This is a genomic window from Streptomyces melanogenes (genome assembly GCF_014649795.1).
GTDB lineage: Bacteria > Actinomycetota > Actinomycetes > Streptomycetales > Streptomycetaceae > Streptomyces > Streptomyces noboritoensis.
The window spans coordinates 1-57,671 of the sequence record NZ_BMTS01000013.1; the positions used below are offsets into that span (position 1 = coordinate 1).

Annotated in this window: 47 protein-coding genes, 9 tRNA genes, 1 other RNA gene and 2 pseudogenes (1 of these 59 running past the window's edge); 34 read left to right on the forward strand and 25 right to left on the reverse strand. The window is 71.5% G+C overall.

Translation table 11 applies throughout. From position 1 onward, the window contains the following. The 3 genes and pseudogenes from IE252_RS44165 to IE252_RS26110 all read left to right on the forward strand — a co-directional run. Positions 1-91, forward strand: a pseudogene (locus IE252_RS44165) (transposase); the annotation flags it as partial. A gap of 92 nt (positions 92-183) precedes the next feature. After that, a complete protein-coding gene (locus IE252_RS26105; RefSeq protein WP_190091923.1) occupies positions 184-393 on the forward strand; it encodes a DUF397 domain-containing protein in 210 nt (69 codons plus the stop codon). A 288-nt stretch (positions 394-681) separates the two neighbouring features. After that, positions 682-1,032: a metallopeptidase family protein gene (locus IE252_RS26110; protein ID WP_190091924.1), complete on the forward strand. Its 351-nt coding sequence runs from the start codon at positions 682-684 to the stop codon at positions 1,030-1,032. Positions 1,033-1,047: 15 nt separating this feature from the next. Here the strand turns inward: IE252_RS26110 and IE252_RS26115 are convergent, their stop codons facing one another. Then, a complete protein-coding gene (locus IE252_RS26115) occupies positions 1,048-1,401 on the reverse strand; it encodes a metallopeptidase family protein (RefSeq protein WP_190091925.1) in 354 nt (117 codons plus the stop codon). 178 nt (positions 1,402-1,579) lie between these two features. On the opposite strand from IE252_RS26115, the gene IE252_RS26120 reads away from it, so the two are divergent. From IE252_RS26120 to IE252_RS26130, 3 genes are all read left to right on the forward strand, one after another. Then, positions 1,580-1,652 (forward strand) — tRNA-Glu (locus tag IE252_RS26120). Between the two features lie 39 nt (positions 1,653-1,691). Continuing rightward, positions 1,692-1,766 (forward strand) — tRNA-Asp (locus IE252_RS26125). A gap of 24 nt (positions 1,767-1,790) precedes the next feature. Further along, positions 1,791-1,864: transfer RNA gene (locus IE252_RS26130), tRNA-Phe, on the forward strand. 44 nt (positions 1,865-1,908) lie between these two features. Here IE252_RS26130 and IE252_RS26135 read toward each other — a convergent pair. The 3 genes from IE252_RS26135 to IE252_RS26145 all read right to left on the reverse strand — a co-directional run bounded on the left by IE252_RS26135 (position 1,909) and on the right by IE252_RS26145 (position 3,975). Then, complete coding sequence (locus tag IE252_RS26135; RefSeq protein ID WP_190091926.1) at positions 1,909-2,742, reverse strand: cytochrome c biogenesis CcdA family protein; 834 nt, start codon at positions 2,740-2,742, stop codon at positions 1,909-1,911. Beyond that, the gene (locus IE252_RS26140; protein ID WP_190091927.1) at positions 2,739-3,524 is read right to left on the reverse strand and encodes a DsbA family protein; all 786 of its coding nucleotides are present in this window, start codon (positions 3,522-3,524) and stop codon (positions 2,739-2,741) included. The genes IE252_RS26135 and IE252_RS26140 overlap by 4 nt, the downstream gene beginning before the upstream one ends. An 88-nt stretch (positions 3,525-3,612) precedes the next feature. Then, positions 3,613-3,975: a hypothetical protein gene (locus IE252_RS26145; protein WP_229848800.1), complete on the reverse strand. Its 363-nt coding sequence runs from the start codon at positions 3,973-3,975 to the stop codon at positions 3,613-3,615. An 82-nt stretch (positions 3,976-4,057) separates the two neighbouring features. Between IE252_RS26145 and hrpA the strand changes: the two genes are divergently transcribed. From hrpA to IE252_RS26160, 3 genes are all read left to right on the forward strand, one after another. After that, positions 4,058-7,990, forward strand: coding sequence for an ATP-dependent RNA helicase HrpA (gene hrpA / locus IE252_RS26150; RefSeq protein WP_190091928.1), 3,933 nt, complete (start codon positions 4,058-4,060; stop codon positions 7,988-7,990). 104 nt (positions 7,991-8,094) lie between these two features. Then, positions 8,095-8,169 (forward strand) — tRNA-Asp (locus IE252_RS26155). 158 nt (positions 8,170-8,327) lie between these two features. Next, entirely contained in the window at positions 8,328-8,540 is a 213-nt protein-coding gene (locus IE252_RS26160) for a DUF6274 family protein (RefSeq protein ID WP_190091929.1), read from the forward strand. Positions 8,541-8,900: 360 nt separating this feature from the next. Here the strand turns inward: IE252_RS26160 and bldC are convergent, their stop codons facing one another. Then, positions 8,901-9,107 (reverse strand): developmental transcriptional regulator BldC, encoded by a 207-nt coding sequence (gene bldC / locus IE252_RS26165; RefSeq protein WP_003949541.1) that lies wholly within the window; start codon positions 9,105-9,107, stop codon positions 8,901-8,903. A 541-nt stretch (positions 9,108-9,648) separates the two neighbouring features. Beyond that, on the reverse strand, positions 9,649-10,491 hold the full coding sequence (locus tag IE252_RS26170; protein ID WP_190091930.1) for a DUF8083 family protein: 843 nt from the start codon (positions 10,489-10,491) through the stop codon (positions 9,649-9,651). 176 nt (positions 10,492-10,667) lie between these two features. Here IE252_RS26170 and IE252_RS26175 point away from each other — a divergent pair, with 176 nt between their 5' ends. After that, complete coding sequence (locus IE252_RS26175) at positions 10,668-11,771, forward strand: Leu/Phe/Val dehydrogenase (protein ID WP_190091931.1); 1,104 nt, start codon at positions 10,668-10,670, stop codon at positions 11,769-11,771. Positions 11,772-12,052: 281 nt separating this feature from the next. Then, entirely contained in the window at positions 12,053-12,319 is a 267-nt protein-coding gene (locus tag IE252_RS26180; protein ID WP_190091932.1) for a DUF3073 domain-containing protein, read from the forward strand. 118 nt (positions 12,320-12,437) lie between these two features. Here IE252_RS26180 and purM read toward each other — a convergent pair whose 3' ends face one another. The 4 genes from purM to IE252_RS26200 all read right to left on the reverse strand — a co-directional run bounded on the left by purM (position 12,438) and on the right by IE252_RS26200 (position 16,989). Beyond that, positions 12,438-13,505 (reverse strand): phosphoribosylformylglycinamidine cyclo-ligase, encoded by a 1,068-nt coding sequence (gene purM / locus IE252_RS26185; RefSeq protein WP_190091933.1) that lies wholly within the window; start codon positions 13,503-13,505, stop codon positions 12,438-12,440. Positions 13,506-13,550: 45 nt separating this feature from the next. Then, positions 13,551-15,077 carry an amidophosphoribosyltransferase gene (purF, locus tag IE252_RS26190; protein WP_190091934.1) on the reverse strand — a complete coding sequence of 509 codons (1,527 nt, stop codon included), beginning with the start codon at positions 15,075-15,077 and terminating at the stop codon, positions 13,551-13,553. Positions 15,078-15,317: 240 nt separating this feature from the next. Continuing rightward, on the reverse strand, positions 15,318-16,100 hold the full coding sequence (locus IE252_RS26195; RefSeq protein ID WP_190091935.1) for a maleylpyruvate isomerase family mycothiol-dependent enzyme: 783 nt from the start codon (positions 16,098-16,100) through the stop codon (positions 15,318-15,320). A 235-nt stretch (positions 16,101-16,335) separates the two neighbouring features. After that, positions 16,336-16,989 carry a TetR/AcrR family transcriptional regulator gene (locus IE252_RS26200; protein ID WP_190091936.1) on the reverse strand — a complete coding sequence of 218 codons (654 nt, stop codon included), beginning with the start codon at positions 16,987-16,989 and terminating at the stop codon, positions 16,336-16,338. A gap of 235 nt (positions 16,990-17,224) precedes the next feature. Between IE252_RS26200 and IE252_RS26205 the strand changes: the two genes are divergently transcribed. Continuing rightward, the gene (locus IE252_RS26205) at positions 17,225-18,673 is read left to right on the forward strand and encodes an MFS transporter (protein ID WP_190092144.1); all 1,449 of its coding nucleotides are present in this window, start codon (positions 17,225-17,227) and stop codon (positions 18,671-18,673) included. A 275-nt stretch (positions 18,674-18,948) separates the two neighbouring features. On the opposite strand, the gene purL is transcribed toward IE252_RS26205, so the two are convergent. From purL to purS, 3 genes are read right to left on the reverse strand one after another with little or no spacing between them, the layout of a single operon-like run. Next, positions 18,949-21,198, reverse strand: coding sequence for a phosphoribosylformylglycinamidine synthase subunit PurL (gene purL, locus IE252_RS26210; RefSeq protein ID WP_190091937.1), 2,250 nt, complete (start codon positions 21,196-21,198; stop codon positions 18,949-18,951). After that, the gene (gene purQ, locus IE252_RS26215) at positions 21,198-21,878 is read right to left on the reverse strand and encodes a phosphoribosylformylglycinamidine synthase subunit PurQ (protein WP_190091938.1); all 681 of its coding nucleotides are present in this window, start codon (positions 21,876-21,878) and stop codon (positions 21,198-21,200) included. Before purQ ends, purL begins: the two co-directional genes overlap by 1 nt. Beyond that, positions 21,875-22,126, reverse strand: a complete 252-nt coding sequence (gene purS, locus IE252_RS26220; RefSeq protein WP_067162360.1) for a phosphoribosylformylglycinamidine synthase subunit PurS — start codon at positions 22,124-22,126, stop codon at positions 21,875-21,877. Before purS ends, purQ begins: the two co-directional genes overlap by 4 nt. Positions 22,127-22,457: 331 nt before the next feature. On the opposite strand from purS, the gene IE252_RS26225 reads away from it, so the two are divergent. From IE252_RS26225 to IE252_RS26260, 8 genes are all read left to right on the forward strand, one after another. After that, positions 22,458-22,775 carry a histone-like nucleoid-structuring protein Lsr2 gene (locus IE252_RS26225; RefSeq protein WP_190091939.1) on the forward strand — a complete coding sequence of 106 codons (318 nt, stop codon included), beginning with the start codon at positions 22,458-22,460 and terminating at the stop codon, positions 22,773-22,775. A 136-nt stretch (positions 22,776-22,911) separates the two neighbouring features. Further along, positions 22,912-22,983, forward strand: a tRNA-Gly gene (locus IE252_RS26230). Positions 22,984-23,062: 79 nt separating this feature from the next. Beyond that, positions 23,063-23,135: transfer RNA gene (locus IE252_RS26235), tRNA-Gly, on the forward strand. 130 nt (positions 23,136-23,265) lie between these two features. Beyond that, positions 23,266-24,189 (forward strand): ABC transporter ATP-binding protein, encoded by a 924-nt coding sequence (locus IE252_RS26240; protein ID WP_190091940.1) that lies wholly within the window; start codon positions 23,266-23,268, stop codon positions 24,187-24,189. Then, a complete protein-coding gene (locus IE252_RS26245; protein WP_190091941.1) occupies positions 24,186-24,971 on the forward strand; it encodes an ABC transporter permease in 786 nt (261 codons plus the stop codon). The genes IE252_RS26240 and IE252_RS26245 overlap by 4 nt, the downstream gene beginning before the upstream one ends. Positions 24,972-25,057: 86 nt before the next feature. Continuing rightward, on the forward strand, positions 25,058-26,239 hold the full coding sequence (locus IE252_RS26250) for a sensor histidine kinase (protein WP_190091942.1): 1,182 nt from the start codon (positions 25,058-25,060) through the stop codon (positions 26,237-26,239). Then, positions 26,236-26,871 carry a response regulator transcription factor gene (locus tag IE252_RS26255; protein ID WP_190091943.1) on the forward strand — a complete coding sequence of 212 codons (636 nt, stop codon included), beginning with the start codon at positions 26,236-26,238 and terminating at the stop codon, positions 26,869-26,871. Before IE252_RS26250 ends, IE252_RS26255 begins: the two co-directional genes overlap by 4 nt. Before the next feature lie 22 nt (positions 26,872-26,893). Continuing rightward, positions 26,894-26,966, forward strand: a tRNA-Gly gene (locus IE252_RS26260). Between the two features lie 49 nt (positions 26,967-27,015). Here the strand turns inward: IE252_RS26260 and IE252_RS26265 are convergent. The 6 genes from IE252_RS26265 to ffs all read right to left on the reverse strand — a co-directional run bounded on the left by IE252_RS26265 (position 27,016) and on the right by ffs (position 35,569). Further along, on the reverse strand, positions 27,016-27,927 hold the full coding sequence (locus IE252_RS26265; protein ID WP_190091944.1) for a phosphoribosylaminoimidazolesuccinocarboxamide synthase: 912 nt from the start codon (positions 27,925-27,927) through the stop codon (positions 27,016-27,018). Positions 27,928-28,012: 85 nt separating this feature from the next. Beyond that, complete coding sequence (locus IE252_RS26270; protein WP_190091945.1) at positions 28,013-29,476, reverse strand: N,N-dimethylformamidase beta subunit family domain-containing protein; 1,464 nt, start codon at positions 29,474-29,476, stop codon at positions 28,013-28,015. Positions 29,477-29,804: 328 nt separating this feature from the next. Continuing rightward, complete coding sequence (locus tag IE252_RS26275) at positions 29,805-31,451, reverse strand: hypothetical protein (RefSeq protein WP_190091946.1); 1,647 nt, start codon at positions 31,449-31,451, stop codon at positions 29,805-29,807. Between the two features lie 311 nt (positions 31,452-31,762). Further along, positions 31,763-33,019: a phosphoribosylamine--glycine ligase gene (gene purD, locus IE252_RS26280; protein WP_190091947.1), complete on the reverse strand. Its 1,257-nt coding sequence runs from the start codon at positions 33,017-33,019 to the stop codon at positions 31,763-31,765. Between the two features lie 61 nt (positions 33,020-33,080). Beyond that, complete coding sequence (locus IE252_RS26285; RefSeq protein ID WP_190091948.1) at positions 33,081-35,324, reverse strand: DNA polymerase III subunit gamma and tau; 2,244 nt, start codon at positions 35,322-35,324, stop codon at positions 33,081-33,083. Positions 35,325-35,470: 146 nt separating this feature from the next. Next, positions 35,471-35,569: signal recognition particle sRNA small type (gene ffs, locus IE252_RS26290), an RNA gene on the reverse strand. 71 nt (positions 35,570-35,640) lie between these two features. Between ffs and IE252_RS26295 the strand changes: the two genes are divergently transcribed. Together IE252_RS26295 and IE252_RS26300 are read left to right on the forward strand one after the other, a co-directional pair. After that, positions 35,641-35,728: transfer RNA gene (locus IE252_RS26295), tRNA-Ser, on the forward strand. A gap of 270 nt (positions 35,729-35,998) precedes the next feature. Further along, positions 35,999-42,073: a DUF5979 domain-containing protein gene (locus tag IE252_RS26300; RefSeq protein ID WP_190091949.1), complete on the forward strand. Its 6,075-nt coding sequence runs from the start codon at positions 35,999-36,001 to the stop codon at positions 42,071-42,073. 210 nt (positions 42,074-42,283) lie between these two features. On the opposite strand, the gene sigJ is transcribed toward IE252_RS26300, so the two are convergent. The 4 genes from sigJ to IE252_RS26320 form a co-directional block, all read right to left on the reverse strand. Continuing rightward, positions 42,284-43,192, reverse strand: a complete 909-nt coding sequence (sigJ, locus tag IE252_RS26305; RefSeq protein WP_373298618.1) for an RNA polymerase sigma factor SigJ — start codon at positions 43,190-43,192, stop codon at positions 42,284-42,286. After that, a complete protein-coding gene (locus IE252_RS26310) occupies positions 43,189-43,965 on the reverse strand; it encodes an SDR family oxidoreductase (RefSeq protein ID WP_190091950.1) in 777 nt (258 codons plus the stop codon). Before IE252_RS26310 ends, sigJ begins: the two co-directional genes overlap by 4 nt. A 74-nt stretch (positions 43,966-44,039) precedes the next feature. Next, positions 44,040-44,963 carry a cation diffusion facilitator family transporter gene (locus tag IE252_RS26315; protein ID WP_190091951.1) on the reverse strand — a complete coding sequence of 308 codons (924 nt, stop codon included), beginning with the start codon at positions 44,961-44,963 and terminating at the stop codon, positions 44,040-44,042. A gap of 13 nt (positions 44,964-44,976) precedes the next feature. Further along, positions 44,977-47,208: a terpene synthase family protein gene (locus tag IE252_RS26320; RefSeq protein WP_190091952.1), complete on the reverse strand. Its 2,232-nt coding sequence runs from the start codon at positions 47,206-47,208 to the stop codon at positions 44,977-44,979. A gap of 160 nt (positions 47,209-47,368) precedes the next feature. On the opposite strand from IE252_RS26320, the pseudogene IE252_RS26325 reads away from it, so the two are divergent. After that, positions 47,369-47,981: pseudogene (locus tag IE252_RS26325) on the forward strand (HhH-GPD-type base excision DNA repair protein). A 164-nt stretch (positions 47,982-48,145) separates the two neighbouring features. Here the strand turns inward: IE252_RS26325 and IE252_RS26330 are convergent. Continuing rightward, positions 48,146-49,822, reverse strand: a complete 1,677-nt coding sequence (locus IE252_RS26330) for a helicase HerA-like domain-containing protein (RefSeq protein ID WP_190091953.1) — start codon at positions 49,820-49,822, stop codon at positions 48,146-48,148. Between the two features lie 96 nt (positions 49,823-49,918). Between IE252_RS26330 and IE252_RS26335 the strand changes: the two genes are divergently transcribed. Both IE252_RS26335 and IE252_RS26340 read left to right on the forward strand, forming a co-directional pair. Further along, on the forward strand, positions 49,919-50,215 hold the full coding sequence (locus IE252_RS26335) for a type II toxin-antitoxin system VapB family antitoxin (protein ID WP_053725882.1): 297 nt from the start codon (positions 49,919-49,921) through the stop codon (positions 50,213-50,215). 125 nt (positions 50,216-50,340) lie between these two features. Further along, positions 50,341-50,979 (forward strand): LytR C-terminal domain-containing protein, encoded by a 639-nt coding sequence (locus IE252_RS26340; protein ID WP_190091954.1) that lies wholly within the window; start codon positions 50,341-50,343, stop codon positions 50,977-50,979. A 253-nt stretch (positions 50,980-51,232) separates the two neighbouring features. On the opposite strand, the gene upp is transcribed toward IE252_RS26340, so the two are convergent. Further along, a complete protein-coding gene (upp, locus tag IE252_RS26345) occupies positions 51,233-51,868 on the reverse strand; it encodes a uracil phosphoribosyltransferase (protein ID WP_190091955.1) in 636 nt (211 codons plus the stop codon). Between the two features lie 123 nt (positions 51,869-51,991). Between upp and IE252_RS26350 the strand changes: the two genes are divergently transcribed. From IE252_RS26350 to IE252_RS26390, 9 genes are all read left to right on the forward strand, one after another. Further along, entirely contained in the window at positions 51,992-52,210 is a 219-nt protein-coding gene (locus IE252_RS26350; protein ID WP_190092165.1) for a hypothetical protein, read from the forward strand. Positions 52,211-52,333: 123 nt separating this feature from the next. Beyond that, positions 52,334-52,903 (forward strand): tRNA adenosine deaminase-associated protein, encoded by a 570-nt coding sequence (locus tag IE252_RS26355; RefSeq protein WP_190091956.1) that lies wholly within the window; start codon positions 52,334-52,336, stop codon positions 52,901-52,903. Positions 52,904-52,947: 44 nt separating this feature from the next. After that, positions 52,948-53,376: a tRNA adenosine(34) deaminase TadA gene (tadA, locus tag IE252_RS26360; RefSeq protein WP_190092146.1), complete on the forward strand. Its 429-nt coding sequence runs from the start codon at positions 52,948-52,950 to the stop codon at positions 53,374-53,376. A 102-nt stretch (positions 53,377-53,478) separates the two neighbouring features. Then, a tRNA-Ser gene (locus IE252_RS26365) sits at positions 53,479-53,563 on the forward strand. Positions 53,564-53,975: 412 nt separating this feature from the next. Further along, the gene (locus tag IE252_RS26370; protein WP_180357221.1) at positions 53,976-54,137 is read left to right on the forward strand and encodes a hypothetical protein; all 162 of its coding nucleotides are present in this window, start codon (positions 53,976-53,978) and stop codon (positions 54,135-54,137) included. A gap of 72 nt (positions 54,138-54,209) precedes the next feature. Continuing rightward, positions 54,210-54,503, forward strand: a complete 294-nt coding sequence (locus IE252_RS26375) for a Dabb family protein (RefSeq protein ID WP_101389262.1) — start codon at positions 54,210-54,212, stop codon at positions 54,501-54,503. A gap of 249 nt (positions 54,504-54,752) precedes the next feature. Continuing rightward, entirely contained in the window at positions 54,753-55,667 is a 915-nt protein-coding gene (locus IE252_RS26380) for an RNA polymerase sigma factor SigF (RefSeq protein WP_373298619.1), read from the forward strand. 234 nt (positions 55,668-55,901) lie between these two features. Next, positions 55,902-56,876 (forward strand): RNA polymerase sigma factor SigF, encoded by a 975-nt coding sequence (locus IE252_RS26385; protein ID WP_190091958.1) that lies wholly within the window; start codon positions 55,902-55,904, stop codon positions 56,874-56,876. 299 nt (positions 56,877-57,175) lie between these two features. Next, a protein-coding gene (locus IE252_RS26390) for a hypothetical protein (protein WP_190091959.1) crosses the window boundary here: on the forward strand, positions 57,176-57,671 show its 5' portion. 368 nt of this gene lie beyond the right edge of the window; only the first 496 of its 864 coding nucleotides appear in the window; its start codon is at positions 57,176-57,178; its stop codon lies beyond the right edge, outside the window.

Below are 57,671 nucleotides of genomic sequence, written 5' to 3' on the forward strand. Positions count from 1 at the left end.
CAGCATGATCCGCCGATACATCATCTGGCGAAACCGTCACGCCGACGACCGGCGCCTACGCGCCGTCGTCGACAGGGCAAACGTCGCCTGATACGGCACTAGGTGGGGGACCCAGGGCCCTGGGAGCGGACCGCAAGACGGCGCGGGGACCGACTCCCCGCACATACGGCGAAGGGATGAACCATGACCGGACAACCCGCGTACGAGTTCGTCAGCGCGGCAGCCTGCCGTGACCCGAAGGTCGACAACTGCATGGAGGTGGCGACCAACATTCCCGGCGTCGTCGCACTCCGGGAGAGCGCCGTTCCCGGCGTCGTGATCGAGACGACCCCGGAACGCTGGGCAACGTTCGTGGAAGCCGTGCGCACGGGAGAATACGACCTGAGCGCATGACCTAGGAGGCGTCCGTGGAGCCCTGCCCCCGCTGCGGCAGCGAGAGCACGCCCGACCCGGAGAACGGGCTCCTCTGGTGCTTCCGATGCCTCTGGTTCTTCCGGACCGATCCGGACCAGTGCAGAGGCGGGAGCCGCCTGGAACGCTTCACGAACACCCGCGCGCCCTACCCGGTGCGCAAGCACTGAGAGCCCCGGCTCCCCCGCCTCTCCCAATGGCGGAGGCGCCGGGGCTTTCCGCTGCCCCGTGAGCCGCCAGAACGGCCGTTCGTCCCGGACAATGGGTCGTGTGTTGGAGATGACGCGCGACGCCTTCGAAGAGCTGGTCAGTGACGCTCTGGACAAGATCCCGCCGGAGCTGACCAGGCTGATGGACAACGTGGCCGTGTTCGTGGAGGACGAACCCGACGCCTCCGACCCGGAGCTACTGGGGCTCTACGAGGGGACTCCGCTCACCGACCGTGGCGAGTGGTACGCGGCCGTGCTGCCGGACCGGATCACGATCTACATGGGCCCGACCCTGCGCTACTGCGAGACCACCGAAGACGTGGTTCACGAGGTCTCCGTGACAGTGGTCCACGAGATCGCCCACCACTTCGGCATCGAGGACGAACGGCTCCACGAACTGGGCTGGGGCTGATCCGGGGCGGTCTGCTCAGGCAGCAGAAGCCACCCGAACGGGCGAATCCCCCCTCGAAGAGGTGTGCGACGGGATATCGTGCACGACGGTCACCTCGGTCTCGGCGACCACGTCCTCGCGCGACTCGCACATCCGCAGGGTGGGGCCCCGGTAGATGGTGATCCGGTCGGGGAGCACGCCCGCGTACCACTCGCCGCGGTCGGTGAGCGGAGTCCCCTCGTAGAGCCCGAGCAGCTCGGGGTCGTCGGGGGCGGGCTCGTCCTCGACGAACACGGCGACGTTGTCCATCAGCCGCGTCAGCTCCGGCGGGATGCGGTCCAGCGCCTCGGCGACCAGTTCCTCGAACTCCTCGCGCGTCATCTCCAGCACGCGGCCATTGTCACGCATGGGGCGCGGGCCCGCCCCGGCCCGCGCCCCGCGCGCGAGCCCCCACCGGCCGCCGACGGGCCCCGACCGGCCCCCGGGAAACCGTTTTGGCGATAGCTCCCCGCATCCCATATGCTTCTCACGTCCCCGACGCGCTGCGAAGCGCGCAGGTGGGCCCTTAGCCCTCATCGTCTAGTGGCCCAGGACGCCGCCCTTTCAAGGCGGTAGCACGGGTTCGAATCCCGTTGGGGGCACGCTTTACCGTGTGCGAGACTAGTGCTCGCACATTGCTTGGTCCTGTGGAGCAGTTTGGAGTGCTCGCCACCCTGTCAAGGTGGAGGCCGCGGGTTCAAATCCCGTCAGGACCGCTGAAGTTCCGCGAGGAACTTCGTGGCTGGGTAGCTCAGTTGGTACGAGCGATCGCCTGAAAAGCGATAGGTCGCCGGTTCGACCCCGGCCCCAGCCACAAGAGAAGGGCCCCGTCCACTGGACGGGGCCCTTCCGCGTTCCTCACTCCGGCTCGCGCTCCCGGCCGCGCCAGCCGCGTACGCCCAGGACCAGCCCGGCCACCGCCACCACGGCCACGAGCAGCGCCCAGTCCGGGACGGCGTCGCCGAACGAGCGGGCCCACTTCTCCGCCGCGTACGAGTCGTCCACGTCGAGCAGCCCCGGCAGTGCCGTGGCCCCGTCGTACGCCAGGAACAGCGTGCCCAGGGCGATGAAGAACAGGCCCGACAGCAGCGAGGTGGTGTGCAGCTCGAAGCGGCCGAGCTTCACCACCCGGCCGCGCAGCCAGCGGCGACGGGCAAGGCCGAAGCGCTCCCACAGCAGCGCCAGCAGGAACAGCGGAGCCGCCATGCCCAGCGCGTACACCGCGAGCAGCAGACCGCCGTAGACCGGGCTGCCGCTGACCGCCGCCACCGTCAGGACGCTGCCCAGGATCGGCCCGGCGCAGAAGCCCGCCAGGCCGTAGACCGCGCCGAGCGCGTAGACCGAGGCGGCCGTGGTCGGGCGGATGCGGCCGGACAGCTCGGTCATGCGGCGGCTGGCGAAGCCCATGCCGAGGATCTGGGCGGCGCCGAGCGCGATGATCAGCCAGCCGCCGAAGAGGACGAGCTGGTCGCGGTGGCCGTAGAAGAGCCGTCCGGCGTACGAGCCCGCCGCGCCCAGCGGGACCAGGGTGGTGGCCAGGCCCGCGTAGAAGATGCCGGTGCGGGCGAGCAGCCGCGAGGTGGAGTCGATCGAGTACGCGAAGAAGGCCGGGAGCAGCAGTGCGCTGCACGGGCTGAGCAGCGCGAGCAGGCCGCCCAGGAACGCGGCCAGATAGCCGATGTCCGGGGTCACTTTCCGGTCCCCTTCGGGCCGGCGGTCCGCGCGGCCTTGTACGTGGCCGCCTCGTCGATGGCCTGCGCGAAGGTGTCCAGCGGCTGGGCCCCGGCCAGCGGGCGGCCGTTGACCACGAACGACGGCGTGGAGGTCGCGCCCAGCCCGTACGCCTCGTCCTGGTCCTTCTTCACCGCCGCCTTCGCCGCGTCGCCGTCCGCGTCCCGTACGAAACGGTCCAGGTCGGCCACGCCCGCCTCCTTCGCGAGCTCGCGCAGCCGGTCCGCGCCGAAGCCCTTCTCCTTGGCGCCCTTGGCGTACGCCGCCGTGTGGAACTGCCAGAACCGGCCCTGCTGCCCGGCCGCCCAGGCCGCGCGGGCCGCGGCCTCCGACTCGGCGCCGAAGATCGGCATGTTGCGCCATTCGATGCGCAGGGTGCCCGCGTCGACGTACTTCTTCACCAGCGCGGGCTCGGTGTCGCGGGCGAACTTGCCGCAGTACGAGCACTTGAAGTCGGCGTACTCGACCATCACGACGGGCGCGTCCGCGCGGCCCTGGGCCAGCGGGTCCTTGGCGTCGCGCCGGGCCAGCTTCTCCAGCTCGGGGAAGGTCCCGGCGGGCGGCTCGACGGCGTCGGAGGAGGCGGCGGAGTCGCTCTTCTGAGAACCGGGGGACGTCGCCTGGTAGGAGGCGACACCGAGCACGACCGCGGCCGCGACCACCGCGGCACCGATCACGAACGGCTTCTTGGACTTGGCCTTCGGCTTGGCCTTGGACGCAGGGGTGCCCTGGGACTTGGACATACGGGTCTCCGTGTACGTACCGCGACAGCGCGGGCTGCGGCGGGAAAAGGGAAGGGGAAAGGGACGGCCGGTCGTGGTGACCGGCCGCCTAGACCCTCAGTACGGAGAGCTCGACGGGTGTGGGGGCGGCGAGGGTGGGGCCGCGTACCGGCGGGGTGCGGTGCTCGGCGGCCTGCGCGGCGAGCGCGGCCGGGGCGATCCGCTCCCCCACGGCCGGGGCCTGGTCATACGCGGTACGGGCCCGCACCGGCGCGGCCGGGTCGCCGCCCTTGTCCTGCTTGCCGCCCTGCTTGCAGCCGGGCGAGCTGTCGGAGAGCACGGAGACGGCCGCCGGGGCGTGCGCGCTGGACGCCACCGCCGGCGACGGCCCGCACAGCAGCACCGTCACCACCCCGAGCACCATCAGCAGCACGGCCGCGAGGCGGCGGTGCGGGGCGTGGGTGCGGGGCATGCCCGAAATGGTACGGGCGCGGCGGGCCCCCGCCGAAATGCGTTCGCCACTGCCGCGCGGCGGGTGAGATCCTGAATCAGGTATGTCTACTTCCTTTGCCGATCTCCAGACCCTGCTGGCCGAGATCTCGCTGCGTGACGCCCATCGGCTCGGCCGCCGTCTGGAAGGCGCCCGCCGCATCAAGAAGCCCGAGGCCCGGCAGGCCGTGCTCGACGAGATCGCCGCCGAGGCCGCGAAGTCCGCCGAGCGCGTCGCCCGGCGGGCCTCCCGCATGCCCGAGGTCACCTACCCCGAGCAGCTCCCGGTCAGCCAGAAGAAGGACGCGATCCTGGAGGCGATACGGGACCACCAGGTCGTGATCGTCGCGGGTGAGACCGGCTCCGGCAAGACCACCCAGATCCCCAAGATCTGCATGGAGCTGGGCCGGGGCGTGCGCGGCATGATCGGGCACACCCAGCCCCGCCGGATCGCGGCCCGCACGGTCGCGGACCGGATCGCGGACGAGCTGAAGACCCCGCTCGGCGAGGCGGTCGGCTGGAAGGTCCGGTTCACCGACCAGGTCGACCAGGACGCGACCTTCGTCAAGCTGATGACGGACGGCATCCTGCTCGCGGAGATCCAGACGGACCGCGAGCTGCGCGCGTACGACACGATCATCATCGACGAGGCCCACGAGCGGTCCCTCAACATCGACTTCCTGCTGGGCTATCTGGCCCAGCTGCTGCCCAAGCGCCCCGACCTGAAGGTCGTCATCACCTCGGCGACCATCGACCCCGAGCGCTTCTCGCGCCACTTCGGGGACGCGCCGATCGTCGAGGTCAGCGGCCGTACGTATCCGGTCGAGGTGCGCTACCGCCCCCTCCTGGAGGAGGACTCCGAGGACGCCGACCGCGACCAGATCACCGCGATCTGCGACGCCGTCGACGAGCTCCAGTCCGAGGGCCCCGGCGACATCCTGGTCTTCCTCTCCGGCGAGCGCGAGATCCGCGACACGGCGGACGCGCTCAACAAGAAGAACCTCCGGTTCACCGAGGTGCTGCCGCTGTACGCGCGCCTGAGCCACGCCGAGCAGCACCGCGTCTTCCAGCAGCACTCCGGGCGCAGGATCGTTCTCGCGACCAACGTCGCCGAGACCTCCCTGACCGTCCCGGGCATCAAGTACGTGATCGACCCGGGCACCGCCCGCATCTCCCGCTACAGCCACCGCACCAAGGTGCAGCGGCTGCCCATCGAGGCGGTCTCGCAGGCCAGCGCCAACCAGCGCAAGGGCCGCTGCGGCCGTACCAGCGACGGCGTCTGCATCCGGCTGTACTCGGAGGACGACTTCCTCTCCCGGCCGGAGTTCACCGACGCGGAGATCCTCCGCACCAACCTGGCCTCCGTCATCCTCCAGATGACCGCCGCCGGGCTCGGCGACATCGAGAAGTTCCCCTTCATCGACCCGCCGGACCACCGCAACATCCGCGACGGCGTCCAGCTCCTCCAGGAGCTGCACGCGCTGGACCCGGCGGAGAAGGACCCCCGCAAGCGGCTGACCCCGATGGGCCGCAAGCTCGCGCAGCTGCCGGTCGACCCGCGGCTGGCCCGGATGGTCCTGGAGGCCGACAAGAACGGCTGTGTCCGCGAGGTCATGGTCATCGCGGCCGCGCTCTCCATCCAGGACCCGCGCGAGCGCCCGTCCGACAAGCAGACGCAGGCCGACCAGCAGCACGCCCGCTTCAAGGACGAGACCAGCGACTTCCTCGCCTTCCTCAACCTGTGGCGGTACGTCCGCGAGCAGCAGAAGGAGCGCGGCTCCTCCAGCTTCCGCCGGATGTGCAAGCAGGAGTACCTGAACTTCCTGCGCATCCGGGAGTGGCAGGACATCTACTCCCAGCTGCGCACGGTCGCCAAGACCATGGGCATCCACCTCAACGAGGAGGACGCCCCCGAGCAGTCCGTGCACACCTCGCTGCTCGCCGGTCTCCTCTCGCACATCGGGCTCAAGGACACCGACAAGAACGAGTACCTGGGCGCCCGCAGCGCCAAGTTCGCGATCTTCCCGGGCTCCGCGCTCTTCAAGAAGCAGCCCAAGGTCGTCATGTCCGCCGAGCTCGTGGAGACCTCCCGCCTGTGGGCGCGGGTCAACGCGAAGGTCGAGCCCGAGTGGATCGAGCCGCTCGCCCAGCACCTGGTGAAGCGCACCTACAGCGAGCCGCACTGGGAGAAGGACCAGGCCGCGGTGATGGCGTACGAGAGGGTCACGCTGTACGGCGTGCCGATCGTCGCCAACCGCAAGGTGAACTACGGCCGCATCGACCCGGAGGCCTCGCGCGAGCTGTTCATCCGCAACGCGCTGGTCGAGGGCGACTGGCGCACCCACCACAAGTTCTACGCCGACAACCGCAAGCTCCTGACCGAGGTCGAGGAGCTGGAGCACCGGGCCCGGCGCCGGGACATCCTGGTCGACGACGAGACGCTCTTCGACTTCTACGACCAGCGGGTGCCCGAACACGTCGTCTCCGGCGCCCACTTCGACTCCTGGTGGAAGCACAAGCGCCACGACGAGCCGGAGTTCCTGGACTTCGAGCGGGAGATGCTCATCCGGGAGTCGGCGCTCGCCGTCACCAAGGACGACTACCCGGACAACTGGCGCCAGGGCCGGCTGAAGTTCAAGGTCACCTACCAGTTCGAGCCGGGCGCGGACGCGGACGGTGTGACCGTCCACATCCCGCTCCAGGTCCTCAACCAGGTCACCGACGAGGGCTTCGACTGGCAGATCCCGGGCCTGCGCGGCGAGGTCGTCACCGAGCTCATCCGCTCGCTGCCCAAGCCGATCCGCCGCCACTACGTGCCCGCGCCGAACTTCGCGACGCGCTTCCTGGACACGGCCGTGCCGTTGCAGGAGCCGCTGCCGGTCACCCTGGCGCGCGAGCTCCAGCGGATGGTCGGGGTCCCGGTCACGGCCGACGACTTCGACCTGACGCGCGTCCCTGATCACTTGAAGATCACGTACCGGATCGTCGACGAGCGGCGCCGCAAGCTGGCCGAGGACAAGGACCTGGAGGCGCTCAAGCTCCAGCTGCGCCCCAAGGCCCGCCAGGCGCTCTCCCAGGCCGCCGCGGCGGCCGCGCCCTCGGGCGGCGTCTCCATCGAGCGCACGGGCCTCACGGACTGGACGATCGGCACCCTGACGAAGGTCTTCGAGACCAAGCGCGCGGGCCAGCCGGTGAAGGCGTACCCGGCGCTGGTCGACTCGGGCGAGACCGTGTCCGTACGGCTCTTCGACACCGAGGCCGAGCAGCAGCAGGCGATGTGGCGCGGCACCCGCAAGCTGATCCTGCTGAACATCCCGGTGAACCCGGCGAAGTTCGCCTCGGACAAGCTGACCAACCAGCAGAAGCTCGCCCTGTCCCGCAATCCGCACGGCTCCGTCCAGGCGCTCTTCGACGACTGCGCCATGGCCGCCGCCGACAAGCTGATCGCGGACCACGGGGGCCCGGCGTGGGACGAGGAGTCGTTCCGCAAGCTGTACGACAAGGTGCGCGCCGACCTGGTGGACGCGACCGTACGGACGGTGGGGCAGGTCCAGCAGATCCTGGCCGCCTGGCAGGCCTGTGAGCGCCGTCTGAAGGCCACGAACAGCCTGGTCCTGATCAACAACCTGCAGGACGTACGGGAGCAGCTGGCGGCCCTGATGCCGGCCGGCTTCGTGACCGCGACGGGGCTGCGCAGGCTGGCGGACCTGATGCGCTATCTGGTGGCGGTGGACCGGCGTCTGCAGCAGATGCCGACGTCCGTGCAGCGCGACACCACGCGCATGGAGAAGGTCCACGAGATGCAGGACGAGTACGCGTGGCTCCTGGAGCAGATGCCGCAGGGGCGGCCGGTGCCCCGGGAGGTCCTGGACATCCGCTGGATGATCGAGGAGCTGCGGGTGAGCTACTTCGCGCACGCCCTGGGCACCGCGTTCCCCGTCTCGGACAAGCGGATCGTGAAGGCGATCGACGCGGCGGTCGCCACGGCGAAGCCCTGACGGCGCCGTGACGGACCCATCGCCCTGAGTGAGTTCGACCTGACCAGCCGACCTGCTGTACAGTCTCTCTCGCAGCCAAGGAGCAAGCACAGGCTGCGAAACCTGGTCCTGTGGAGCAGTTTGGAGTGCTCGCCACCCTGTCAAGGTGGAGGCCGCGGGTTCAAATCCCGTCAGGACCGCAGTATCAAGTGGGCCCCGATTCTTAGGAATCGGGGCCCACTTGGCGTTTCCGGTCCGTTGGCCCTGCGGGCCACTTGGCTTTTGCGGCCGTCTTGACGGGGTCAACCGGCACCGGTACCCAGGGAGAAGGCAGCGGGCCCCACCCAGGAGGTGGCGCATGACGGCGTCGTCCGCGAGGCACGAGACCCGGGCGCTGCTGCGCGCCCATCTGTCGGCCGCCAGCGGCTACCGGCACGTCACCCGGCACTGCCCCGTCTGTTCGCGCCTCCTGAGGCTCGCCATGGAGCCCTCCGAGCCCGACCCCCTCCTCGCCCTCCCCGAGGCCCTCCCGGAGGCCCTCCCCGAGGACGAAAGTCCCGCCGAGCGGTGACCAATGGCGGGTCTCCCGCGCCCCGGACGGTGGCAGGCTCTGTTCAGAGGACGCTCACGGCGGTGTGACGGGAGTCACCGAACAAGTTTTGGGAACCGGGGAACTTACGCCGTGCCTACAACCTCCCAATTTAATATGTGCAATTGCACCACCCCTCCAGGCCTCCGCGGCAAGCTCCGCGAAGCATCCCCAGACGGTCCGGACCGGCCCGGACCGGGGCATAGAAAAGACCGCGCTGGACCCGGCGGAGTCCAGCGCGGCCGATGACGACGGGCCCGTTGGGGCAGGCCTGGCGTCAGTGGAGCTATGGGGTGGGCGACCGGGGTGGGGGCCCCGGAATGCCCGTTATCGGGGTGTTGTTCAGGCCTCGCTACGCTGCTGCGGAATACCCGCCAGCAGCGCACGGACCTCTGCTTCGCGGTACCGGCGGTGCCCACCCAGCGTGCGGATGGACGTGAGCTTGCCCGCCTTCGCCCAGCGGGTGACCGTCTTCGGGTCCACGCGGAACATCGTGGCAACCTCAGCCGGGGTCAGCAGCGGCTCGGCATCAGGGGTGCGAGCGGTCATGAGCGGCCTCCTCGGGAGAACCGAACCTTCTCGGTTCTTTCCTCTAAATTCTGCACCTTGACCCGCGTTGCCCGAAATGGCGGACGCGAGCCGAGTCGGTTATAGGACGAACGGCTTGTCCTCGGCACTACAACTACACCATCTGTCCAGCCACGTCGGCCAAACCGATGGAATTGCCCTCCCAGGTGTTCATCAGCGACGGAAGCCGATGGACCATGCCATAGCGGACAGTCACGCCACAGTGACGATCAGTCACAGAGCGATCAGGAGTCATCAGACCCCCCATAGCAGGCAATACCAAGCAATCCGCCCGTAGTTGGACGGAAGGAGCCCTCCCCGGACTCCTTGTCCTATTTTGGCACGAGGGTGGGGGATCGACGCAAGGGCCCAGTAAGTGCGGTCCGTCACGCTTGGGGCAAAGGCCCGGATCAGGACCTACGTCCCGACCACACGGCCGGAACGTCACTCAGCCGTACGAAGAGGCTCACCCGAACGGGGCAGCGCGCGGCGCCTGCCGACGCCCCCTCAGTCCGACGGTCCCTCAGTTCGCGAGCCGGCGCTCCCTGACGGCCCGCCAGCGCTCCGTGAAGCGCTCGTACGCCCTGGCCGCCCCCGCGCCGTCCCCGGCCCGCAGCGCGGCGATCCCCTCGGTCACGTCGGCCGCCGAGCGGTCCTCCTCCAGGCGCGCCGGCGGCAGCGCGTGCACCAGGCCCCCGTAGTCGAGCTCCACCAGCGAGCGCGGATGGAACTCCTCCAGCCAGCGCCCCACCTCGACCAGCCCCTCGGTCAGGGGCCCCTCGTCGATGTGGTCGCGCAGCGTCCGAAGCGCCCGCGCGAGGCGGCGCCGGGCCTGGACCATCGGGGTGCGGTAGCGCAGCACGGGTGCCGCGCCGCTCTCCGCGCGGACATACTCCCGCTCTTCGTCCGAAAAGACTGTGAACCAGCTCACAGGGACGTGCCAGACCGCCGTGAGGATCCACGGCCGGGCGTCCGGGTTCCGCTCCCGCCACCGCTCGTAGTCCGCCGCGGCCTGCCGGCGCACCACCGGCGGCAGCAGCGCGTCCAGCACCGGCTCGGGGAACTGGCCCGCCAGCTCCTCCAGCGCCTGCCAGCCGCGCAGCCGGGTCCGCCACGGGCAGACGCACACCACCCCGTCGAGCTGCGCCACGAACGCGTCCGCGCTCTCGTGGACCGGCACCGCCACCGGCGGCGTCGGCACCAGATCGGCCAGCGCGCGCCGGAGTTCGTCCTGGGCACCCGGGGTGCGGCCGCGCTCCGCGTAGCGGGCCCAATGGCCGCGCTCCGGTTCGGGGAAGGCCGCCAGCGGCTCGTACACCCGGAGATAGGACGCGTACGGGACGATCACCGAGGACACCACCGCCATGCGTCGAATCGTCCCACGCGCGGGCGGGGCCGGAGGGTGATCCTGGGCACTGCGCCTGATCTACGGACGCGTAGGACTTACTCTGCTCCCAGCGCGGCCCCGGGCGGGCCGCGACGCGGCCCGCCCCACCCACAAGCGGGCCGTCAAACGCCGCTTCGTACTTGGGAGTCACCACCGTGACCGATGTGACCGGCGACGCTGTCAGCTCAGCAGACGTTCTGCACACCCTGTTCCGTTCGGACCAGGGCGGCCATGAACAGGTCGTGCTGTGCCAGGACCGCGCCTCGGGCCTCAAAGCCGTCATCGCCATCCACTCCACCGCCCTGGGCCCGGCCCTCGGCGGAACGCGCTTCTACCCCTACGCGAGCGAGGCCGACGCCGTCGCCGACGCGCTCAACCTCTCCCGCGGCATGTCGTACAAGAACGCCATGGCCGGACTCGACCACGGCGGCGGCAAGGCCGTGATCATCGGTGACCCGGAGACCGTCAAGACGGAGGAACTCCTGCTCGCCTACGGGCGGATGGTGGCCTCGCTCGGCGGCCGTTACGTGACGGCGTGCGACGTCGGCACGTACGTGGCGGACATGGACGTCGTGGCGCGCGAGTGCCGGTGGACGACCGGCCGCTCCCCCGAGAACGGCGGCGCGGGCGACTCCTCCGTGCTCACCGCCTTCGGCGTCTTCCAGGGCATGCGGGCCAGCGCCCAGCACCTGTGGGGCGACCCGACGCTGCGCGGCCGCAAGGTCGGCGTCGCGGGCGTCGGCAAGGTGGGCCACTACCTGGTGGAGCACCTGGTGGCGGACGGCGCCGAGGTCGTGATCACCGACGTGCGTGAGGAATCGGTACGCCGGATCCTCGACAAGCACCCGGGCAGCGTCACCGCGGTCACCGACACGGACGCGCTGATCCGGGTGGAGGGGCTGGACATCTACGCCCCCTGCGCGCTCGGCGGCGCTCTGAACGACGAGACCGTCCCGGTGCTCACCGCGAAGATCGTGTGCGGCGCGGCCAACAACCAGCTGGCGCACCCTGGTGTCGAGAAGGACCTCGCGGACCGCGCGATCCTCTACGCGCCCGACTACGTGGTCAACGCCGGTGGCGTGATCCAGGTGGCCGACGAGCTCCACGGCTTCGACTTCGACCGCTGCAAGGCGAAGGCCGCGAAGATCTTCGACACCACGCTGGCCATATTCGCACGTGCGAAGGAAGACGGGATTCCGCCGGCCGCCGCGGCCGACCGGATCGCCGAGCAGCGCATGGCCGAGGCGCGCAAGCGCTGACGCCCTCCGGCACCCGATCCGCCGACCGGCGAGAGAAGACTCACGCCGGTCGGCGGGTCGGACGCCAAGAAGAGGTTAAAATCGCGGTTGACCAGCGAGGAAGGGGCTCCTTGCGGGTTCTGCGAAGTGGCACGTCATGCGGGCGGCGTACCGTATGGCCGCGGAAGCAGGTACCGTTGAAGCCCTACGGACACGGTCTCTCCACGGAGAGCCCGTTCCGACTCATGAACGCGTGTCAAGACTCTGGGGCCGTTGAGCCCCGTCACCGAGGGGGTCGAGCCATGGGGCGCGGCCGGGCAAAGGCCAAGCAGACCAAGGTCGCCCGCCAGCTGAAGTACAGCAGCGGCGGGACTGACCTGTCGCGTCTGGCCAACGAGCTGGGCGCATCGACTTCGCAGCCGATCTCGAATCAGCCGCCGAATGGCGAGCCGTTCGAGGACGACGACGAGGAAGACGACCCGTACGCCCGCTATGCGGAGCTGTACAACAGCGACGACGATGACGAGGACGAGGAGTCCGGTCCGTCGGCGCAGCGTCGCGGAGCTTGACGCGCGCACGTCTTCATAAGCCTTCGGGTATCGCAGCGATCGTTTTCGCTGCTCACAGCACCACCGACCCGGTCCGGGGCCTCAGCCCCGGACCGGGTTCTGTGCTGTCCGCGGGGACCTACTTCGCGTAGTCCCCGGTGAGCTCGGCGCCGGTCGTACGGTCGCCCCGCTCGGTGATCCGGCCCGCGACCCAGGCGTCCACGCCCCGGTCCGCCAGCGTCGTCAGCGCCACGTCCACCGAGCCCTCGGGGACGATCGCGATCATGCCGACGCCCATGTTCAGCGTCTTCTCCAGCTCCAGCCGCTCGACCTGGCCGACCGTGCCCACCAGGTCGAAGACCGCGCCCGGCGCCCAGGTCGAGCGGTCGACCGTGGCGTGCAGGTGGTCCGGGATGACCCGGGCCAGGTTGTTGGCGAGGCCGCCGCCGGTGACATGGCTGAAACCGTGTACCTCGGTGGTACGGGTCAGGGCCAGGCAGTCGAGCGAGTAGATCTTGGTCGGCTCCAGGAGCTCCTCGCCCAGGGTCCGCCCGAACTCCTCGACCTGCTGCTCCAGCTTCATCTTCGCCCGGTCGAAGAGCACGTGCCGGACGAGTGAGTACCCGTTCGAGTGAAGTCCGGACGACGCCATGGCGATGACGACGTCACCCGTGCGGATGCGATCCGCGCCGAGCAGCTGGTCGTACTCGACGACGCCCGTACCGGCCCCGGCCACGTCGAAGTCGTCCGGGCCGAGCAGGCCCGGGTGTTCGGCGGTCTCGCCGCCGACCAGGGCGCAGCCCGCGAGGACACAGCCCTCGGCGATGCCCTTCACGATGGCGGCGACCCGCTCGGGGTGCACCTTGCCGACGCAGATGTAGTCGGTCATGAACAGCGGTTCGGCGCCGCACACGACGAGGTCGTCGACGACCATGCCGACGAGGTCGTGGCCGATCGTGTCGTACACGCCGAGGCGGCGGGCGAGGTCGACCTTCGTGCCGACGCCGTCGGTCGCGGAGGCGAGCAGCGGGCGCTCGTAGCGCTTGAGGGCGGAGGCGTCGAAGAGACCGGCGAAACCGCCGAGGCCACCGAGCACCTCGGGGCGCTTGGTCTTCTTCACCCACTCCTTCATCAGCTCGACGGCGCGGTCGCCCGCCTCGATGTCGACGCCCGCGGCTGCGTAGCTGGCACCAGTGGTCTCAGACATGACAGTGAGAACTTTCGTGTCGTACTGCAGGGTTCGTGCGGGCGCCTACGGGCGGCGCAGCGCGTCGGCCGCGGCCGTGGCGGCGGGGCCGGCCGCGAGCTCGGTCTCCAGGAGCTGCTTGCCGAGCAGCTCGGGGTCCGGGAGCTCCATCGGGTAGACCCCGTCGAAGCAGGCGCGGCAGAGGTTGTCCTTGGGGATGGTGGTCGACTCGATCATCGCGTCGGTCGAGATGTACGACAGCGAGTCGGCGCCGAGCGACGTGCCGATCTCCTCGATCGTCATGCCGTTGGCGATCAGCTCGGCGCGGGTCGCGAAGTCGATGCCGAAGAAGCACGGCCACTTGACCGGCGGGGACGAGATCCGGATGTGGACCTCGGCGGCCCCGGCCTCGCGGAGCATCTTCACCAGCGCGCGCTGGGTGTTGCCGCGGACGATCGAGTCGTCCACGACCACCAGGCGCTTGCCCCGGATGACTTCCTTCAGCGGGTTCAGCTTCAGACGGATGCCGAGCTGGCGGATGGTCTGCGAGGGCTGGATGAAGGTCCGGCCGACGTAGGCGTTCTTGACCAGGCCCGAGCCGTACGGAATGCCGCTGGCCTCCGCGTAGCCGATGGCGGCAGGGGTGCCGGACTCCGGAGTCGCTATCACCAGGTCGGCCTCGACAGGCGCTTCCTTGGCGAGTTTCCGCCCCATCTCGACGCGCGAGAGGTACACGTTGCGACCGGCGATGTCGGTGTCGGGACGCGCCAGGTACACGTACTCGAAGACACAGCCCTTGGGCTTCGCTTCCGCAAATCTCGACGTGCGCAGACCGTTCTCGTCGATGGCGACGAGCTCGCCCGGCTCGATCTCGCGGACGAAGCTGGCGCCGCAGATGTCGAGGGCGGCGGTCTCGGACGCGACCACCCAGCCGCGCTCCAGGCGGCCGATGACCAGCGGGCGGATGCCCTGCGGGTCACGGGCGCAGTAGAGCGTCTGCTCGTCCATGAAGACCAGCGAGAACGCGCCCTGCACCTGGGGAAGGACCTTGGCGGCCGCCTCCTCCACGGTGAGCGGCTTGCCGTCGTCGTCGGTCTGCCCCGCGAGCAGGGCGGTGACGAGGTCGGTGTCGTTGGTGGCGGCGACCTGGGTCGCGCGACCGTTCTCCTTCGGCAGCTCGGCGACCATCGCCGCGAGCTGCGCGGTGTTCACCAGGTTGCCGTTGTGGCCGAGCGCGATCGAGCCGTGGGCGGTCGCCCGGAACGTCGGCTGCGCGTTCTCCCACACGGAGGCACCCGTGGTCGAGTAGCGGGCGTGACCGACCGCGATATGACCCTGGAGGGAGCCGAGAGAGGTCTCGTCGAAGACCTGGGAGACAAGCCCCATGTCCTTGAAGACGAGGATCTGGGAGCCGTTGCTGACCGCGATTCCCGCGGATTCCTGGCCCCGATGCTGGAGGGCGTAAAGCCCGAAGTAAGTGAGCTTGGCGACCTCTTCACCCGGAGCCCAGACGCCGAAGACGCCGCAAGCGTCCTGGGGGCCTTTCTCGCCGGGGAGCAGATCATGATTGAGTCGACCGTCACCACGTGGCACGCCACCGAGTGTAGGCGAGATCGACCACTGGTCCGAATTGGGGATACGGACGAGGCGGGGGTGGTGGGCGGTTTGTGGCATCTGCCGGACGGGGTGGAGCAGGGCTTTTCCCGCCAGGGCGGGAAAAGGCCGGGGAAGGGCCCGGTCGGGAAATGTGACGGACGTCGCGCGGGGCCCGGCGGGAACCCGGCAGGAAGTCACCTGACGTAGCCATATGACCACCTCGGCCGGGCCGCGTTTTCAGCGGGAAAGCACCGGCAGGAGTGCGGAGAGGTCCGCCCGCTCCCCGCTCGCCGAAACCCGCCCCCCGTCCCGCTCGTCCGCCCACGCCCGGCGCCCGGCGGCGAGCCGGAGCCAGGTGAGCGGGTCGGTCTCCACGACGTTCGGGGGCGTGCCGCGGGTGTGCTTGGGGCCCTCGACGCACTGGACCACGGCGTACGGCGGGATCCGGACCTCGACCGAGCCGCCCGGCGCCTTCACCGCGAGCGCGTCGGCGAGCAGCCGGGTGCAGGCGGCGAGCGCCTGGCGGTCGTACGGGATGTCGAGGCCCGGCACGGCGTCGTTCAGGTCGTCGGTGTGGACGCAGAGCTCGACGGTACGGGTGACCAGGTAGTCGGCGAGCGTCATGGTGCCGAGGACGGTCCTGACGAGCCGGGTGTCCTCGGCGTCCGGGAGCAGCCGCTCGGTGCGGGTGGCTACGTCGGCGTAGAGGGCGGCGAGGTCGGGGCGGGTGGTCTCGGCACCGGCGCCTGTGGCGGTGGCGAACGGCCACTGCGGCAGGGTGACCTCCGGGCGGCCGGGGGTGGGCGCGGGCTCGGCCAGGTTCCGGGCGACGACGTCCACGGCCCGCGCCAGGTGCGCGGCGAGGTCGTACACGGTCCAGCCCGCCAGCCGGGTCGGCCGCCCCAGCACATCGGGCGCGAGCCGCGCGACGGCTTCGCGTACGTGCGTGAACTGGGCGAGGACGGCGGTGCGGGTCTTCGCCGGGTCGTAGCTGCGGGAGCGCTTCTTGGCGGGAGGCATGCCCTGGAGCGTAGGCGGTGTGGTCGTCTGCGGGCCGGTGGTGGGCTGAGCGCGCAGTTCCCCGCGCCCCTAAAGCGTCGGTCGTCTGCGGGCCGTCCCCAACTGGTCGCGCAGTTCCCCGCGCCCCTTAGATGCCGCTGCGCGGCAATCCCCGGGGCGGCCCGAAGGGGTGCTCTTAGGGGCGCGGGGAACTGCGCGACCAGCCCACCACCGGCCCGCAGACGCGCTACCGGCGCTACCGCCTCGTCGCGTAGTCGCCCAGACCATGCTCGACCAGGTCGAACGCCCGGGCACCCAGACGCGCGGCGTCCGGGGCGATGGAATCCACCGGTTCGCCGAGCAGCAGCCGGCGGTGGTTCTCGCTGACCAGCGTCGCCCGCGTGCCCATCAGTTGGGCCGCCGCGACCCGGGCCATCAGCAGATCCCCGGTCTCCTCGGCCAGCACCTCCGCGACCAGCTCGGAGCTGCGGACGAGGGCGGCGTGGGCGCGGGTGAGCAGGACCGGGGTGTCCATGATCAGCCGGGTCAGCTGGATCACCAGGGGCTCGCCGTCGAGCCCGATGGAGGCGTCGCGCTCCTCCACGGCCGTCAGATAGTGGCGGCGCACGGCGGCGACAGCGGACTCCCCGGGGGCCCGGTCGCGTACCGCCTTGGCGACGTCGTCGGTGTGCTCCTCGAGCGGCCGGAGGACCAACTCCTCCTTGGTGGCGAAGTGGTTGAAGACGGTCATCTTCGACACCTCGGCCGCCTCGGCGATCTCGGCGACCGAGACCTTGTCGAAGCCGCGCTCGGCGAAGAGCTCCAGCGCGGTGGCCATCAGCCGCCGCCGGGTCTGGAACTTCTTGCGCTCGCGCAGCCCCATACGAGCCAGTGCCACCTCGTTCGCCATGGCCCCACTGTAGCAGCGTGCATGTACCGGGATGAATTTTGATCCTGGATGAAAAGTTGACTCAGTACATGAAGAGGGTCCATGGTGGTGCCACAGCCGGTGGGCGGCCCGCGACGGGGACCGCCGCCCCGCGCTCTGCGCCCTGGAGGGGGAATCCACCATGTCCAAAACCCTGAGCACAGCCATGCCGAAAACGGCCCCGCCGACCGGGAAGGCGGAGGCGGGCGCCCCCGCGATGTCGGCCGTCCAGCGCCGGATCGGCTTCGCCGTCTGCCTGGTCACGATCCTGCTCGCGGTGCTCGACACCAACATCGTGTCGGCGGCGACCGTCCCGATCGTGAGCGACCTCGACCCGGTCCACGGGATGGACAAGATCCCGTGGCTGATCAGCTCGTTCGCGCTCGCCTCGGCGGCGGTGCTGCCGCTGTACGGGAAGCTCTGCGACACGATCGGCGCCAAGAAGGTCTTCGTGGGCGCCATCGCCACGTTCCTGGCCGGCTCGGCGCTGTGCGGGGCGGCCCAGTCCATGGGCGAACTGATCGCGGCCCGCGCGGTCCAGGGCGTCGGCGGCGGCGGGCTGATGAGCGTGACGATGGTGGTGATCGCGCAGCTCGCGGGCGGCGGGGACGGTGCGGGCCGGGGCAAGGGCGGCAGCATCGGCGGGGTCGTGGCCGGGGCCGGGATGGCGCTCGGCCCGTGGCTCGGCGGCACGCTAGCCGACCACGCGAGCTGGCGCTGGATCTTCTACGTGAACCTGCCGGTCGGGATCGCCGTCCTCGCGGCGGCGGTGGTCGTCCTGCGCCTCCCGGTCACCCCGGTCCGCCACCGCATCGACTTCCTCGGCGCGGCGCTCGCCGCGGCCTTCTCCGTCTCGCTGCTGCTGATGACGGAGTGGGGCGGCAAGGACTACGCCTGGACCTCGCCGCAGGTCCTCGGCCTCGCGGCCGCGTCCGTCGTCTCGCTCGCCCTGTTCCTGCGCCGCCAGACCACGGCGGCCGAGCCGATCCTGCCGCTGTCGATGTTCAAGGTCCCCGCGGTCCGGCTCGGCTTCGCCATCCAGGCGCTGGTCGGCGCGGCGATGATGGGCACGCTGGTGTACGTGATGATCTACCTCCAGGTCGTCCGGGGCGTCGAGGCCACCTCGGCGGGCCTGTACCTCATCCCGATGGCGATCGGCATGACGGCCGTCGGCCTCGCCTCGGAGCGGCTGGCGGGGCGCGGCTGGTCGCAGAAGACGTTCGTGCTGACGGGTACGGTCGCGGCCGCGGCGGCGCTGGGGCTGCTCGCCACGACGCACGTCTCGACGAACCTGTGGCAGATCCGGGCCGAACTGCTCCTGATGGGCACGGGGTTCGGCCTGCTCATCGGCCAGCTGATCCAGATCGTGCAGGCCGCTGCGCCGCCGCGGCAGTTGGGTATCGCGACTACGGGGACGCGGTTCTTCCAGACGCTGGGGAATGCGCTGGGGGCGGCGGTGTTCGGGACGATTCTGAGCCGGGTGTACGAGGCGTCCGGGCCGGGGGGTTCGACGAGTGCGCTGGGCACGCTGCGGGGCGCTGCACGGTCGGACGGCGTCCAGGCGCTCACATCCGGGATGGATGTGGTGTTCGTGGTGGGAGCGGTACTGATGGCGACGGCGGCGTACTTGGCCACGCGCCTGCCGTCCCCGACACCGGGGGTCTGATCCCCCACCCCACCCCTTCCCGCTGTGACATTTACGGCTCCGCCGCGTGGCCTCCGGGGGTGGGAGGGGGCTTCGCCCCGGGGCCGGTGTTTTCTGCGGGCCGTCCCCAACTGGTCGCGCAGTTCCCCGCGCCCCTAGGAGCGCCCCGAAGGGGCGCATTTAAGGGGCGCGGGGAACTGCGCGAGCAACCCGCCACCGGGTCGCAGACGACGAACCCCGCCCCCCACCCGGCCGCCCGCCAGTGGGCTTTCGGGAAGGGGCGGGGTGGGGTCAACTCACGCCAGCAGCGACGGGATCGTCGCCTCGTGCACCTGACGCAGCTCGGCCAGCGGCACGCTGAACTCGCCCTGGAGCTCCACCGACTCACCGTCGATCACGCCGATCCGCGTCGCCGGAAGGCCCCGCGCCCCGCACATGTCAGTGAACCGGAGCTCCTCGCTGCGCGGCACCGCAACCACCGCACGGCCGGCCGACTCGCTGAAGAGGAACGTGAAGGCCGACAGGCCATCGGGGACGACCAGACGCGCCCCACGCCCACCGCGCAGGCAGGACTCGACCACGGCCTGCACCAACCCACCGTCGGACAGATCGTGCGCCGCATCGATCATGCCGTCACGCGAAGCGGAGATCAGGATCTCGCCCAGCAGCTTCTCCCGGTCCAGATCCACCCGCGGCGGCAGACCGCCCAGGTGGTCGTGGATCACCTGGGACCACGCCGACCCGCCGAACTCCTCCCGCGTATCGCCCAGAAGGTACAGCAGCTGCCCCTCCTGCGCGAACGCGATCGGCGTACGCCGCGTGACGTCGTCGATCACACCCAGGACCGCGACCACCGGCGTCGGGTGGATGGCGGTGTCCCCGGTCTGGTTGTAGAGCGAGACGTTGCCGCCGGTCACCGGCGTACCGAGCTGGAGGCAGCCGTCCGCCAGGCCGCGCGTGGCCTCCGCGAACTGCCACATCACGTCCGGGTCCTCGGGCGAACCGAAGTTGAGGCAGTCGGAGATCGCGAGGGGCTTCGCACCCGACGCGGCCACGTTCCGGTAGGCCTCGGCGAGCGCGAGCTGCGCACCCGCGTACGGGTCGAGCTTCGCGTACCGGCCGTTGCCGTCCGTCGCCATCGCGACACCGAGGTTCGACTCCTCGTCGATGCGGACCATGCCCGCGTCCTCGGGCTGCGCCAGCACCGTGTTGCCCTGCACGAACCGGTCGTACTGGTCCGTGATCCAGGACTTGGAGGCCTGGTTGGGGGAGCCGACCAGCTTCAGGACCTGCGCGCGCAGTTCCTGAGGCGTCGACGGCCGCGGCAGCTTGCCCGCGTCGTCCGCCTGGAGGGCGTCCTGCCAGGAGGGGCGCGCGTACGGACGCTCGTACACCGGGCCCTCGTGGGCCACGGTCCGCGGCGGTACGTCCACGATCTGCTCGCCGTGCCAGAAGATCTCCAGGCGCTCGCCGTCCGTCACCTCACCGATGACCGTGGCGATGACGTCCCACTTCTCGCAGATCTCCATGAAGCGCTCGACGTACTGCGGCTCGACGACCGCGCACATCCGCTCCTGCGACTCGCTCATGAGGATCTCCTCGGGCGAGAGCGTCGCGTCGCGCAGCGGGACCGTCTCCAGGTCCACCCGCATACCGCCGGAACCGGCCGAGGCCAGCTCCGAGGTGGCGCAGGACAGGCCCGCGCCGCCCAGGTCCTGGATGCCCGCGACCAGCTTCTCCTTGAAGATCTCCAGGGTGCACTCGATGAGGAGCTTCTCCTGGAAGGGGTCACCGACCTGGACCGCCGGGCGCTTGGCCGGGCCGGTCGACTCGAACGTCTCCGAGGCCAGGACCGACACACCGCCGATGCCGTCGCCGCCCGTGCGGGCGCCGTACAGGATCACCTTGTTGCCGGGGCCGGACGCCTTCGCGAGGTGGATGTCCTCGTGCTTCATCACGCCGATGCACCCGGCGTTGACCAGCGGGTTGCCCTGGTAGCACTCGTCGAAGACGACCTCGCCGCCGATGTTCGGCAGGCCGAGGCAGTTGCCGTAGCCGCCGATGCCCGCGACCACGCCCGGCAGGACGCGCTTGGTGTCGGGGTGCTCGGCCGCACCGAAGCGCAGCGGGTCGACGACCGCGACCGGGCGGGCGCCCATCGCCAGGATGTCGCGGACGATGCCGCCGACACCGGTGGCCGCGCCCTGGTAGGGCTCGATGTACGAGGGGTGGTTGTGGGACTCCACCTTGAACGTGACCGCGTAGCCCTGGCCGACGTCGACGACGCCCGCGTTCTCGCCGATGCCGACGAGCATCGCGTCGTTCTCGGGGACCTTCTCGCCGAACTGGCGCAGATGGACCTTGCTGCTCTTGTACGAGCAGTGCTCCGACCACATCACGGAGTACATGGCGAGCTCGGCGCCGGTGGGGCGGCGGCCCAGGATCTCGCGGATCCGGGCGTACTCGTCCTCCTTGAGGCCGAGCTCCTTCCAGGGCTGCTCGACGTCGGGCGTCCCGGTGGCGTGCTTGACGGTGTCGAGGCTCATCAGGCGTTGACCAGCTTCTTGAGGATCGAGGTGAAGAAACCGAGGCCGTCGGTGCCGCCGGTGCCGATCAGCGGCTCCACGGCGTGCTCCGGGTGCGGCATCAGGCCGACGACGTTCCCGGCGGCGTTGGTGATGCCGGCGATGTCGCGCAGCGAGCCGTTCGGATTGAAGTCCAGGTAGCGGAAGGCCACGCGGCCCTCGGCCTCCAGCTCGTCGAGCGTGCGCTCGTCGGCCACGTACCGGCCGTCCATGTTCTTGAGCGGGATGCTGATCTCCTGCCCGGCCGTGTAGTCGGCCGTCCAGGCGGTCTCCGCGTTCTCCACCCGCAGCTTCTGCTCGCGGCAGATGAAGTGCAGGTGGTTGTTGCGGAGCATGGCGCCCGGCAGCAGGTGCGACTCGGTCAGGACCTGGAAGCCGTTGCAGATGCCGAGGACCGGCATCCCCGCCTTCGCCTGGTCGATGACCGTCTCCATCACCGGCGAGAAGCGGGAGATGGCTCCGGCCCGCAGATAGTCGCCGTAGGAGAAGCCGCCGGCCAGGACGACCGCGTCGACCTGCTTGAGGTCCTTGTCGCGGTGCCACAGCGACACCGGCTCGGCACCCGCGATCCGCACGGCCCGCAGGCTGTCGCGGTCGTCGAGCGTCCCGGGGAAGGTGACGACACCGATGCGAGCAGTCACTTGGACTCCTCGACCTTCACGGTGAAGTCCTCGATGACGGTGTTGGCGAGGAACGTTTCGGCCATCTCGTGGATGCGGGCGAGGGCGGCCTCGTCGAGGGGCCCTTCCACATCCAGCTCGAAACGCTTCCCCTGGCGGACGTCCGCGATCCCCTCGAAGCCGAGACGGGGCAGTGCACGCTGCACCGCCTGTCCCTGCGGGTCGAGGATCTCCGGCTTGAGCATGACGTCGACTACGACGCGTGCCACTGGCACTCCCGTGGTGGTGTGGTGCGAAGGCGGTTCCCTCAGAGTACCCGGCCGGAAAATCTACGCGAGTAGATATCGGAGGCGTCCGATCACGTTCCGGTTTCGGCCGCGACAACACGTGGGAAAAATCCCGGGAAAAACGGTCCACGCACATTGCGATCGGACACGCGGATGCAATTGGCTGGGCTTCACAATGCAATGCCTGCCGCTGTACAAAGGTTTCTCAGGGGAAACCCGTGCGAAACAGCATTGCTCCAAAACCGCCGGAAGGCCGGGATCGCCGCACGTCAGACACGTGGGAACGGCGGACCGTAGGAAGGAACCGATATCCGTGGCTCAGCGCGTAGTGGTCACGCTCTCCGACGATCTGGACGGCGGAGAAGCGGCGGAAACCGTCACGTTCGGCCTGGACGGGAAGGCCTACGAGATCGATCTCAATCCCGCCAATGCAAAGAAACTGCGCAAGGCCCTCGCCCCGTACGTCGAGGCGGGCCGCAAGCAGTCGAAGTCCGGGAAGACGTTCCGGCACACGGCCGTCGCCCCCGATCCGGCGGCGGTCCGCGCCTGGGCCCGGTCGAACCAGATGGAGGTGCCCTCCCGGGGCCGCATCCCCAAGAAGGTCTACGAGGCCTTCGGCGCCGCGGTCTGAGGGCGCCGCACGAGGAGCGGGGCCGGGGCCCCGGACTGGCGGCCCCGGCAACCGAGTTGCATTGCACCCGGGGTGATCAGCTAGAGTCTGGAGCACGCCGAGGGGCGAGGCCGAAAGGCCGAGTCCCCAGCAGCGTGCGGGTGTAGTTCAGTAGCAGAACATCCCCCTTCCAGGGGGAAGGCGCAGTGTGCAATTCCTGTCACCCGCTCTGCATCGCTTACCAACCACTCTTGTGGATCAGGTACAGTGGTGTTCGCAACCGCAGGTGAGAGCCGAGCGGCAGCAATGCGGACGTGGCTCAGTTGGTAGAGCATCACCTTGCCAAGGTGAGGGTCGCGAGTTCGAATCTCGTCGTCCGCTCAGTGAAAGAAGCCCCCGACCTCCAGGTCGGGGGCTTCTTCGTATCCCCGCCGCTCCCGCTGACATTTGTCATGCCGAGCGATGACACCGCGCACTGCCCCCGGCCCCCGTCCCGCGGAACGCTGGACGCATGCCAGATGTGATCGAGGTCGAGGAGCTGCGGCGCACCTACGCCGGGGGCTTCGAGGCCGTTCGTGGAATCTCCTTCTCCGTGGCGCGCGGCGAGCTCTTCGCGCTGCTCGGCACCAACGGCGCCGGCAAGACGTCCACCGTCGAGCTGCTCGAAGGCCTCGCCCCGCCGAGCGCCGGATCGGTGCGGGTGCTCGGCCACGACCCGTACACCGAACGCGCCGCCGTGCGCCCCCGCACCGGGGTCATGCTCCAGGAGGGCGGCTTCCCGTCCGAGCTGACGGTGGCCGAAACCGTACGGATGTGGGCGGGATGCACCAGTGGCGCCCGGCCCGTCGGCGAGGCGCTGGAGCTCGTCGGGCTGGCCCGGCGCGCGGACGTCCGCGTCAAGCAGCTGTCCGGCGGCGAGAAGCGGCGGCTCGACCTCGCGCTCGCCCTGCTCGCCCGGCCCGAGGTGCTCTTCCTCGACGAGCCGACCACCGGCCTGGACGCCGAGGGCCGCCACACCACCTGGGAGCTGGTCCGCGAACTGCGGGACGCGGGCACCACCGTGCTGCTGACCACCCACTACCTGGAGGAGGCCGAGGCGCTCGCCGAGCGGCTCGCGATCCTCCACGAGGGGCGCATCGCCGCCGCCGGGCGCGTGGACGAGGTGGTCGCCGCCCAGCCCTCGCACCTCTCTTTCGACCTGCCCGAGGGCTACCACCTGGGCGACCTCCCGCCGCTCGGCCCGCTCGGGGTCACCAGCCACGAGACCGAGGGCCGGACCGTACGGCTGAAGACCACCGCGCTCCAGCACGCCGCCACCGAGCTGCTGCTGTGGGCCCGGGACGGCCGCGTCGAGCTGCGCGGCCTCGACATCCGGGCCGCGTCCCTCGAAGAGGCCTTCCTGCACATCGCCCGGGAACAGGAGTCCACCCGATGAGCACCACCACGGCCGCCGCCGGCACCCCCGCCTCGCGGATGAAGGCGCTGGCCCGCGCCGAACTCACCCTGCTCGGCCGCAACAAGGCCGCGATGTTCACCGCGCTGGTGCTGCCCGCGATGCTCACCTTCTCCATGAGCTCGGCCGTCGGCGGCATGGACCTGGAGGAGAGCGGGCTGACCGTCGGCACGGTCCTGCTGCCCGGCTCGCTCGGCTACGTCCTGCTCTTCGCCGTCTACTCGGCCCTGGTCGGCGTCTTCGTCGTACGCCGTGAGGAGCTCGTCCTGAAGCGGCTGCGCACCGGCGAGCTGCGGGACCGCGAGATCCTCGCCGGGGCCGCGCTCCCGGCGGTGGCGCTGGCGTTCGTGCAGTGCGTGCTGCTCGCGGCGGGGTGCACCGTCGTGCTGGACATGGCCGCGCCCCGCGCGGTGTGGCTGGCGGTCGCCGGGCTGCTGCTCGGCGCGGCGCTGATGTGCGTCCTCGCGGCGGCGACCGCCGCGTTCACCCGCTCCGCCGAGGGCGCGCAGATCTCGGTGATGCCGATGCTGCTGTTGTCGATGGTGGGCTCCGGCATGGTCGTTCCGCTGGACGTCATGCCCGACATGATGGCGTCGGTCTGCGAACTGCTGCCGCTCTCCCCGGCGATCGCCCTGATCAGGGGCGGCTGGACCGGCGCGCTCGACACCGGCGAACTGCTCGGCCACCTCGGTACGGCGGTGGCCTGGACGCTGCTCGGCGTGTTTGCTGTACGCAAGTGGTTCCGCTGGGAACCACGGCGCTGACACAGGGGGATGACGGGGTGCTCGGTCGGATACGCCGGATCGGCGGCTGGCGACGGCGCTGGCAGGCGCGCAGCAGGATCCAGAAGATGGACCTGTACACGCGCAACACCATGAAGGCGATGCTCTGGTTCTTCATGCTGACCTGGGGCGTCCTCCCGCTGCTCGCGGCGGGCCCCCGCAGCGCCCTGGTCTCCGCCCTCGGCGTGGCGGTACTGGTGCTGAACATCGCGCAGTGCGTCCTCGGCACCCGCCGCATCGACCTGGCCTACGACGACTACCTCGGCCACGGCACCTTCTCCCGCCGCCTCCTGGTGGCCCCGGTCGTCCTGCTCGGCGCCGGCACCGCGCTGCTCGCCGCCCTCACCGCCCTGGACACGCGCAGCGTCTTCCCGCTGCTCCTGACCGACCTGCCGATCGCGCTGATGATCCCGTACGCCCTGCTCGTCCCGGCCCGCACCTTCCTGCTGCACTGCCTGGGGTACGCGGCCCTGGTCGTCGCCTTCTTCGCGGCCGCCGGGGTGCGGGGCATGCAGCTGGTCGTGCCACTGCCGATGGTGGTGGCCGCGGGCGCCCTGATGCTGGTCACGGTCCGGCCGGGCGCCTGGGGGCTGCGGAACATGTGGCAGGCCGAGGAGGCCAAGGACGTCCAGGCGCGGCTCGCCGTCGCCGAGGAACGGCTGCGCTTCGGGCGGGACATGCACGACGTGCTGGGCCGCAACCTCGCGGTGATCGCCCTCAAGAGCGAGCTCGCCGTGCAGCTGGCCGAGCGCGGCCGGCCCGAGGCGGTGGCCCAGATGATCGAGGTCCAGCGCATCGCGCAGGAGTCGCAACGAGAGGTACGGGAAGTGGTGCGCGGATACCGCGAGGCGGACCTGGCCGTCGAACTCGACGGCGCCCGGGGCGTGTTGGAGGCCGCCGGGATCGACTGCGCGGTCACCGGAGCCGCGGCCGGGCTGCCCGCCGGGGTCCAGTCGGCGCTGGGCTGGGTGGTGCGCGAGGCCACCACCAATGTGCTGCGGCACGGCAACGCGCGCAGGTGCGCGATCCGGATCGCGGCCGACGGCCCGGCCGTCACCCTGGTCGTGGAGAACGACGGCGTCCCCGACCGCGCCCCCAGCGCCCCCGGCTCGGGCCTGGCCGGGCTGCGCGAACGGCTCGCCCCGATGGGCGGCACGCTGGAGGCGGCCCGCACCGGCGAGCGCTTCCTGCTGACGGTGACCGTGCCGCTGCACAGCGCGGCGGAACTGGGCGAGGAGCTGACCGTATGACCACGCCCGACGGAGCGGCCCCGGCGCCCCTGCGCGTCCTGCTCGCCGACGACGAGCATCTGATCCGGGGCGCGCTCGCCGCGCTGCTCGGTCTCGAAGACGATCTGACCGTGGTCGCGGAGGCCGCGTCCGGACCCGAGGCGCTCGCGATGGCCCGGGCGCACCGGCCCGATGTGGCCGTCCTGGACCTGGAGATGCCGGGGGCGGACGGTGTGAGTGTCGCCACATCCCTGCGGGCCGAACTGCCCGGCTGCCGCACCATGATCGTGACGAGCCACGGGCGGCCCGGCCACCTCAAGCGGGCGCTCGCGGCCGGGGTGCGCGGCTTCGTACCGAAGACGGTGAGCGCCCGGAAGCTCGCCGAGATCATCCGGTCCGTGCACGCGGGAAACCGCTATGTGGACCCGGAGTTGGCGGCCGACGCGATCTCCGCCGGGGACTCCCCGCTGACCGCCCGCGAGGCGCAGGTGCTGGAGCTGGCGGCGGACGGGGCGCCCGTCGCGGAGATCGCGGAGCGCGCCGGACTCTCGCCGGGAACGGTCCGGAACTACCTCTCCTCGGCCGCCTCGAAGCTCGGTGCCGAGAACCGTCACACGGCGGTGCGTCTCGCCCGCCGCCGGGGTTGGGTATAGTTAGCTGCGCGCTACGGCGCATGCGGACGTGGCTCAGTTGGTAGAGCATCACCTTGCCAAGGTGAGGGTCGCGAGTTCGAATCTCGTCGTCCGCTCAGTGTGAAGCCCCCGGTCGGATCTCCGACCGGGGGCTTCTTCGTGTGCTCAGCTCCAGCTGGTGCCGGTCAGCTGCTCGTACGCCTCCACGTACTTGGCGCGGGTGGCGTCCACCACCTCCTGCGGCAGCGGGGGCGGCGGCAGCTCGCCGTGCCGGTCCCAGCCGGAGGCGGCGGACGTCAGCCAGTCGCGCACGAACTGCTTGTCGTACGACGGCTGGGCGCGGCCGGGCTCCCAGGTCTCGGCGGGCCAGAAGCGCGAGGAGTCGGGGGTGAGGACCTCGTCGGCCAGGACAAGCCGCTCCTCGCCGTCGACGGTCTCGAAGCCGAACTCGAACTTGGTGTCCGCGAGGACGATGCCCCGGTCGCGGGCGATGTCACGGGCCCGGCCGTAGACGGCGAGGGTCGTCTGGCGCAGCAGCGCGGCGGTCTCCGCGCCGACCTGGCGGGCGACCTCCTCGTAACTGACGTTCTCGTCGTGGTCGCCGACGGCGGCCTTGGTGGCGGGCGTGAAGATCGGCGCGGGCAGCTCGGAGCCGTTGCTCAGCCCCTCGGGCAGCGCGAGGCCGCAGACCGTACGGGACTCGTCGTACTCGACCAGGCCCGAGCCGGTGAGGTAGCCGCGCGCCACGCACTCGACCGGGACCATCCGCAGCGACTTGCAGACGAGCGTGCGCCCGGCCCAGTCGGCGGGGGCGCCCTCGGGGAGCTCGGTGGAGAGCACGTGGTGGGGGACGAGGTCGGCCAGCCGGTCGAACCACCACAGCGAGAGCTGGGTGAGCACCCGGCCCTTGTCGGGGATCTCGGTCGGCAGCACCCAGTCGTACGCGGACATCCGGTCGCTGGCGACCATCACCAGGTCGCCGGCCTCGTTCTGGTAGAGGTCGCGGACCTTGCCCGTGTGGAGGTGGGTGAGGCCCGGGACCTGAATCGGCTCGGGCTTTTCTACAAATCCGGACACGGTTCCTCCGCGTAGATTGATCCAGGAGCGCTTCCGATTCTCTCGCACGCGACGAGTACCCGGTGACGGGGGCCGGTCACGGTTGCTAATCGCGTTTGCAGATCCGGTCCAGGAGGTTGGCCGTGGCGCGCTGGATGCGGGGGTCGGTGTGGCCGGGCCGGTCGAGCGCCGGGGACCAGGCGAAGGTGCCGGAGGCGAAGACGAGCGCGCCGGAAGGAGCCCGGTAGAGGGAGGTCTCCTGGTGCCGGACGGCCCCTTCGCCGTCGCGGTACGGCGAGTGGGCGAGCAGGATGCGGTCCTGGTGCTCGGGGAGCGCGGTGCGCGGGAAGTACCGGTCGGCCTCGCCCGCCACGAGCCCGTCGATCTCGTCGCCCTCGCCCGCGCCGGTGGCCTCCCAGAGCCAGTGCCCGGCGTTCCGCACGACCAGCGGGGACGGCTCGGGCACCCGCCCCGCGTACTGGATCCCCAGCAACTGCTGCTCCGGCCGGGCGACTTCGCGCCACAGCGCGGGCCGTCCGGGGCCGCGGCGCTTGCGGCAGGTCAGCAGCCGGTCGGGGACACCGGAGGGCGAGGGCGCGAGCTCGACCTGCCAGTACAGCGCGTTGGCTGAGAGGAACACCAGCGAGGTGCCGCCCTCCCGGGCGAGCTCGACGGTGCGGCGCATGGGCGCCGACCAGTACTCGTCGTGGCCGGGGAAGACGAGCCCCCGGTAGCGGGTGGGGTCGATGCGCCCGGCGTGCAGATCGCGGGTGTCGGCGTACGCCAGGTCGTATCCGTACCGCTCGGCCCACCGGATGAAGTCGTACGCGTGCCCCACGTGCAGGGGCAGTCCGGCTCCCGCGTACGGCCGGTCGAAGGAGACGGTGATGGCGGCGTCCTCCTCGCCCAGCAGCCGTCCGTCCCCGTCCCACGCGTGGTAGAGCGAGGCGCCGGTGTGGCCGTCCTCCGGGAAGAGGTTGTAGGCCTGCCAGGTGATGTCGGGGAGCAGGAGCAGCAGATCGGCCGGATGGCTGTCGCGGACGGTGAACGGGATGTGCGACCGGTACCCGTCGGCGGTGGTGAGCACGGCCACGTACGCGCCGATCGAGGCGTACGTCGGGACCTGGTAGCGCCAGGAGAGCCACCAGTGGTGGCAGGAGACGGTCCGGTTGGCGGTGAGCGGCGCGGGCTGCACGATCCCGGCGAGCCGGGGGCTGGTGGCGACGTGGTTGGCGCCGTCCCCGCCGTAGTGCCCGATGCGATAGATATCGACCGAAAACTGCTGCGGCGGATCGACCGTGATGTGGAAGTCGATCGCCTCGCCGGGCGCGACGGCGCCGGTGGAGGCGAACCCCTTGATCTGCTTCCGTACGTCGTCGGCGGTACGGGGTCCGGGCGCGCTGCCGGTGCCGGGGCGGGCGGGCTCGACGTACCAGGGCACGACGTGCCCGGTGTCGTCGAAGTAGTGCTCACCGCCGCGCAGCCAGGGCAGGGGCCCCTGCCCGAAAGGATCGGAGACGGCGTGCGCGAGCGCCCCCGACTCCCACCGCCGGATCTGCTCCGCCCCCATACCACTCCCCTCCCTCACTCCCCCGACGCCGCCGGTCAGCGGTCGGTCTCCAGCACATCACATAACGCACGCACTCCGTCACTGTTCGTCGCGAATTGGCGGGATGCGGAATGGGAGGGTCCGGTTGGGGGGCGGGTGCGGGTTGTCTGTGGCTGGTCACGCAGTTCCCCGCGCCCCTAAGGGGGTACGGGTGGCGGCGATGGCGAAGCCGAGCCATCTAGGGGCGCGGGGAACTGCGCGACCAGTTGGGGACGATCCGCAGACGAACGCAGCGGGGTGCAGGGGCCGCAGGCCCCGCAAAGGGGGCCGGGGGCGCAGCCCCGGAGGGTCAGACCAGGCGGACGGGTTTCTCCGCCCGCACACCCACCCCCACCAGCCACCGCCGCAGCGGCTCCACATCCCCCTCCTCCAACAGCTCCCGCACCCGCGCCCCCAGATCCCCCTTCCGCTCCCCGTCCACGAGGAGCGAGGGACCGTCCAGCCAGTCCAGCCCCGGCGCCGCCCCCGCCGTGTCGACCGCCGCGCAGCACACCATCGCCGTGACGTGGTCGGCCAGCAGCTCGCGCCCCGTCCGCGGCGGCTGGAGCGGGAAGAGCGGGACGGAGTCGCCCCACACGTCCGCCGACGGCAGCGGCGGACCCGCCGCCGCCTCGACGGCCACGGCCGCCGCGATGGCCGCGGCCAGCACCTCCCCGTCCTGCCCGGCGAGGTGGTCGAGGACCCGCGCGAGCGTCGGGGCGGCGGCCTCGACGGGCTCCGCACCCGGCCGCGTCCCCATCCCGTCGAGCACCCGGTGCAGCCGGGCCGCCTCCGCCCGCCACTTCCGGTCGACGACCTCCTCCGGGTAGTGCTGCCAGTCCACTGGCGACCAGTCGGGCCCGGGCTCGGCCGGACCGCCGTGGAACAGCCGGGCGGCGAGCAGCGAGGCCGCCTCGTCGGCCGCCCCGGGCTCTTCGAGCAGATCGCACGCGGGCCGCTCGCCCAACCGGGAAGCGAACCCCTCGGCCAGCCGGTCCCGCCGCGACAGCTCGGTCAGGGCCGAGACCACCCCGGCGTCCAGCCGGGACGGCCAGCGCCCCATCCGCCAGGCGGGCAGCGCCACCCGGGTGAGCAGCCGGTCCCAGCCCGCGTACGCCAGCCCGACCTGCTCCTGGGCGACGATCCGCAGCCCGTAGTCCACGGTCTGGGCCCGCTCGGAGGCCGCGGCCGCGACCCCCCGCTCCATCTCGGCGGCGTGCGCCCGGCAGCCGCGCAGCAGCAGCCGCGCGACCGGCCCGACGAAGCCGAGCACCAGCCGCGCGCCCCGGCCCGCACCGGGCCCGCTGGTCACGGCGACCGCCGCGTCCAGGCCCCGTACGAAACGGCGGGCCGAGGCTATGTCGGGCTGCGCGGACGGCCCGGTGCCGGCCACCACGGGCGCCAGGATGGCCCGCAGCTCACCGACCCGCATCCACCACAGGAACGGCGACCCGATGACGAGGACGGGCGCGGCGTCGGTGCGGCGCCGCACGCCCGGTATGCCCGACGGCCCCTGCCCGAGCCGCGCCCGTACGGAATGGGCCGGATGCGTACGGTCCTCCAGCCAGCTGTCGCAGTCCGGCGTGAGCGCTATGGCGGAGGGCGCGGGCACGTCGAGCCGGTCGGCGAGGTCCCTCACCAGCCGGTACAGATCCGGCGCCGAGGACTCGGCCAGCTCGACCGTCGGAGACAGCGCGGGTCTCGCCCGCACGATCACGGCCGTCACCGCGGCGGCGGCCAGCAGCACCACGGCCGCCGCGCCCGTCACCGCCCAGCGGGCCGCGTCCCAGCCGCTGCCGTCGATCCGGCCCTGCACGTCCGCGACGAGCAGCACGACGGCGACGGCGGCCGGCAGCAGCGCGAAGGCCAGCGCCCGGCTGCGCACCCGCAGCACGGCCAGCGCCCGCGAGCGCGCCGACCGCGCGCCCGCCTCACCACCCATCCCGGAACCGGACACGGCCGGACGTCACCCCCTCTGCCCTGCGTCGGCGTTGCTCACTCCCCCACTGTGGCACCCCCCACTGACATCGCAATGCCGGTGACCCAAGTGCCGGACCGCTCCCGCCGCACCCTAGTTGCGCCCCCGCCACCCGTCATCCGGATGGCCCACCCGTCACTCGATGGAATGGCTGGGGGGGTGGGGTTACAAGGGGCATGGTTTCGGGCTGGGCTGCACGGCCCCACGACAAAAAGGGGTCCGGGGCGCAGCCCCGGCAAAGGGCCGCGCCCCGGACCAGGGGCACATCAGGCACTAGGACGCGCCCGCCGTCAGGCCTCCGTACCCGCCGCCCGAAGCGCAATATCCGTCCGGTGCTGCCCGCCATCCAGCCGGATGCGACCGACCGCCGCATACGCCCGCTCCCGCGCAGCCGCCAAGTCCGCCCCCGTCGCGGTGACCGAAAGAACCCGCCCGCCCGCGCTGACCACCGCGTCCCCGTCCCGCCGCGTCCCCGCGTGCAACACGTACGCGTGCGGCGCGTCCAGAGCCGCGACCTCGTCGAGCCCGCCGATCGGGTCGCCCGTCCGCGGCGTACCGGGGTAGTTGTGCGACGCCACGACGACCGTGACCGCCGCGTCGTCGCGCCAGGCCAGCGGCGGCTGGGCGTCCAGCGTCCCGTTGGCCGAGTGCAGCAGCACCCCCGCCAGCGGCGTCTTCAGCCGGGCGAGCACGACCTGCGTCTCGGGGTCGCCGAAGCGCGCGTTGAACTCGATGACCCGCACACCGCGCGAGGTGATCGCGAGGCCCGCGTACAGCAGCCCGGAGAACGGCGTGCCGCGGCGCCGCAGTTCGTCGACCGTCGGCTGGAGCACGCTCGCCATGACCTCGTCGACGAGCTTGGGGTCGGCCCACGGCAGCGGCGAATACGCGCCCATGCCACCGGTGTTGGGGCCCTCGTCGCCGTCGAGCGCGCGCTTGAAGTCCTGCGCGGGCTGCAGCGGCAGCACGGTCACGCCGTCCGTGATCGCGAAGAGCGAGACCTCGGGGCCGTCGAGGAACTCCTCGATGACGACCCGGTCGCAGGCCAGCGCGTGCGCGCGGGCCGCCTCGACGTCCTCGGTGACGACGACGCCCTTGCCGGCCGCGAGACCGTCGTCCTTGACGACGTACGGCGCGCCGAACGCGTCCAGTGCCTCGTCGATCTCGGCCGGGGTGGTGCAGACGTAGGAGCGGGCGGTCGGCACGTTCGCCCCCGCCATCACGTCCTTGGCGAAGGCCTTGGAGCCTTCCAGCCGCGCCGCCTCGCCCGAGGGGCCGAAGCAGGGGATGCCCGCGGCCCGTACGGCGTCGGCGACCCCGGCGACCAGCGGCGCCTCGGGTCCGACGACGACCAGGTCGCTGTGGAGCGAGACCGCGAGACGGGCGACCGCCTCGCCGTCCAGCTGGTCCACGGGGTGGAGCTCGGCGACCTCCGCGATCCCGGCGTTGCCGGGGGCGCAGTGCAGCGCCGTCACGTCGGGGTCGAGGGACAGGGAACGGCACAGGGCGTGCTCGCGGGCGCCGCCGCCGATGACAAGGACCTTCACGGCAGCCAGCCTAGCCGGAGTGGCGGATTCTCCCTCGTACGGGTCACCGAACCCCGTACCGCTACTCGTTCGTATATTCCTCCACCACCGTCGCACCGAGCTCGCGGACGATGAGGTCGTGGCCGGAGAGCGCGTTGTCCACGAGGTCCGGGTCGTCGTCCTCCGGAACGTCGTCCTCCGGGCGCACCGGCGGCGGCTCCTGCGCCATGGGAGGCGCCTGCCGCGCGGGCGCGGAGGCCTGCGGCGGCTGCTGTACGGGAGCGGGGGCGGCCGGGGCCGCGGCGGCGGGCGGGGCCGGGGGCTGCGGGCGGGAGGGGGCGAAGCCGCCTCCGCCCTGGGCCTGGTAGCCGCCGGAGCCGGGGTTGCCCGATCCTCCGCCGCCGAAGTTGCCCGCGGCGGCCGGGGGCTGGGAGCCGCCGGACGGGTCGATGATCGCCTCGACCTTCCACTGCACCCCGAAGCGCTCGCCGAGCACGCCGCGCAGGACTTCCTCGCTGCCGCTGCTGGCGAAGTTGTCGCGGGCGCCGGCGTTGATGAACCCGAGCTGGAGGGTGGTGCCGTCGAATCCGGCCACCTGCGCGTTCTGACTCAGCAGGATCCAGGTGAAGCGCCGCTTGTTCTTCACGGCCTCCAGGATGTCCGGCCACATGTTCCGTACGTGGACGGCACTGCCGGGGTTGGCGGCGGGGGCGGCGGCCGGGGCCGGCTCGGAGGCCGGGGCCGGGGGCTGCGCGGGCTGGCCGGGGCTGGAGGCGGAGGGCCAGGCTCCGGCGCCGCCGGAGGTGGGGGCGGGGGTCGCGGGGGCGGGGGTCGCGGCACCGGGCCAGGCGCCGGGCCGCTGGGCGCCACCGCCCTGACCAGCGCCCTGACCGCTTCCGGGCGCGGCCGCGCCGGGCCAGGCGCCCGGGGCGGGGGCCTGCGGGACGGGCTCGGGAGCGGGCGCGGGCGGGGCCTGGACCGGCGGCTGCTGCACGGGGGCGGGGGCGGCCGGGGCGGGCGCCTGGGGCGCGGCCGGGGCGGCACCGCGCGCGGCGGCCCGGGCGGCCTCGGGGCCGTGTCCGGCGGGCACGGGGGGCATCGGCGGATGGGCCTCGGCCCCCGGCACGTACCCCATCGCGGGTCCGGTGCCCGCGCCCGGCTGGAAGTGCGCGCCGCGCTCCAGCCGGTCGAGCCGGGCCTGGACCGAGCGCTCGTCGTCGTACGCCGCGGGCAGCAGCACGCGCGCGCAGATCAGCTCCAGCTGGAGCCGGGGCGAGGTGGCGCCCCGCATCTCGGTCAGCCCGGTGTTGACGAGGTCGGCGGCCCGGCTGAGCTCGGCGGCGCCGAACACGGAGGCCTGGGCCTGCATGCGCTCGACGACGTCGACGGGCGCGTCGATGAGCCCCTTCTCGCCCGCGTCCGGGACAGCGGCGAGGATGACGAGGTCCCGCAGCCGCTCCAGCAGGTCGGCGACGAACCGACGCGGATCGTTGCCTCCCTCGATCACCCGGTCGACGACCTCGAAGGCGGCGGCCCCGTCACCGGAGGCGAACGCGTCCACCACGGAGTCGAGCAGCGACCCGTCCGTGTAGCCGAGGAGGGAAGTCGCCATGGCGTACGTCACACCGTCGGCGGCGGCGCCGGCGAGGAGCTGATCCATCACGGACATCGAGTCACGCACGGACCCGGCCCCGGCGCGCACGACGAGCGGCAGCACGCCGTCCTCGACGGGGATGCCCTCGCGCCCGCATACCTCGCCCAGGTACTCCCGAAGGGTGCCGGGCGGAACGAGCCGGAAGGGGTAGTGGTGGGTCCGCGACCGGATCGTCCCGATGACCTTCTCGGGCTCGGTGGTGGCGAAGATGAACTTCAGATGCTCCGGCGGCTCCTCGACGACCTTCAGCAGGGCGTTGAACCCCGCCGAGGTGACCATGTGGGCCTCGTCGATGATGTAGATCTTGTACCGGCTGCTGGCGGGCCCGAAGAAGGCCTTCTCGCGCAGCTCACGGGCGTCGTCCACACCACCGTGCGACGCGGCGTCGATCTCGATGACGTCGATGGAGCCCGGCCCGTTCCGCGCCAGGTCCCGACAGGACTGGCACTCGCCGCACGGGGTGGGCGTGGGCCCCTGCTCACAGTTCAGGCACCGCGCGAGGATCCGCGCGCTGGTGGTCTTGCCACATCCACGCGGCCCACTGAACAGGTACGCGTGATTGACCCGGTTGTTCCGCAGCGCCTGCTGCAGCGGGTCGGTGACATGCTCCTGCCCGATGACCTCGGCGAAGGACTCCGGGCGGTAGCGGCGGTACAGCGCAAGGGACGACACACCTACGAGGTTATCGGGGCGGACTGACAACCGAGCCCGCGTCGCGGTACGCGGGGGTCTTCGGGGTGCTGTGCGCACCGGTGGCCGCCACACGCGGGCCCACCACCCACTGGGCCGACCGGAGCCCGTCCCCCGGGGGCTCCGCAAACGCAAGCGCCCCCCACGCACCCGCCAGAGCCGACCTACCCTTGCTGCCTTCCGGCCCTGGGGGAGTTCAGTCAGATAGCGCCACGTGAGGGGCTCCGCACAGGGTACCCGATCCCCGACCGGGGAACGAGTTCGCGAGCACCCCTCAGCGTCTTGTATTGTTTGCGGCGGAGGATTCGCCTAGTGGCCTAGGGCGCACGCTTGGAAAGCGTGTTGGGGGCAACCCCTCACGAGTTCGAATCTCGTATCCTCCGCCAGTGCCTCACCGGGCACGAAGTCGAAGGGCCCCACCGCTTGCGGTGGGGCCCTTCGCCGTTCTCGGGAGCCGCCCCGGACTCACAGATCGGGTCGGGCAGGGCGTGGATCCCCTGGATCGGCGCCGTCGGGCCCTCCCTGCGATCAGCCCAGTAACACTATTCACCCAATCAGTGACGACTCGTAATCTTTTTCTCATTAAAGTGCAAATCCGCTCACCCGCGATGTGATTCTGGCGCCCGGATCTCCCCCGGTGTGTCTGAGGAGCGGGCGTGCGGCAGCGATTTGTTCGGGTTGGCCTGTCCTTGGCCGTGGTCGTCTCAGCGGTGGTGGGCAGTCTCGGGGCCCTCACCCCCGGCTCGGTGCGCGCGGACGACGCCGATGTCGGCATCGTCAAGAAGGTCACCGGGGCGACCATGCCGCTGGAGCCCGGGGGTGTGTTCACGTACAGCCTCACCGCGTCGTGCTCCTCGCTCACCACCTCGTGCGTGAACGCGGTGATCGAGGACGTGCTGCCCACCGCGTTCGAGATCACCTCGCTGCCGAAGAGCACGGACGGGCGAGTGGTGGCGTACGACGCGGGCACGCGCAGGCTCACCATTCGCTTCACCGAGTCGCTCACCAATCCGGCCGGGGCCACCGGGCTGCCCGCCGGGGTGAACCGCAACATCGTCATCGGGATGCGGGTGCCCGTCGAGACGACGCTCGCGGACGGGGCCACCGTCCCCAACTCCGCGACCATCGACGCCGACAACGCGGCCAGGGCGTCCAGCAGCGTCGACGTGACCGTGCGCATCCCGCGCGAGGTGCGGCCGGCCACCACCAAGAAGTGGGCGGACGGCTCGGCGGTCGCGCAGTCCGGTGAGGAGTCGCTGATCACCCTCGGCGTACGCAACGGGTCCTCCACCTCCGCCGAGGTCACCCGGCTCGCCGTCACCGACACCACCCCGGCCGTCTTCGACGACTTCGACGTGATCGGGGTCGGGCCGGTGGACCGCTTCCCGGCCGGAGCCGACCGGGTGCGGGTTCTCGTGTGCACCAAGCCCGTGGTCGGATCGCCTTGCCAGGAGGGGGAGTTGGTAGCCGGGCCCCTCGGGCCCGGGCCCGCCGTTTCCCTGCCCAGCGGCGTCGATCCCTCGAAGATCACCGGCGTGCGGTTCGAGTTCACCGCCGCCTCGGGCGCGAAGCTTCCGTACGACGCGACCGGCGGCTCCGTCGGGCTGCGGCTCAAGCTGCGTGACACCGTGCGCTCCACGGGTGAGCCGCTGGCCCCGACCACCCGGCAGCGGGTCGACAACTGCGCCACCACGACCGCCCGGGACACCGTCTCCGGCGCGGTCACCGGGCCGCAGGCGTGCGCGTCCTTCGACATCCTGCCGAACATCGCGACCGTCCAGGGGTCCAAGAGCTACTTCTCCGACACCGACGGGAACTTCGTGGCCGACGGCACCGCCGTCATCGGCGCCGATCCGCCCGTCTCGATGGTGCTCGGCGCCCGCAACACCTCGTCGTTCCCGGTCGCCACGCTCACCATCACCGAGCCGTCGACGACGGCGGTCAGCGAGTTCGACAAGTTCGACGCGGCCAAGCTGCGGGTGGAGTTCCCGGCCGGGGCGACCTCGGCGACCGTCACCGTGGTCTGCCGCGACGGCTCCACACCGGCGCCGGTGCAGCTCAGCCAGCCGCCCGTACGGCACGACCTGCCCGCCACCGGCTGCCCGTCCGCCAGCCCGCCCCGGCAGGTCTCGGTCACCTTCCGGGGCACCGACGCCAAGGGCAGCGGCACCATCGCCACCAACGCCCAGGGCAGGCTCTCGCTGCACGGGATCCTGAACAAGAAGGCGACCGAGGAGGACGCCCGGGACGGGGTCGCCAACTGCGCGGACGTCGCCGCCACCAACCCGGTCGACGGGGCGGGCGCGGGGGCCGGGACCGCCTGCGAGGCGCTGCGCCCGCAGAACCCGCGCACCGACATCCGCGGCTCCAAGACCGTCGACCAGAACGAGCTGCCGCCGGGCACCCCGGTGACCTTCACCCTCGACCTGGGCAACGCGGGCACCACCGAGATGGTGAAGCCCGCGATCACCGACCCGGCCGACCCGACCGCCGCGGGCAACCCCTTCGACGTCGTACGCCTGACCAGGCTCTCGGTGCGCTACCGCTATCCGTCCGGGCTGCCGGTGCTGCTTGAGGTGTACGACCCGACGGCCAGGGCGTGGGTCGCGTACAAGGAGTCCGACACCGCGCTGCTAGGCCGCGCCAAGGGGGTGCGCGCCCGGCTCGCCGAGGGCGGGCTGCCGCCGCAGAACGGCCGGATCATCGTCGACGTCGAGGTGGTGCGGCGCGACGGCGTCGCGGACGGCGTGTCCTTCCGCAACTGCGCGCAGATCACCTCCGACGGCAAGCCGGTGGGCGGCGGCTACTGCACAGCCGAGGAGAGCACCACCAAGCCCGCGAGCGCCGCCGGTTCGGTGCAGAAGACCATCGCCCCCTCCACCGTGGCCCGCACCCTGCCGGGGGTGCGCCGCCAGGAGCCGGACGTGCGCATCCGCGCCGAGAACACCGGCAACGTCAACCTCAAGCGGCTCGTGCTCACCGACGTCGACGCGGACTTCTTCGACGCCGTGGACTTCGTGCGCCTGAGTGGGGTCACCTTCCCGCCGGGCGCCGACCGGGTGCGGGTCGACGCCTGCACCACCGGGTGCGCCGCCAACCCGCCGGTCTTCGTCGACGGCGCCCCCACGGGATCGAGCACGCCCGGGCTGCCCGCCGGGGTGGACGCGGCCGACGTGCGCGGTCTGCGCTGGACCTTCACCAGCTCGACCGGCGGCTACGTCCTGCCCCCGGGCCCGGCCCGCCAGCCCGGCGCCTGCCCGGTCACCGTCTGCTTCAAGGTTGCCGCCCGCCAGTTCCTGCGCTCGGCCCCGGCGACCGAGATCCCCGAGCTGCTGAGCGACACCGCGAGCGCGGCCGGGGAATCGCCGCTCCAACCATCGGGCGGGCTCTTCGAGTTCGGGGAGAGCGAGGCCACGCTCAAGGTCCAGGAGGGCAGCGCCCAGCTGGACGTCTCCAAGACCCCGGACTCGCGCATCGGCCCCGGCGAGACCGCCCCGTTCACGCTGACCGTCCGCAACACCGGCACGGGCCCGGTCCCGGGGCTCGTCGTCGCCGACCCCGTTCCCGAGCTGCTGCGCTTCGACGAGGCGTACGCCGGTGACCGCGGGCTGCCGTTCAAGGTCACGTACACGGTCCCGGCCGGGACTCCCCCACCGCCCGACCCGGTGTACGAGCCGGGGCGCGGCCCCGACGGCCGGGTGACCGCGCTGCGCTGGCGCTGGCCGTCCTGGACGATGCTGCCCGGCGCCGAAATCAAGATCACGTTCCAGGTGAAGCTCGCCCCGGGCGTGCCCGGCGACTCCGTCGCGCAGAACGAGTTCGGCGCCGGCTCCGAGGACCGCCAGGACCTCACCTGCCTGATCAACTCGCCGCGCGACGGGCAGGTGGTGGACGGTCAGGCGTACGGCAAGGGCCGCTACTGCACCTCGCGCGCCGAGATCACCACGCTCGCGGGCACCGCCTTCGAGGCCACCAAGTGGGTGGCGGGCAACGCGGAGCTGGCCTTCTACAACACGGTGACCAGGCAGTACGTACCGCTGGACTCCCCCGGCTGCCCGGTGCTCAAGCAGGGCGACCGCACCTACACACAGTTCCCCTGCACCGCGCTGGTCCAGCCCGGCGAGCACTTCGACTATCTGATCCGGGCGGTCAACTCCGGGACCGACCCGACCACGGAGATCCGGCTGCTCGACATCTTCCCGTACGAGGGCGACACCGGGGTGCTGCTCGGCAACCAGCAGCGCGGCACCGAGTGGAACCCCCGCCCCCGGCTCGCCGGACCGCCAACGCTGATCGGCACCGGCAATCTCGCCACCCGGTACGCGACCGTCGCCAACCCCTGCTCCGACCTGATCGCCACGCCCCGGCGGGACTGCGCGCACGCCGCGTGGGGCGCGGCGTACACGGCGGAGGCGAGCGGCGCCGAGCTGCGGATCGGCTTCCCGCAGCCGCTCGCGCCGGGCGGCGAGGTGTTCGTACGGATGCCGATGGCGTCGCCGGCCGACCTGGACCGGCCGGGCGACCCGGCGATCGCCTGGAACTCCTTCGCGCACTCCGAGACCGTGCTGCGGGGCGGCCAGCCGGAGGTGCTGCCGACGACCGAGCCGCCCAAGGTCGGCGTCGGGATGCGGTTCGGCAACCTGCGCGTCGACAAGGTCGCCGAGAACCCGCCGGACGGGGTATCGCTCGGCCCGTACACCCTCGCGTACCGCTGCACGGTGACGCCCACCGGCGGGCGGCCGGTGACAGTGCGGGACGGCACCTTCGAGGTCACGCTCTACACACCGATGGCGCTGATCGGGGTCCCGGCCGGGGCCCGCTGCAAGGTGTGGGAGACCGACTCGGCGGGCGCGCACAGCTCCAGCCTGGGCGAGGCGAACGCCTCGGAGGTCACCATCACCCCGGCGACCCCCGACCAGGAGGGGCAGCACATCACCATCACCAACACGTACACCAACGCCTCGCTCAAGGTCCGCAAGGCGGTGACCGGGCCCGCGGCCGCCGAGGTGGGCAAGGGGCCGTTCACGGTCCGGGTCGACTGCTCCTTCAACGGCGAGCGGCTCACCGGCTTCCCCAAGGACCTGCGGTTCGACGGCGGCGGCGAGCGGTCCGTGGACAACCTGCCCCGGGGCGCGCGCTGCACCGCCACCGAGCCGGGCGCCGGGGGCGCGACCTCGGTCGTCGTCACCGCCACCGGGTCGAGCGACCCCAAGGTGGCCGTCATCGGATCCGTCCCGGACGAGACCGCCGGGCTCACGGTCGCCAACGCGTTCGAGACGGGCACGCTGAAGATCGTCAAGCGGATCCAGGGCACGGGCGCCCAGTTCGCCGACCGCACCTTCCGCTTCCGGGTGGCCTGTACGTTCAACGGCCGCCGAGACGCGGTGATCCGCACGGCCACGGTGAAGGCGCCGCAGCTGACCGCGGTGATCGACGACCTGCCGGTCGGCGCGGAGTGCACGGTGACCGAGGTCGACCCGGCGGGCGCGGACGCGGTCCCGGCGCCGGTGGGCCCGGTGACCATCGCCATGGGGGCCCCGGCCGCGGTGGCGGTGGACGTCGCCAACACCTTCTCGACCGGCCGCCTCTCGCTGGTCAAGCAGGTGGTGGGGGTGCCGGACGACGCCCCGTACGCCAAGGAGTTCGCCTTCCGCGTCACCTGTGTACGGGAGGGCGAGAACGCGGGCGGCGACCCGCTGGTCGCCTTCGTGATCCGCAAGCGGTACGCGCTCGCCGCCGGGCAGACCCTGGACATCGACACCCCGCTGCCGCTGGGCGCCCGCTGCTGGGCCGAGGAGACGGCCGACGGCGGCGCCACCTCGACGACCGTCGACCACGGCAGCCACGCCACGGCGGCGATCGTCACCAAGGAGCGCCCGCACATCACGATCACGGCCCGGAACACGTACGACACCGGCACGCTGAAGCTGGCCAAGAAGGTGGCGGGTTCGGCGTCCGGGTTCGGTGCGGACCGCACGTACGCCCTGGTGCTGACCTGCACGGTCGAGACGGCCAAGGGGCAGGCCACGACGGTCGTGGACCGGCGCCGGTACGAGATCACCGGCTCGGGCGAGCGGACCGTCGACGACCTAGGCTTCCCGCTGCCGAAGGGCGCGCGGTGCTGGGCCGAGGAGGCCGACACCGGCGGCGCGACCTCGTCGTCCGTCGACCACGGGGAGCCCGACCGGGCGGTGGTGATCAGCGGCGGCGAGGACGACGCCGTCACGATCACGGCGACCAACACCTTCGACGCGGCCGAACTGACCGTGGCCAAGCGGGTGGTGGGCACGGCGGGTACGGGCAAGGGCCCGTTCACCTTCACCGTCGCCTGCGAGGTGCGGGGCGCGCCGCTCGAACTGCCGGAAGCGGACCGCGAGTTCAAGCTGGCGGCGGGCGCCAGCCGGAAGATCACCGTGCTCAAGGGCGCGACCTGCACGGTCAAGGAGACGGACGCGCCGGCCGGGGCCAAGGTGACGGTGGCCGACAGCGACGGCGAGGCGGACGGCACGGTCCGCGCCACCGGCTCGTCGACGGTGACCTACACCAACGACTACGGCGACACACCCCCGTCCCCGACCCCGAGCCCCTCCCCCACCGACCCGGAACTCCCACCCACGGGCGCGGGCGACGTCCTGTGGCTGCTGATCCCGGCGGCCGGGGCGGTGGCGCTGGCGGTGGGGTTGGGCGCGCTGGGGCTGAGGTCTAGGCGGTCGAGGGGGGCGCACAGATAAGGCCCACGGTCGCCTTCGACGCGCAGAGCCCTCTCCGGCCGGTCACGAGGTGACCGGCCGGAGAGGGCTCTGGCGTTGCCCGAACCGGTCGGCGTGGCACGGGCGGATGGTGAAGAACGAGCGGATCCGAAGCGGACCCAGGGGCGCGGGGAACTGCGCGACCAGTTGGGGACGGCCCGCAGACGAACAACCGCATTCCCAGCGGAGCGCCTACGCGTCGGGTACGTGCGTCAGCTTGTCCGGGTTGCGGATCGCGTCCACCGACGTGATCCGGCCGCCGTCCACGGTGATCGCCACGATCGTGCGGGCGCCGTCCCAGTGGTACAGCGCGAGCCCGGGCGCGCCGTTGACGTGCGCGAGGCGCAGCCCGTCCGGCGGGACGTGCACGCGGGTGAGGGCGACGATGCCGCGCGCCACGTTGCCGGCGCCGCGCACGATGCCGTGCAGGGCGGTCACCTTGCCTCCGCCGTCGCCGCGCCAGACCACCTCGGGGTCGAGCAGCGAGACCAGCCGCTCCAGATCCCCCTCCTGGCAGGCCTGGCCGAAGGCGCTGACCAGCTCGCGCTGGCGGGCGTACCCGGCGGGGTGGTGCGGGCGGCTGCCGTCGACGTGGCGGCGGGCCCGCGAGGCCAGCTGGCGTACGGCCGCCGGGGTGCGGCCCACCACGCCCGCGACCTCCTCGAAGGGCAGCCCGAACACGTCGTGCAGCAGGAACGCGGTGCGCTGGGCGGGCGACAGCTCGTCCAGGACGATCATCAACGCCATCGACACGGACTCGTCGAGGGTGACCCGGTCGGCGGGGTCCTGCTCGTCCGGCGCGTGCTCCACCAGCGGCTCGGGCAGCCAGGTGCCGACGTACCGCTCCCGCCGCACCCGCGCGCTCCCCAGCGCGTCCAGGGCGAGGCGCCCCACGGTCGTCGTCAGCCAGGCCCGCAGATCACGGACGGCACCCGGGTCCTCCAGGCCGCGCAGCCTCAGCCACGCCTCCTGGACGCAGTCCTCGGCCTCCGCCAGGCACCCCGTCGTCGTATAGGCGACCCGCAGCAGCCGGGGCCGCTCGCGCTCGAAGGCCCGGGCCAGTCCGTCCTCGTTGGACAGCGGCCCGCGCGCCCCGCTCACCGAAGCCCCGCGACGCTCGCCCAGACCTGCTCGGTGCGCAGCCACTCCCCGAACGACATGGTGCCGCGCACATCGGGCCGCTCCACGGTGAGCGCGCCCGCCCGCAGCGCCTGGCCCATCCGGCCGGGCAGCGGCATCGGCATCAGGACGGCCTTGCGGCCGGTGACGTTGCGCCAGACCCGGGCCATCTCGCGGACGTCGGTGTCCTCGGGCCCGCACACCTCGATCCGCCCCCGGTGCGGCACCCCCTCCGCCACGTCGGCGACCACCCAGGCGGCCTCCATGCAGGCGACCGTGCGCAGCCTGGCCCGGGGCACCGGCACCACCCCCCACTTGGCGGCCGACGCGAGCGCCGAGGCGAGCAGTTCGTGGAACTGGGTGGCCCGCACGATCGTCCAGGGCACCCTGCCTTCCCGTACGACCCACTCCTGTTCGGCCTTGACCTGCATGTATCCCATCGGCACCATGTCGCAGCCCACGATCGAGACGCAGACGTGGTGCTGTACGCCCACGGCGCGCGCGGCGGCGAGCAGCCGCCGCGACCCGTCCACGAGCGTGCGGGCCGCCCCCTTGGCGGTCCCGTGGCCGTTGGCCGCGTCCACCAAAACGTCGCACCCCGCAAGGGCGTCGATCAGCCCCTCCCCCGTGGTCAGGTCGACCGGGTACTCCGGTGACCTACGGCTCAGCACCCGTACGCGGTGCCCCCGCGTACGCAGCTCCTCGGCGACGCGGCTTCCCAGCGTCCCCGTCCCTCCCGCAATGGCGATGTCCATGTCCCTAGGACGACGCGCCGGGCCAGGATGTGACAAGGGCGTACCGCTCCCCCGGTCGGAAAGCAAGCACCGGACTAGCTGTGCAGTGCACCGGGCGTCTCGGGGTGTCCCTCGGGCTCCAGCTGGATCGTGGAATGGGCCACGTCGAAGTGGTCGCCGACGCACCGCTGGAGGCGCCCGAGGAGGTCCCCGTACCCGTCGGCAAGGGCGGCGTCGGAGACCACCACATGGGCAGTGAGGACCGGCATGCCGGAGGTGACGGTCCAGCCGTGCAGATCGTGGACGGCCAGCACGCCGGGCTCCTCCAGGAGGTGCCGGCGCACCTCCGCCAGGTCCATGTCCTGCGGGGTGGCCTCCATCAGGACGTGCAGGGCGTCGCGCAGCAGTCCGTACGCCCTCGGCACGATCAGCAGGCCGATCACGATGGAGGCGATCGGGTCGGCCGCCTGCCAGCCCGTCAGCAGGATGATCAGACCGCCGACGATCACCGCGACCGAGCCGAGCGCGTCGCCCAGGACCTCCAGATAGGCGCCGCGCAGATTGAGGCTCTGGTCCTTGGCGTCCCGCAGCAGCCAGAGCCCGACCAGGTTCGCCGCGAGCCCGCCCACCGCGACCGCGAACATCAGCCCGCCCTTGACCTCGACCGGCTCGCTGAACCGGCCGATCGCCGACCACAGCACCCAGACGAAGATCGCCACCAGCAGCAGGGCGTTCAGGACGGCCGAGAAGATCTCCACCCGGTAGAAGCCGAAGGTGCGCCGGGGCGTGGGGGCGCGCTGGGCCAGGGTGATCGCGCCGAGCGCCAGCGCGACGCCGACCGCGTCGGTGAGGCTGTGCGCGGCGTCCGCGAGCAGCGCGAGCGAGCCGGAGAGCAGCGCGCCGACCACCTGGATGACGGTGATCGACGCGCTGATGCCGATGGTCCACAGCAGCCGGCTGCGGAACGTGCCGCTCAGGGTGCCCGCAGCCCCGGAGGGAGGTCCGTGGTCATGGCCCATGCCCGCCAGTCGATCACGCCCCGGTGAGGCCCGCTACCGGGGCGGGCGACGGCTGCCCCACCCGTTGGGCGAGGCGGAGGGCGGCCGTGCCGGGTCCGGAGGAGGCGAGCACCGAGGGGACCACGTTCGGCAGCGAGCCGCCGCGCAGCGACTCCTCGCTGTAGCGGCGCACGTTCCGGTGCCAGTGCAGGATCCCGGCGATCCAGTCCTCGAACTCCTTCACATACGCGTCGAGCGCCGCCCGCCCGTCCGCGTCGAGCCCGAACTCCTCGAACAGGAGCGGGATCTCGGTCTTCTTGAGGTGCAGGAACTGCCGCAGCCGCGAGCGCACCAGGTCGTCGGCGATCCGCACGGCGGTCGGGTAGTCGCAGTCGAAGAAGCGTTGCACGACCAGGAGCAGGTTGTGCACCTCGCCCTCGTACTCGATCTCCTTCTGGTACGAGAAGAAGTCGTTGATCAGCATCCCGTAGTCCATCGCGGAGTTCTCCAGGGCGCTCATCGTGCCCGTACGGAAGATCTCCGGCGGCAGCGTGTCGGCGTGCCGCATCCGGCTCAGGGCGACGGTCATGTCGGAGCCGAAGGTGTGCCGCCGCATCTCGATGTAGTCGACCGGGTCGGGGATGCGGTGCTGGCCCTGGTTGAACAGCTCCCACAGCCAGCTCTCCAGCATCACCTCGACCGCGCGGCGGAAGGTCTGCCGTCCGTACGGCGACATCGGCCCCGCCGTGCGCGCCCACAGATCGGCGAGCGAACGTTCCATCGGGGTGACGGCGAGGGCGGTCCCCGCCGCCGGATCGTCGAGGTCGAGGACGTCGAGGAACCGTGCGTGGGCGGCCCGCGCACCGGCGAGGTCGCGCGAACGGCCGTACACCAGCGGGTAGTAGTCGTCCCCGTACGTCCCCCAGGTCAGCCACTGGGCGTGGAGCTCCAGCTCCTCCGAGGTGGCGTCCGGGTCGAGTCCGGCCGAGCAGAGCGCGAAGTCGTAGCCGAGCAGCTTCTGCTCGTCCCAGATGTCGTCGAGCAGACCCATCCGGCGCGCCCAGGCGACCGAGCGGTCCCGGGCCTCGGCGTGGTGCGGGCTGAGCCCCAGCTCGAAGGGGATGTCGAAGTCGGGCAGCAGGGAGGGACCGACGCGCTCGAACGGCACATGGGCGTGGCTGCGCAGCCGGGCCGCGGCCGGGCGCCCGAAGAGGTTCTTGATGTCGAGGGCGGAGGTCCCGAGCACCCCTCCGAACATCGAATGGCGCGCCTCGGCCTCCTTGTTCATGTACCGGCTGGAGCGCATGTGCCACTCGTGCCCGCCGGACTGCCAGTCCTGGAGCCCCTTCACGTACGCGGCGATCCGCGCGCACTCCTCGGCGCTGAGCCCTTTGTCGAGGCACAGCGCCGGGACTTCGGTGAGGGCGGTGTTCTCGAACTGTTGGAGCCGGGAGGTGAGGAGGTCGTTGACGGTCTCGGCGGCTTCCTGGGTGGAACACCCGAGAAAGGTCTCCAGCACGAGGATCCCGTTGCTGAGCTCCCCTTCGTCCTCGACCTCCCGCTGGTACGAGAAGAGGTCGTTGCGCAGATGGACGCCGTCCGAGAAGGCGTCGGTGAGGACCCGCAAGGGGCGTGAGGTGGCGACGGAGGCCGGGAGTTCGGCGTTCGCCGCGTACTCGATGATCCCCGCCGACCAGGGCGCGCCGCCGACCTTGCGGCGCATCTCGATGTACTCGACGGGGTTGGCGATGCGCCCCGCGTTCATGTTGACGAGCTCCCACATGGACTCGTTGAGGAGGTTGCGGGTGGACTCGGCGAACCGTTCCCGCCAGCCGTAGGACATGCTGGGAACGGTCCGGGCCCACAGGTCGGCGAGCCCCTTCTCGACTTGGTTGGTGGGTTCAGGGAACCCGTCCTCAAGATCCATGGGCATAAAGGCGCCGAGCCGTTCGAGATAGGCCTTGCCGCCATCGGAGTCGAGCGTCCGCTTGAACTCTTCGAGGAAATGGTCGTCGAAGAAGAAGACCCAGACATACCAGTCGGTGACGAGGGAGAGGGCCTCGGCGTCGCAGTCGGGGTGGGTGTACGAGCACAGCAGCGCGTAGTCGTGGGCGTCGAGGTCGCTCAGCTCCCAGATGCCGGAACCTTCCAGCATGCCCATCTCGCGGGCCCACTCGCGGGAGTGGACCCGCGCGGCTTCGAGATGGGGATTGAGCCGTGCCGGATACGGCATATAGAAATCCGGCAGGACGAACGGCTGGGTCACTGGGCTTCCCCTCCTGATGGCACCAGTTGGTCGGCCCCAGCACTACCCGCCGTCCGGGTGGGCATTCCGAACGGTTGCGCCAGTCATACGAAAGTGTGAGATCACGGGGAAACGGTGACGGGCGGGTGCGAAGCGTGGGCCCGCCGCTGATCATCGGCGTATGGCACCGAGCTCGAAACACACGCTGCACCTGTCCCAGCAGCCGGAGGCCGACGCGCTGCTCGGCCTCCGCCCTCCCCCAAGCTCTTAAGGAGCAGGGGGGACCCCCAGCCGCGCTGGTCGGGATGCTGCTCGACCAGCAGGTCCCGATGGAGTGGGCCTTCGCGGGCCCGTACACGATCGCGACGCGGATGGGCGCGGACGATCTGGACGCGGCGGTGATCGCGTCCTACGACCCGGACGCCTTCGCGGACCTCCTGAAGCAGAAACCGGCGGTACACCGCTATCCCGGCTCCATGGCCCAGCGCATCCAGCAGCTGTGCCGCTTCCTGGTGGAGGAGTACGGGGGTGACGCGGAGGCGGTGTGGCGGGACGCGCCGACGGGCGCGGAGCTGCTGACCCGCCTCAAGGCGCTCCCCGGCTTCGGCGACCAGAAGGCCCGCATCTTCCTGGCCCTCCTGGGCAAGCAGCTCGCGGTCCGCCCGCCTGGCTGGCGCGAGGCGGCGGGCCCGTACGGCGACCCCGACTGCCACCGCTCGGTGGCGGACATCACGGGGCCGGAGACGCTGGCGAAGGTACGGGCGTACAAGCAGGAGATGAAGGCGCGGATGTGAGGGGCCCGGGGTTCGTCTGCGGCTGAGTGGGCGGCTGGTCGCGCAGTTCCCCGCACCCCTAAAAGCGGATTGCCGCGGAGCGGCATCTAAGGGGCGCGGGGAACTGCGCGACCAGCCCGCCACCGCCCGCAGACGAACGGGGTCCGGGGGCGCAGCCCACGGGGCTATCTGCGCCGCGTGCCGAAAAGGCTGCGCGTGATCTCGCGGCCCAGCTGCGTCCCCACAGACCGCGCCAGCGACCGAAAGATCCCGCTCCCCACCACCTGCTCCGCCAACGACTTGTCCTCCTTCTTCCCCTCCGGCTTCCCCTCGGGCAGAGCCGCCTCCACAGACGCCGCCTCCCGCCCCCTCTCCTCCGCAGACAGCTTCTCGAACGCCGACTCCCGGTCGACCGCCTCCGCGTAACGCCCGTACAGCAGCGAGGACTTGACCAGCCGGTCGAGGTCCTCCCCCGGCACCGGCCCCATCAGGGACTGGGGCGCACGCAGCCGCGTCGCCGCGACCGGCGTCGGCGCCCCCGACTCGCTCAGGACGGTGATCACCGCCTCGCCCGTACCGAGCCCGGTGAGCGTGGACTCCAAGTCGTACGGCGACTTCGGAAACGTACGCACCGTCGCCTTCAGCGCCTTCGCGTCGTCCGGCGTGAACGCCCGCAGCGCGTGCTGCACCCGGTTGCCCAGCTGCCCCAGCACATCCGCGGGCACGTCCTTCGGCGTCTGCGTCACGAAGAAGACGCCGACCCCCTTCGAGCGAATGAGCCGCACCGTCTGCGTGATCGACTCCAGGAACGCCTTCGACGCCCCGCTGAACAGCAGATGCGCCTCGTCGAAGAAGAAGACGAGCTTGGGCCGGTCCACGTCGCCGACCTCCGGCAGCCCGTTGAACAGCTCCGCGAGCAGCCACATCAGGAAGGTCGAGAAGAGCTGCGGCTTGTCCTGGACGGCGGGCAGTTCGAGTACGGACACCAGCCCGCGCCCGTCCGGCGCCAGCCGCAGCAGCTCGGTGACGTCGAACTCGGGCTCGCCGAAGAAGTCGCTGGCGCCCTGCTGCTCGAACGCCGTGACCGACCGCAGGATCACCCCGGCCGTCGCGGACGAAAGCCCGCCGATCCCCTTCAGCTCCGGCTTGCCCGCGTCCGAGACCAGGAAGCCGGTGACCGCCTTGAGGTCCTTCAGGTCGTACAGCTCAAGGCCCTTGGAGTCGGCGTAGTGGAAGATCAGCCCGAGCGACTGCTCCTGCGTCTGGTTGAGCTGGAGCACCTTCGACAGCAGTACGGGCCCGAAGCTGGTGACCGTGGCGCGCAGCGGGATGCCCGTGCCGATGCCGCCGAGCGCGTAGAACTCGCAGGGGAACCCGGCCGCCTCCCAGGTCTGCCCGACCTGCCCGGCCCGCTCCCGCACCTTGGGGCTGTCCTGCCCGGGCGCGGAGATCCCGGAGACGTCCCCCTTCACGTCCGCGAGGAAGACCGGGACGCCGTTCGCGGACAGCTGCTCGGCGATGAGCTGGAGCGTCTTGGTCTTGCCGGTGCCGGTCGCTCCGGCGACCAGACCGTGCCGGTTGAGCATGGCGAGCGGGATGCGGACCGGCGCGTCGGCGTGGCACTGCCCGTCCCAGAGCACGGAGCCGAGCTCCATGGCGGGGCCGGTGAAGGCGTACCCGGTGGCGATCTCGGCGACGGGGGGAGGGAGGGAGACGGAGGAGGTCGCGGCGGGCGGCGCCCCCGGGGTCGCGGCGGGCTTCTCGCCCTGCGGCGCGCCCGGCTCCGTACCCGGTGTCACGTCCGGCGTCCCGCCCGGCGTTACGTCCCGCGCCGCGCCCGGCGTCTCGTCGCTGTCGGTCATGGCGAGCCCCCAATGTCGGGTTTGCGGCACTCCGCCCAGGATCGCACTCGCGCACCATGGCTGCGCCCGGAGCCGCTTGCCCGGTAGGCTTTCCGTGTGATCTTCAAGCGCATCGGAAGCGGGCGGCCGTACCCCGACCACGGCCGGGAAAGCACCCGGCAGTGGGCGGACGTCGCGCCGCGCCCGGTCCGGCTCGATCAGCTCGTCACCACGAAGGGCCAGCTCGACCTGGAGACCCTCCTCGCGGAGGACTCGACGTTCTACGGCGACCTCTTCGCCCACGTCGTGAAGTGGCAGGGCGACCTGTACCTGGAGGACGGGCTGCACCGCGCGGTGCGCGCGGCGCTCCAGCAGCGGCAGGTGCTGCACGCGCGCGTACTGGAAATGGACTGAGCGACTCCGCTTCAGGCCGTCCGGAGTGATCCTTACTGATCCTTTCGGGCCCTTTCCCGCGCATACGGGCGCCATCCATTGATCATTTAGTAGGCATCGCCACCGGGCCGCACTACGCTGCGCACATGAGCATGCTCACTCCCCCCGGCATGGGCGGAAAGTACCGCATCACGGGTGACAAGTACCCGAGGATGCGCCGCCCCCGCCGACGCGGCCGACTCCTGCTCGCGGCGGTCGCCGCCGTCGTGGCCCTCGGCCTGATCGGCTGGGGGACGATCCAGCTCATCGACGTCTTCGGCGGGTCGGACGACGCGAAGAAGGAGACGGCGGGCGCGAAGCACGACTGCGCGCCGAGCGCGTCGCCGTCCACGGCGACCGCGGCGGCGGCCGCGCTGCCGAAACCCGCCCAGATCACGGTGAACGTCTACAACGCGACGCCGCGGGGTGGGCTGGCCAAGGAGACGGCGGACGAGCTCAAGAAGCGCGGGTTCGCCATCGGCAAGGTGGGGAACGCGCCGGAGGAGTACGACAAGAAGGTCACCGGGAACGGGATACTGCTGGGTGCGCCGGGGGCCACTCGGGGGGCGTTCTCGGTGCTCGGTACGCAGCTGAAGGGCGCGGCGCAGAAGACTGACGCCCGCACGACGCCGGACGTCGACCTGATCCTCGGCTCGACGTTCCAGACCCTGGACCCGGCCCAGCAGGCGGCCACGGCGCTGGCGGCACTGGGTAAGCCGACGCCGCAGGCTGCCACCAAGTGTTAAGCCCCTCCCCGCCCCTTCCCTAAACCCTCCGGGGGTGGGTGGGGGCGGGCCTGCGGCCCCTGCACCTCGCTTCGCGTTCGTCTGCGGACCGTGGATGGCTGGTCGCGCAGTTCCCCGCGCCCCTAAAGATGCCGCTCCGCGGCAATCCCCTGGGCGCCCCGAAGGGGCGCATCTCAGGGGCGCGGGGAACTGCGCGACCAGCCCCCGCCGGGCCACAGACGAACAGGGGGCCGGGGCGGAGCCCCGGAGGGGGTTACTCCGCCGAGCCGTACATGCGGTCGCCCGCGTCGCCCAGGCCCGGGACGATGTACCCGTGCTCATTGAGCCGCTCGTCCACAGACGCCGTCACGACAGTGACCGGCGTGCCCGCGAGCTCGCGCTCCATGACCTCGACGCCCTCCGGCGCGGCGAGCAGGACGACCGCCGTGACGTCGTCCGCACCGCGCTTGATGAGCTCCTTGATCGCCGCGACCAGCGTGCCGCCCGTCGCCAGCATCGGGTCCAGGACGTACACCTGGCGCCCCGAGAGGTCCTCCGGCATGCGCGTCGCGTACGTGGAGGCCTCCAGGGTCTCCTCGTTGCGGATCATGCCCAGGAAGCCCACCTCGGCGGTCGGCAGCAGGCGGACCATGCCGTCCAGCATGCCGAGGCCCGCCCGCAGGATCGGGACCACCAGTGGACGCGGGTACGACAGCTTCACGCCCGTCGTCGGGGTCACCGGGGTCTCGATGTCGACCTGCTCGGTGCGCACGTCGCGCGTGGCCTCGTACGCGAGCAGGGTGACCAGCTCGTCGGCGAGGCGCCGGAAGGTCGCGGAGTCGGTGCGCTTGTCGCGCAGGGTGGTGAGCTTGTGGGCGACCAGGGGGTGGTCGACGACGTGGAGACGCATAACCCCACAGTAACCGGGCGAACGGCCCGCCCGCGCCGTCCGCGCTGGCATCAAACCACCCACCCGAGGGAAGGTGGGAGGGACTGACGAGGGACCGACACACCCCCGGGGCGGTGCCCACTCATGGCCAAGAAGGACGCCGGCAAGGACACGGGCCGGCAGGACGACACGGGCGGCACGGACGACGCGCCGCCCGAGACCCCCGCCGAGCGGCGCCGCCGGCGTGCCCAGTTCCTGCGCGAGCTGCACGAGGCGAAGGCCCTGCGCGACCGCGTCCAGCCCCGCCGCGCCCGCGCGGCCCGTATGCGCCAGGCCATGCGCATGCGAACCTTCCGCTGGTGACCTGAGAATCCTGCCGGCGCGGCGACCGGAGAAACGCAACCGCGGAAGAACTCTCGCAACGGCGTTGTTTCTGCAACGATTCCAGTGAAGCCACGGCCGGGGGGACCCCCAACCGGCATGCCTATGACCAGTGGGAGAGTCACGGTGTACTTCGCCGCACTGCTCGCGCGCACCGAAGACGGGTGGGAAGCGAGCGACACAGAGCTCGACGATGTGGAGACCCTGTCCGACCTCGCCGACCTGGCCCGGGAGGCCACGGCCGACGGGGCCGACGACACGGTGCTCGTCTTCATCGAGCAGGAGGATGTCTGGTTCGGCGTCGTCCGCGTGGACGGCGAGGAGGACCCGCGCATCTACGTCTCCAACGCCGCAGCCGCCGCCCGTTCCTCGTACGGAGAGATCCTCCTGACCGACGAACTGCTCGGCCGCGATCCGGCCTCCGACGACAGCGCCGACGACCTGGACGCGCTGGACCTCGACGGCACGGAGGACGGCGACCTCGACGAACAGGAGGACCCGGACGACGAAGCCGTGGACGCCCTCGACCCGGTGCCCGCGGGCCCGCTCGGGGACACCGCGATCCTCGCCGACCTCGGCGTGAGCGAGGGCCAGCTGCTCACGCTCGACTCGGACGCGCTGGTGGAGATCGCCGACGCGCTGGGAGCGGCCGAGGTGCTGGAGGCCGTGCGCTAGTGGCCGTGGCGCACGATCCCGTACGAGACCCCTGGGCGGAGCCGATGCGCACCGCCCTGGGGGAGGCCGGGCGGGCCGCGCTGGCCGGCGACGTGCCGGTCGGCGCCGTCGTGCTGTCCGCGGCCGGCGAGGTGCTCGCCACCGCCCACAACGAGCGCGAGATCACCGGCGACCCCACGGGGCACGCGGAGATCGTCGCGCTCCGGCGGGCGGCGCGGAAGACCGGCGAGTGGAGGCTGACCGGCTGCACGCTCGTGGTGACCCTGGAGCCGTGCGTCATGTGCGCGGGCGCGTTGGTGCAGTCCCGGGTCGAACGGGTCGTGTACGGGGCGCGCGACGAGAAGGCGGGCGCGGCCGGGTCCCTGTGGGACCTGGTGCGCGACCGGCGCCTCAACCACCGCCCCGAGGTGATCCAGGGCGTGCTTGAGGACGAGTGCTCCCGCCAGCTGACGGCCTTCTTCCGGGACCGCTGACCGGACGCGGAGGCGGCGACGGCCCGGTCGTGACCCACGTCTCACCCCGGTCGCCGCATACGGATTTCAAACCACGGGCCACCTTGGGCTAAGCTCTCTCTCGGTAGCGTGTCCGAGCGGCCGAAGGAGCTCGCCTCGAAAGCGAGTGTGGCGCAAGTCACCGAGGGTTCAAATCCCTCCGCTACCGCTCTCAGAAGGGCCCCGACAGCGTCGGGGCCCTTCTTGCGTGCCTGGACGGGCCCGCCGGGTACGCGAAAGCCCCGGTCGAGGACGACCGGGGCTCTCACGTCTGGGACGGGGGGAGCGGCATCGGGGGGACAAGCCGCTCCCCCCGACGAGAACGGGCCTGCAAGTCCATGCCGCGTTCAGGGGGGAAGCTCGCGGCGCGGACCCCGCAGTGAGGCCCTGTTCCGGCCCCGCGGATTCCTGCCAGATCCGCTGGGCTCTGGAACCATCCTGCTCCCGCGTCACGTCCGTAACGTCCGGCGAAGGGCCCCGATCCGGGGGTCCTTGGTCCTTAAAGACGGGGTGAGGACGGCGGAAGTGGTGTTGGTTAGACTCACGCGAGCGCACAGGGGAGCCGGGGAGGGTGCACGCACGTGGACGTGAAGAAGGTCCTGCTCTACTGCGCGGTCGTCTTCGTGCTGTACACGATCATCACCTCGCCCGTGGAGGCGGCGGGGATGGTCCAGACGGGGTTCGAGGGGATCTCCTCCGCCGCGAAGGGGATCGGCCAGTTCATGACCGAGCTGGTCCGCTGAATCGCTGATTCATGGGGGACCGCTCGTACGATCGGCGAGGGCGCTGACTCGTACGTACGGCAAGGAGCACACATGATCCGCCATCTGGTCCTCTTCAAGCTCAACGAAGGCGTGGCGCGCGACGAGGCGCGCGTCGCCGCCGGGGTGAAGGCGTTCGAGGAGCTGGACGGGCTCGTCCCCGAGCTGAGGTTCTGGGAGTGCGCCTGGAACATCACCGACCGGCCCATCGCCTACGACTTCGCCATCAACTCGGCGGTCGAGGACGCGGACGCGCTGAAGCGCTACCTCGAACACCCGGCCCACCAGGCGGCGGCCGCGCAGTGGCGCGAGTTCGCCACGTGGGTGATCGCCGACTACCCGTTCTGAGCCGGTACGCAGCGAGGCCCCGCACCCGAGTGGTGCGGGGCCTTTCGCGTGCCCGGGGGCGGGCGTCGCGCGGGGCAAATGCCCAACTTGCCCTCAACACGTGGTTATACGGTGCTTGCACACAGTGGACATGTCTTGTGATGCTATGACCGCTTTTGACGGATGAGTCGACGATGGTTCGACCGAAGTTGACCGCGACTGTGACCACGACATTGACCGCGCAGTGACCGCAAAGGGGTGGCGTTGACCGTGCCGGCCAGTACCGCACCTCAAGTGCCGCCCCAGAACGAGCCCCAGGAGCCCCCCGAGAGCCACCGGACGCCCGTACAGGCACCCGCGCAGGCGTCGTCCGTACAGACGCCCGTACAGACGCCCGCACAGGCCCCCGTACGGACCAGCAGCCGGGGCGCGGACACCCGGGCGCTCACCCAGGTCCTCTTCGGGCAGCTCAAGGGCCTGCAACCGGGCACCGAGGAGCACCACCGGGTGCGCGGGGCGCTGATCGAGGCGAACCTGCCGCTGGTGCGGTACGCGGCGGCCCGCTTCCGCTCCCGCAACGAACCGATGGAGGACGTGGTCCAGGTCGGCACGATCGGGCTGATCAACGCGATCGACCGGTTCGACCCGGAGCGCGGGGTGCAGTTCCCGACCTTCGCCATGCCGACGGTGGTGGGCGAGATCAAGCGGTACTTCCGCGACAACGTGCGCACCGTGCACGTCCCGCGTCGGCTCCACGAGCTCTGGGTCCAAGTGAACGGCGCCACCGAGGACCTGACGACCCTTCACGGACGTTCGCCGACCACCGCCGAGATCGCCGACCGGCTGAAGATCGGCGAGGACGAGGTGCTCGCCTGCATCGAGGCCGGCCGCTCGTACCACGCGACCTCCCTGGAAGCGGCCCAGGAGGGCGACGGCCTGCCGGGCCTGCTCGACCGGCTCGGCTACGAGGACCCGGCGCTCGCCGGGGTCGAGCACCGCGATCTGGTCCGCCACCTCCTCGTACAACTGCCCGAACGCGAGCAGCGGATCCTGATGCTCCGCTACTACAGCAATCTGACGCAGTCCCAGATCAGCCAGGAGCTGGGCGTGTCCCAGATGCATGTGTCCAGGCTGCTGGCCAGGAGCTTCGCGCGGCTTCGATCCGCAAATCGAATCGAGGCGTAACCGGATCGAGTGATCCACGTCCGGGTGAACAATCCGGCGGCAAAACCGGCACACCCCTTGTTAACTGCACGGATCCACCTGTGACTTGTCGACATGTCACTACAGCGTGTTGCCGACATGTGACATTCTGCTGGAACCGCGTTTGCCGCAGCTCCGCCTCCGGTATTCAGGTGGAGGCTGCGTTCCTCCGATGGTCGTGGCCACCGCGACCGTCCGCGACCTCAAGGGGGTGGCATGTCCGCAGAACAGGGCAGCTCGAAGGTGCAGGTGCTCACGCTCATGAAGAGCGTGCCCGCGCCCGATGTGCGCGAGAGCTCGGAAGCCATCGACAGCCGTGCCGTGCCCGGCTCCCCCGAGGCGCTCGACACCGCCGCCCCGGCGGTCTCCATCGCCGCCCCGCGGCGGGAGGCGACGGGGTCCACGGGATCTTCTGGGTCCCACGAACCGCTGGACACCCGCACGCTCTCCCGTTCCCTGTTCCTGCGGCTGGCCGCGCTGGGCAGCGCGGAGAGCCCGGAGCGTACGTACGTACGCGACACCCTGATCGAGCTGAACCTGCCGCTGGTGCGGTACGCGGCGGCCCGCTTCCGCTCCCGCAACGAGCCGATGGAGGACATCGTCCAGGTCGGCACGATCGGCCTGATCAAGGCGATCGACCGGTTCGACTGCGAACGGGGCGTGGAGTTCCCGACGTTCGCGATGCCGACGGTGGTCGGGGAGATCAAGCGCTTCTTCCGCGACACGAGCTGGTCGGTGCGGGTCCCGCGCCGCCTCCAGGAGCTCCGCCTGGCCCTGACCAAGGCGAGCGACGAACTGGCCCAGAAGCTGGACCGCTCGCCGACCGTCCCGGAGCTGGCGGCGGTCCTCGGCGTCTCCGAAGAGGACGTGGTGGACGGCCTCGCGGTCGGCAACGCGTACACGGCCTCCTCTCTCGACTCCCCGTCCCCCGAGGACGACGGCGGCGAGGGCTCGCTGGCGGACCGCCTCGGCTACGAGGACGCGGCGCTGGAGGGCGTGGAATACCGCGAGTCCCTCAAGCCCCTCCTGGCCAAACTCCCGCCCCGCGAACGCCAGATCATCATGCTCCGCTTCTTCGCGAACATGACCCAGTCCCAAATCGGCGAGGAGGTCGGCATCTCCCAGATGCACGTGTCGCGCCTGCTCACGCGGACGCTGGCGCAGCTACGGGAGGGCTTGATCGCGGACTAGGGGGCGGGGGCCGGACCCCCGCCTGCCCGCTTTCGCGCGGGGCGCGGCCTTGGCTGCGCCACCGCAGACACCACGCTGCCTCGGCGCCTCCGCGCGGGGCACGGTCCGGCGGGCCTCCGCTCCCCTCCCCCCTAGCTGCGGGCAGTCGTGCCGCTTGGGGCTGGGGGTCCCCCCTGCTCATTAAGAGCTTGGGGGAGGGTGGGCGCAGCGGCACCCTTTCAGTGCTGGGCACGCCCCCTCCCCCGCCTCAGCCCCGTTCCGGGGTTCACAATTGATGGTGCGTCAGCAACACTGGCGCGATGCGACGTGCTGCGTTGATCGGCGTATCGGCGGCCGCCACGCTCGCGCTGGGCGGCACGGTGGCCGCCTGCGGCGGGGAGGGCGGCAAGCCGTACGTGGCCGTGGGCGAGCAGGCCCCGTCGGGCAAGGCGGTGCCGCCTCACGGCAAGGTGGAGCTGGTTCCGCTGGACGGGGGGAGGGCAGCCCGGCGGGACGGGGGAGGCCGCGTGCCCACCCTCCCCCAAGCTCTTAATGAGCAGGGGAGACCCCCAGCCCCAAGCGGCACGAATGCCCACAGCGGCGGCGGGACGGACAGCGCAGGCGGCGCAGGCGCGGCCAGCGGCGGCACAGGAACCACGGGCGGCACAGGTTCAGCCGCAGGCGGAGGCGGCTCGGCCGGAAGTGGAACCACAGGTGGCGGCACAGGCACGCCCGGCAGCGGTAGCGCCGCAGGCGGAAGCGGCGGCGGCTCGGCGAGCGGCGGAAGCACATCCGGCGGCGGAGCCAGCACGGGCG

Coding starts and splice junctions, on each gene's coding strand:
- IE252_RS26105 (WP_190091923.1), top strand. CDS start 184: ATGACCGGACAACCCGCGTACGAGTTCGTCAGCGCGGCAGCCTGCCGT.
- IE252_RS26140 (WP_190091927.1), bottom strand. CDS start 3,524: ATGTCCAAGTCCCAGGGCACCCCTGCGTCCAAGGCCAAGCCGAAGGCC.
- IE252_RS26145 (WP_229848800.1), bottom strand. CDS start 3,975: ATGCCCCGCACCCACGCCCCGCACCGCCGCCTCGCGGCCGTGCTGCTG.
- hrpA (WP_190091928.1), top strand. CDS start 4,058: ATGTCTACTTCCTTTGCCGATCTCCAGACCCTGCTGGCCGAGATCTCG.
- IE252_RS26160 (WP_190091929.1), top strand. CDS start 8,328: ATGACGGCGTCGTCCGCGAGGCACGAGACCCGGGCGCTGCTGCGCGCC.
- bldC (WP_003949541.1), bottom strand. CDS start 9,107: ATGACCGCTCGCACCCCTGATGCCGAGCCGCTGCTGACCCCGGCTGAG.
- IE252_RS26170 (WP_190091930.1), bottom strand. CDS start 10,491: ATGGCGGTGGTGTCCTCGGTGATCGTCCCGTACGCGTCCTATCTCCGG.
- IE252_RS26180 (WP_190091932.1), top strand. CDS start 12,053: ATGGGGCGCGGCCGGGCAAAGGCCAAGCAGACCAAGGTCGCCCGCCAG.
- purM (WP_190091933.1), bottom strand. CDS start 13,505: ATGTCTGAGACCACTGGTGCCAGCTACGCAGCCGCGGGCGTCGACATC.
- IE252_RS26195 (WP_190091935.1), bottom strand. CDS start 16,100: ATGCCTCCCGCCAAGAAGCGCTCCCGCAGCTACGACCCGGCGAAGACC.
- IE252_RS26200 (WP_190091936.1), bottom strand. CDS start 16,989: ATGGCGAACGAGGTGGCACTGGCTCGTATGGGGCTGCGCGAGCGCAAG.
- IE252_RS26205 (WP_190092144.1), top strand. CDS start 17,225: ATGTCGGCCGTCCAGCGCCGGATCGGCTTCGCCGTCTGCCTGGTCACG.
- purL (WP_190091937.1), bottom strand. CDS start 21,198: ATGAGCCTCGACACCGTCAAGCACGCCACCGGGACGCCCGACGTCGAG.
- IE252_RS26240 (WP_190091940.1), top strand. CDS start 23,266: ATGCCAGATGTGATCGAGGTCGAGGAGCTGCGGCGCACCTACGCCGGG.
- IE252_RS26245 (WP_190091941.1), top strand. CDS start 24,186: ATGAGCACCACCACGGCCGCCGCCGGCACCCCCGCCTCGCGGATGAAG.
- IE252_RS26250 (WP_190091942.1), top strand. CDS start 25,058: ATGGACCTGTACACGCGCAACACCATGAAGGCGATGCTCTGGTTCTTC.
- IE252_RS26255 (WP_190091943.1), top strand. CDS start 26,236: ATGACCACGCCCGACGGAGCGGCCCCGGCGCCCCTGCGCGTCCTGCTC.
- IE252_RS26270 (WP_190091945.1), bottom strand. CDS start 29,476: ATGGGGGCGGAGCAGATCCGGCGGTGGGAGTCGGGGGCGCTCGCGCAC.
- IE252_RS26310 (WP_190091950.1), bottom strand. CDS start 43,965: ATGGACATCGCCATTGCGGGAGGGACGGGGACGCTGGGAAGCCGCGTC.
- IE252_RS26315 (WP_190091951.1), bottom strand. CDS start 44,963: ATGGGCCATGACCACGGACCTCCCTCCGGGGCTGCGGGCACCCTGAGC.
- IE252_RS26330 (WP_190091953.1), bottom strand. CDS start 49,822: ATGACCGACAGCGACGAGACGCCGGGCGCGGCGCGGGACGTAACGCCG.
- IE252_RS26340 (WP_190091954.1), top strand. CDS start 50,341: ATGAGCATGCTCACTCCCCCCGGCATGGGCGGAAAGTACCGCATCACG.
- upp (WP_190091955.1), bottom strand. CDS start 51,868: ATGCGTCTCCACGTCGTCGACCACCCCCTGGTCGCCCACAAGCTCACC.
- IE252_RS26350 (WP_190092165.1), top strand. CDS start 51,992: ATGGCCAAGAAGGACGCCGGCAAGGACACGGGCCGGCAGGACGACACG.
- IE252_RS26355 (WP_190091956.1), top strand. CDS start 52,334: ATGACCAGTGGGAGAGTCACGGTGTACTTCGCCGCACTGCTCGCGCGC.
- tadA (WP_190092146.1), top strand. CDS start 52,948: ATGCGCACCGCCCTGGGGGAGGCCGGGCGGGCCGCGCTGGCCGGCGAC.
- IE252_RS26375 (WP_101389262.1), top strand. CDS start 54,210: ATGATCCGCCATCTGGTCCTCTTCAAGCTCAACGAAGGCGTGGCGCGC.
- IE252_RS26385 (WP_190091958.1), top strand. CDS start 55,902: ATGTCCGCAGAACAGGGCAGCTCGAAGGTGCAGGTGCTCACGCTCATG.